The sequence below is a fragment of the Marinobacterium sp. xm-d-579 genome (assembly GCF_013282935.1).
Taxonomy (GTDB): domain Bacteria; phylum Pseudomonadota; class Gammaproteobacteria; order Pseudomonadales; family Balneatricaceae; genus Marinobacterium_E.
This window is the reverse complement of the sequence record NZ_WBYP01000001.1, coordinates 173,015-228,813: the sequence shown is the minus strand read 5'-3', so window position 1 is coordinate 228,813 and position 55,799 is coordinate 173,015. Positions and strand designations below refer to the sequence as shown.

General features: G+C 47.4%; 61 protein-coding genes, 6 tRNA genes and 1 riboswitch (2 of these 68 running past the window's edge). Of the genes, 50 read left to right on the top strand and 17 right to left on the bottom strand.

Annotation, left to right across the window (positions count from 1 at the left end; translation table 11 throughout):
* A protein-coding gene (locus tag XMD579_RS01200) for a KpsF/GutQ family sugar-phosphate isomerase (RefSeq protein WP_173505674.1) crosses the window boundary here: on the bottom strand, window positions 1–898 show its 5' portion. It extends 89 nt beyond the left edge of the window; only the first 898 of its 987 coding nucleotides appear in the window; its start codon is at window positions 896–898; its stop codon lies off the left edge, out of view.
* A 181-nt stretch (window positions 899–1,079) separates the two neighbouring features.
* On the opposite strand from XMD579_RS01200, the gene XMD579_RS01195 reads away from it, so the two are divergent.
* From XMD579_RS01195 to hisD, 9 genes are all read left to right on the top strand, one after another.
* Complete coding sequence (locus XMD579_RS01195) at window positions 1,080–1,892, top strand: ATP-binding cassette domain-containing protein (protein ID WP_173505673.1); 813 nt, start codon at window positions 1,080–1,082, stop codon at window positions 1,890–1,892.
* Complete coding sequence (gene mlaE, locus XMD579_RS01190) at window positions 1,889–2,671, top strand: lipid asymmetry maintenance ABC transporter permease subunit MlaE (protein WP_173505672.1); 783 nt, start codon at window positions 1,889–1,891, stop codon at window positions 2,669–2,671. The genes XMD579_RS01195 and mlaE overlap by 4 nt, the downstream gene beginning before the upstream one ends.
* Window positions 2,671–3,129 (top strand): outer membrane lipid asymmetry maintenance protein MlaD, encoded by a 459-nt coding sequence (gene mlaD, locus XMD579_RS01185; protein WP_173488570.1) that lies wholly within the window; start codon window positions 2,671–2,673, stop codon window positions 3,127–3,129. Before mlaE ends, mlaD begins: the two co-directional genes overlap by 1 nt.
* A gap of 1 nt (window position 3,130) precedes the next feature.
* Window positions 3,131–3,751 (top strand): phospholipid-binding protein MlaC, encoded by a 621-nt coding sequence (locus tag XMD579_RS01180; RefSeq protein ID WP_173505671.1) that lies wholly within the window; start codon window positions 3,131–3,133, stop codon window positions 3,749–3,751.
* Window positions 3,751–3,996: a lipid asymmetry maintenance protein MlaB gene (locus XMD579_RS01175; RefSeq protein WP_173480525.1), complete on the top strand. Its 246-nt coding sequence runs from the start codon at window positions 3,751–3,753 to the stop codon at window positions 3,994–3,996. Before XMD579_RS01180 ends, XMD579_RS01175 begins: the two co-directional genes overlap by 1 nt.
* A gap of 106 nt (window positions 3,997–4,102) precedes the next feature.
* On the top strand, window positions 4,103–4,342 hold the full coding sequence (locus XMD579_RS01170; RefSeq protein ID WP_173480526.1) for a BolA family protein: 240 nt from the start codon (window positions 4,103–4,105) through the stop codon (window positions 4,340–4,342).
* Window positions 4,343–4,363: 21 nt separating this feature from the next.
* Window positions 4,364–5,626 carry a UDP-N-acetylglucosamine 1-carboxyvinyltransferase gene (gene murA / locus XMD579_RS01165; protein ID WP_173483311.1) on the top strand — a complete coding sequence of 421 codons (1,263 nt, stop codon included), beginning with the start codon at window positions 4,364–4,366 and terminating at the stop codon, window positions 5,624–5,626.
* A gap of 14 nt (window positions 5,627–5,640) precedes the next feature.
* Window positions 5,641–6,285, top strand: a complete 645-nt coding sequence (gene hisG, locus XMD579_RS01160; protein ID WP_173480528.1) for an ATP phosphoribosyltransferase — start codon at window positions 5,641–5,643, stop codon at window positions 6,283–6,285.
* A 1-nt stretch (window position 6,286) separates the two neighbouring features.
* Window positions 6,287–7,597, top strand: coding sequence for a histidinol dehydrogenase (hisD, locus tag XMD579_RS01155; RefSeq protein WP_173480529.1), 1,311 nt, complete (start codon window positions 6,287–6,289; stop codon window positions 7,595–7,597).
* A gap of 20 nt (window positions 7,598–7,617) precedes the next feature.
* On the opposite strand, the gene XMD579_RS01150 is transcribed toward hisD, so the two are convergent.
* Entirely contained in the window at window positions 7,618–8,706 is a 1,089-nt protein-coding gene (locus XMD579_RS01150; protein ID WP_173483309.1) for a S1C family serine protease, read from the bottom strand.
* Between the two features lie 95 nt (window positions 8,707–8,801).
* Here XMD579_RS01150 and XMD579_RS01145 point away from each other — a divergent pair, with 95 nt between their 5' ends.
* Window positions 8,802–9,563 (top strand): Nif3-like dinuclear metal center hexameric protein, encoded by a 762-nt coding sequence (locus XMD579_RS01145; protein ID WP_173480531.1) that lies wholly within the window; start codon window positions 8,802–8,804, stop codon window positions 9,561–9,563.
* 34 nt (window positions 9,564–9,597) lie between these two features.
* On the opposite strand, the gene XMD579_RS01140 is transcribed toward XMD579_RS01145, so the two are convergent.
* A complete protein-coding gene (locus tag XMD579_RS01140; RefSeq protein WP_173480532.1) occupies window positions 9,598–10,098 on the bottom strand; it encodes a ZapG family protein in 501 nt (166 codons plus the stop codon).
* A gap of 124 nt (window positions 10,099–10,222) precedes the next feature.
* Between XMD579_RS01140 and XMD579_RS01135 the strand changes: the two genes are divergently transcribed.
* A complete protein-coding gene (locus tag XMD579_RS01135) occupies window positions 10,223–11,020 on the top strand; it encodes a helical backbone metal receptor (RefSeq protein ID WP_173480533.1) in 798 nt (265 codons plus the stop codon).
* 3 nt (window positions 11,021–11,023) lie between these two features.
* On the opposite strand, the gene XMD579_RS01130 is transcribed toward XMD579_RS01135, so the two are convergent.
* From XMD579_RS01130 to XMD579_RS01115, 4 genes are all read right to left on the bottom strand, one after another.
* On the bottom strand, window positions 11,024–11,374 hold the full coding sequence (locus XMD579_RS01130) for a hypothetical protein (protein ID WP_173483927.1): 351 nt from the start codon (window positions 11,372–11,374) through the stop codon (window positions 11,024–11,026).
* Between the two features lie 18 nt (window positions 11,375–11,392).
* Window positions 11,393–11,956: a cob(I)yrinic acid a,c-diamide adenosyltransferase gene (locus XMD579_RS01125; protein WP_173505670.1), complete on the bottom strand. Its 564-nt coding sequence runs from the start codon at window positions 11,954–11,956 to the stop codon at window positions 11,393–11,395.
* Window positions 11,957–11,964: 8 nt separating this feature from the next.
* Window positions 11,965–13,737: a TonB-dependent siderophore receptor gene (locus XMD579_RS01120; protein WP_173505669.1), complete on the bottom strand. Its 1,773-nt coding sequence runs from the start codon at window positions 13,735–13,737 to the stop codon at window positions 11,965–11,967.
* Window positions 13,738–13,768: 31 nt separating this feature from the next.
* Window positions 13,769–13,949: riboswitch (cobalamin riboswitch) on the bottom strand.
* Between the two features lie 70 nt (window positions 13,950–14,019).
* Complete coding sequence (locus XMD579_RS01115) at window positions 14,020–14,919, bottom strand: ketopantoate reductase family protein (protein ID WP_173505668.1); 900 nt, start codon at window positions 14,917–14,919, stop codon at window positions 14,020–14,022.
* A gap of 67 nt (window positions 14,920–14,986) precedes the next feature.
* On the opposite strand from XMD579_RS01115, the gene XMD579_RS01110 reads away from it, so the two are divergent.
* Window positions 14,987–15,469 (top strand): YajQ family cyclic di-GMP-binding protein, encoded by a 483-nt coding sequence (locus XMD579_RS01110; RefSeq protein WP_173495222.1) that lies wholly within the window; start codon window positions 14,987–14,989, stop codon window positions 15,467–15,469.
* A 66-nt stretch (window positions 15,470–15,535) separates the two neighbouring features.
* On the opposite strand, the gene XMD579_RS01105 is transcribed toward XMD579_RS01110, so the two are convergent.
* Together XMD579_RS01105 and XMD579_RS01100 are read right to left on the bottom strand one after the other, a co-directional pair.
* Window positions 15,536–16,942, bottom strand: coding sequence for an MFS transporter (locus tag XMD579_RS01105; protein WP_173480539.1), 1,407 nt, complete (start codon window positions 16,940–16,942; stop codon window positions 15,536–15,538).
* A gap of 111 nt (window positions 16,943–17,053) precedes the next feature.
* On the bottom strand, window positions 17,054–17,815 hold the full coding sequence (locus XMD579_RS01100; RefSeq protein WP_173483302.1) for an SDR family oxidoreductase: 762 nt from the start codon (window positions 17,813–17,815) through the stop codon (window positions 17,054–17,056).
* Window positions 17,816–18,256: 441 nt separating this feature from the next.
* Here XMD579_RS01100 and XMD579_RS01095 point away from each other — a divergent pair, with 441 nt between their 5' ends.
* The 20 genes from XMD579_RS01095 to XMD579_RS01000 all read left to right on the top strand — a co-directional run bounded on the left by XMD579_RS01095 (window position 18,257) and on the right by XMD579_RS01000 (window position 38,195).
* The gene (locus tag XMD579_RS01095; RefSeq protein WP_173480541.1) at window positions 18,257–18,760 is read left to right on the top strand and encodes an FxsA family protein; all 504 of its coding nucleotides are present in this window, start codon (window positions 18,257–18,259) and stop codon (window positions 18,758–18,760) included.
* Window positions 18,761–18,980: 220 nt separating this feature from the next.
* The gene (locus tag XMD579_RS01090) at window positions 18,981–19,274 is read left to right on the top strand and encodes a co-chaperone GroES (protein WP_173480542.1); all 294 of its coding nucleotides are present in this window, start codon (window positions 18,981–18,983) and stop codon (window positions 19,272–19,274) included.
* A 47-nt stretch (window positions 19,275–19,321) separates the two neighbouring features.
* Window positions 19,322–20,962, top strand: a complete 1,641-nt coding sequence (gene groL, locus XMD579_RS01085) for a chaperonin GroEL (RefSeq protein WP_173480543.1) — start codon at window positions 19,322–19,324, stop codon at window positions 20,960–20,962.
* A 282-nt stretch (window positions 20,963–21,244) separates the two neighbouring features.
* Window positions 21,245–22,594, top strand: a complete 1,350-nt coding sequence (locus XMD579_RS01080) for a substrate-binding protein (RefSeq protein WP_173480544.1) — start codon at window positions 21,245–21,247, stop codon at window positions 22,592–22,594.
* 89 nt (window positions 22,595–22,683) lie between these two features.
* A complete protein-coding gene (locus XMD579_RS01075; RefSeq protein WP_173480545.1) occupies window positions 22,684–23,700 on the top strand; it encodes a branched-chain amino acid ABC transporter permease in 1,017 nt (338 codons plus the stop codon).
* Between the two features lies 1 nt (window position 23,701).
* Window positions 23,702–24,817 carry a branched-chain amino acid ABC transporter permease gene (locus XMD579_RS01070; protein ID WP_173480546.1) on the top strand — a complete coding sequence of 372 codons (1,116 nt, stop codon included), beginning with the start codon at window positions 23,702–23,704 and terminating at the stop codon, window positions 24,815–24,817.
* Between the two features lie 22 nt (window positions 24,818–24,839).
* On the top strand, window positions 24,840–25,595 hold the full coding sequence (locus XMD579_RS01065; RefSeq protein ID WP_173480547.1) for an ABC transporter ATP-binding protein: 756 nt from the start codon (window positions 24,840–24,842) through the stop codon (window positions 25,593–25,595).
* A complete protein-coding gene (locus XMD579_RS01060; protein ID WP_173480548.1) occupies window positions 25,592–26,350 on the top strand; it encodes an ABC transporter ATP-binding protein in 759 nt (252 codons plus the stop codon). The genes XMD579_RS01065 and XMD579_RS01060 overlap by 4 nt, the downstream gene beginning before the upstream one ends.
* A gap of 109 nt (window positions 26,351–26,459) precedes the next feature.
* Window positions 26,460–27,389: a hypothetical protein gene (locus tag XMD579_RS01055; protein WP_173505667.1), complete on the top strand. Its 930-nt coding sequence runs from the start codon at window positions 26,460–26,462 to the stop codon at window positions 27,387–27,389.
* 87 nt (window positions 27,390–27,476) lie between these two features.
* The gene (thpR, locus tag XMD579_RS01050) at window positions 27,477–28,028 is read left to right on the top strand and encodes an RNA 2',3'-cyclic phosphodiesterase (protein WP_173505666.1); all 552 of its coding nucleotides are present in this window, start codon (window positions 27,477–27,479) and stop codon (window positions 28,026–28,028) included.
* Between the two features lie 26 nt (window positions 28,029–28,054).
* Window positions 28,055–29,407 (top strand): tRNA 5-hydroxyuridine modification protein YegQ, encoded by a 1,353-nt coding sequence (yegQ, locus tag XMD579_RS01045; RefSeq protein WP_173480758.1) that lies wholly within the window; start codon window positions 28,055–28,057, stop codon window positions 29,405–29,407.
* A 155-nt stretch (window positions 29,408–29,562) separates the two neighbouring features.
* A complete protein-coding gene (locus tag XMD579_RS01040) occupies window positions 29,563–31,071 on the top strand; it encodes a fumarate hydratase (protein WP_173480551.1) in 1,509 nt (502 codons plus the stop codon).
* Window positions 31,072–31,195: 124 nt separating this feature from the next.
* Complete coding sequence (locus XMD579_RS01035) at window positions 31,196–31,978, top strand: ABC transporter ATP-binding protein (RefSeq protein ID WP_173480552.1); 783 nt, start codon at window positions 31,196–31,198, stop codon at window positions 31,976–31,978.
* 27 nt (window positions 31,979–32,005) lie between these two features.
* Window positions 32,006–32,743 (top strand): ABC transporter substrate-binding protein, encoded by a 738-nt coding sequence (locus XMD579_RS01030; RefSeq protein WP_169450310.1) that lies wholly within the window; start codon window positions 32,006–32,008, stop codon window positions 32,741–32,743.
* A gap of 20 nt (window positions 32,744–32,763) precedes the next feature.
* Entirely contained in the window at window positions 32,764–33,483 is a 720-nt protein-coding gene (locus XMD579_RS01025; RefSeq protein WP_254443723.1) for an ABC transporter permease, read from the top strand.
* The gene (locus XMD579_RS01020; protein WP_173480553.1) at window positions 33,480–34,172 is read left to right on the top strand and encodes an ABC transporter permease; all 693 of its coding nucleotides are present in this window, start codon (window positions 33,480–33,482) and stop codon (window positions 34,170–34,172) included. The genes XMD579_RS01025 and XMD579_RS01020 overlap by 4 nt, the downstream gene beginning before the upstream one ends.
* A gap of 78 nt (window positions 34,173–34,250) precedes the next feature.
* Window positions 34,251–36,446: a YgiQ family radical SAM protein gene (locus XMD579_RS01015; protein WP_173505665.1), complete on the top strand. Its 2,196-nt coding sequence runs from the start codon at window positions 34,251–34,253 to the stop codon at window positions 36,444–36,446.
* Between the two features lie 378 nt (window positions 36,447–36,824).
* Window positions 36,825–37,037, top strand: coding sequence for a cold-shock protein (locus XMD579_RS01010; RefSeq protein WP_173480555.1), 213 nt, complete (start codon window positions 36,825–36,827; stop codon window positions 37,035–37,037).
* 109 nt (window positions 37,038–37,146) lie between these two features.
* Window positions 37,147–37,698, top strand: a complete 552-nt coding sequence (locus XMD579_RS01005) for an elongation factor P hydroxylase (RefSeq protein ID WP_173480556.1) — start codon at window positions 37,147–37,149, stop codon at window positions 37,696–37,698.
* A complete protein-coding gene (locus tag XMD579_RS01000; protein WP_173505664.1) occupies window positions 37,686–38,195 on the top strand; it encodes a hypothetical protein in 510 nt (169 codons plus the stop codon). The genes XMD579_RS01005 and XMD579_RS01000 overlap by 13 nt, the downstream gene beginning before the upstream one ends.
* A 4-nt stretch (window positions 38,196–38,199) precedes the next feature.
* Here the strand turns inward: XMD579_RS01000 and XMD579_RS00995 are convergent, their stop codons facing one another.
* The 3 genes from XMD579_RS00995 to XMD579_RS00985 are packed head-to-tail and all read right to left on the bottom strand — an operon-like array spanning window position 38,200 to window position 39,680.
* The gene (locus XMD579_RS00995; RefSeq protein WP_173480558.1) at window positions 38,200–38,652 is read right to left on the bottom strand and encodes a copper chaperone PCu(A)C; all 453 of its coding nucleotides are present in this window, start codon (window positions 38,650–38,652) and stop codon (window positions 38,200–38,202) included.
* Between the two features lie 9 nt (window positions 38,653–38,661).
* Entirely contained in the window at window positions 38,662–39,246 is a 585-nt protein-coding gene (locus XMD579_RS00990) for an SCO family protein (RefSeq protein WP_173505663.1), read from the bottom strand.
* Window positions 39,243–39,680, bottom strand: coding sequence for a hypothetical protein (locus XMD579_RS00985; protein ID WP_173480560.1), 438 nt, complete (start codon window positions 39,678–39,680; stop codon window positions 39,243–39,245). The genes XMD579_RS00990 and XMD579_RS00985 overlap by 4 nt, the downstream gene beginning before the upstream one ends.
* A 162-nt stretch (window positions 39,681–39,842) precedes the next feature.
* On the opposite strand from XMD579_RS00985, the gene XMD579_RS00980 reads away from it, so the two are divergent.
* Window positions 39,843–41,000, top strand: a complete 1,158-nt coding sequence (locus tag XMD579_RS00980) for a 4-phosphoerythronate dehydrogenase (protein WP_173505662.1) — start codon at window positions 39,843–39,845, stop codon at window positions 40,998–41,000.
* Window positions 40,997–42,109, top strand: coding sequence for an ATP-NAD kinase family protein (locus tag XMD579_RS00975; RefSeq protein ID WP_173480562.1), 1,113 nt, complete (start codon window positions 40,997–40,999; stop codon window positions 42,107–42,109). The genes XMD579_RS00980 and XMD579_RS00975 overlap by 4 nt, the downstream gene beginning before the upstream one ends.
* Here XMD579_RS00975 and htpX read toward each other — a convergent pair.
* The 3 genes from htpX to XMD579_RS00960 form a co-directional block, all read right to left on the bottom strand.
* Window positions 42,106–42,993 carry a protease HtpX gene (htpX, locus tag XMD579_RS00970; protein WP_173505661.1) on the bottom strand — a complete coding sequence of 296 codons (888 nt, stop codon included), beginning with the start codon at window positions 42,991–42,993 and terminating at the stop codon, window positions 42,106–42,108. The genes XMD579_RS00975 and htpX overlap by 4 nt on opposite strands.
* 80 nt (window positions 42,994–43,073) lie before the next feature.
* A complete protein-coding gene (locus XMD579_RS00965; RefSeq protein ID WP_173480564.1) occupies window positions 43,074–43,442 on the bottom strand; it encodes a hypothetical protein in 369 nt (122 codons plus the stop codon).
* 91 nt (window positions 43,443–43,533) lie between these two features.
* Window positions 43,534–44,748 (bottom strand): pyridoxal phosphate-dependent aminotransferase, encoded by a 1,215-nt coding sequence (locus XMD579_RS00960; RefSeq protein ID WP_173480565.1) that lies wholly within the window; start codon window positions 44,746–44,748, stop codon window positions 43,534–43,536.
* Between the two features lie 163 nt (window positions 44,749–44,911).
* On the opposite strand from XMD579_RS00960, the gene msrB reads away from it, so the two are divergent.
* Window positions 44,912–45,310 carry a peptide-methionine (R)-S-oxide reductase MsrB gene (gene msrB / locus XMD579_RS00955; protein ID WP_173480566.1) on the top strand — a complete coding sequence of 133 codons (399 nt, stop codon included), beginning with the start codon at window positions 44,912–44,914 and terminating at the stop codon, window positions 45,308–45,310.
* The gene (locus XMD579_RS00950) at window positions 45,310–45,981 is read left to right on the top strand and encodes a DNA-3-methyladenine glycosylase I (RefSeq protein WP_173480567.1); all 672 of its coding nucleotides are present in this window, start codon (window positions 45,310–45,312) and stop codon (window positions 45,979–45,981) included. Before msrB ends, XMD579_RS00950 begins: the two co-directional genes overlap by 1 nt.
* A gap of 21 nt (window positions 45,982–46,002) precedes the next feature.
* On the opposite strand, the gene XMD579_RS00945 is transcribed toward XMD579_RS00950, so the two are convergent.
* A complete protein-coding gene (locus XMD579_RS00945) occupies window positions 46,003–46,560 on the bottom strand; it encodes a SecY-interacting protein Syd (RefSeq protein WP_173480568.1) in 558 nt (185 codons plus the stop codon).
* A gap of 169 nt (window positions 46,561–46,729) precedes the next feature.
* Between XMD579_RS00945 and XMD579_RS00940 the strand changes: the two genes are divergently transcribed.
* The 14 genes from XMD579_RS00940 (at window position 46,730) to XMD579_RS00875 (ending at window position 55,645) form a co-directional block, all read left to right on the top strand.
* Window positions 46,730–46,806, top strand: a tRNA-Asp gene (locus tag XMD579_RS00940).
* Window positions 46,807–46,923: 117 nt separating this feature from the next.
* Window positions 46,924–46,999, top strand: a tRNA-Val gene (locus tag XMD579_RS00935).
* Window positions 47,000–47,003: 4 nt separating this feature from the next.
* Window positions 47,004–47,080, top strand: a tRNA-Asp gene (locus tag XMD579_RS00930).
* A gap of 196 nt (window positions 47,081–47,276) precedes the next feature.
* Window positions 47,277–47,352 (top strand) — tRNA-Val (locus tag XMD579_RS00925).
* 4 nt (window positions 47,353–47,356) lie between these two features.
* Window positions 47,357–47,433 (top strand) — tRNA-Asp (locus tag XMD579_RS00920).
* A gap of 198 nt (window positions 47,434–47,631) precedes the next feature.
* Window positions 47,632–47,707, top strand: a tRNA-Val gene (locus XMD579_RS00915).
* Window positions 47,708–47,723: 16 nt separating this feature from the next.
* Window positions 47,724–48,638, top strand: a complete 915-nt coding sequence (locus XMD579_RS00910; protein WP_173505660.1) for a 1-aminocyclopropane-1-carboxylate deaminase/D-cysteine desulfhydrase — start codon at window positions 47,724–47,726, stop codon at window positions 48,636–48,638.
* A 96-nt stretch (window positions 48,639–48,734) separates the two neighbouring features.
* Complete coding sequence (locus XMD579_RS00905) at window positions 48,735–49,619, top strand: NAD(+) kinase (protein WP_173480570.1); 885 nt, start codon at window positions 48,735–48,737, stop codon at window positions 49,617–49,619.
* A gap of 2 nt (window positions 49,620–49,621) precedes the next feature.
* Entirely contained in the window at window positions 49,622–50,584 is a 963-nt protein-coding gene (locus XMD579_RS00900) for a metallophosphoesterase (protein ID WP_173483293.1), read from the top strand.
* The gene (locus XMD579_RS00895; protein ID WP_173480572.1) at window positions 50,584–51,444 is read left to right on the top strand and encodes a rhomboid family intramembrane serine protease; all 861 of its coding nucleotides are present in this window, start codon (window positions 50,584–50,586) and stop codon (window positions 51,442–51,444) included. Before XMD579_RS00900 ends, XMD579_RS00895 begins: the two co-directional genes overlap by 1 nt.
* An 80-nt stretch (window positions 51,445–51,524) precedes the next feature.
* A complete protein-coding gene (locus tag XMD579_RS00890; RefSeq protein ID WP_173480573.1) occupies window positions 51,525–51,794 on the top strand; it encodes a YeaC family protein in 270 nt (89 codons plus the stop codon).
* Window positions 51,787–52,629, top strand: coding sequence for a DUF2797 domain-containing protein (locus tag XMD579_RS00885; protein WP_173484650.1), 843 nt, complete (start codon window positions 51,787–51,789; stop codon window positions 52,627–52,629). Before XMD579_RS00890 ends, XMD579_RS00885 begins: the two co-directional genes overlap by 8 nt.
* A gap of 11 nt (window positions 52,630–52,640) precedes the next feature.
* On the top strand, window positions 52,641–55,244 hold the full coding sequence (pepN, locus tag XMD579_RS00880) for an aminopeptidase N (RefSeq protein ID WP_173505859.1): 2,604 nt from the start codon (window positions 52,641–52,643) through the stop codon (window positions 55,242–55,244).
* Between the two features lie 14 nt (window positions 55,245–55,258).
* On the top strand, window positions 55,259–55,645 hold the full coding sequence (locus XMD579_RS00875; RefSeq protein ID WP_173498173.1) for a hypothetical protein: 387 nt from the start codon (window positions 55,259–55,261) through the stop codon (window positions 55,643–55,645).
* 43 nt (window positions 55,646–55,688) lie between these two features.
* Here XMD579_RS00875 and XMD579_RS00870 read toward each other — a convergent pair whose 3' ends face one another.
* On the bottom strand, window positions 55,689–55,799 hold the 3' end of the coding sequence (locus XMD579_RS00870; protein WP_173484652.1) for a GMC family oxidoreductase. Its footprint extends 1,503 nt past the window's final position; the window shows 111 of its 1,614 coding nt (coding positions 1,504–1,614); the start codon falls outside the window, past its right edge — the gene reads right to left on this strand; its stop codon occupies window positions 55,689–55,691.

The window sequence follows — 55,799 nt, the reverse complement described above, 5'->3', positions numbered from 1 at the left end:
TTTTATCCTGCATGATCTGTAAAGCTTCGGCGGCCAACATCTCAGGCGTCACTGTTGTGAAACTCTTTGTCATGACAGAGTCGATTGTCGCTTGGTTTAGATTCACGCCCTGGTCAATGGCACGGCGAAGGTCACCATCGGTAAAAATGCCAAGGGGTAGGAGATTGTCATCCACAACGGTTGTCATGCCTAGGCGTTTTTGGGTGATCTCCAAAAGCGCTTCTTGAATGAGAGTGCCTGGTGAAACTGAGGGAACTTCGTCTCCAGAGTGCATTAAATCACTCACTTTCAACAGCAGTCGACGACCCAGCGCACCGCCGGGGTGTGAAAAGGCAAAATCTTCTGCACTAAATCCTCTCGCCTCCAAAAGAGCCGTTGCGATCGCATCGCCAAGCACCAGTTGTGCAGTCGTACTGGAGGTGGGGGCGAGATTAAGTGGGCAGGCTTCGCGTTCGATAGGGGTCACAAGGCTGATATCAGCACTGGTTGCCAACGCTGAATGGGGTTTAGAGGTGATTGAAATGAGCGTAATCCCTTTGCGTTTAAGCAGAGGTAAAATGGTAACGACTTCGTTGGATTCACCTGAGTTGGAGAGGGCAATGACAACATCTTCTTTCGTGAACATGCCCAGATCGCCATGACTCGCCTCGCCTGGGTGCACAAAAAACGCGGGTGTTCCGGTGCTTGCTAGAGTTGCTGCTATTTTGGTGCCAATGTGCCCTGATTTGCCCATGCCGGTCACGATGACACGCCCTTTGCAGTTCAAAAGAGAGTGACAAGCTTGGTTGAACGCTTCACCAAGAGAGTCATTTAGGGCTTGTATAGCCTCTTGCTCAATCGAGATGGTCTGTTTGCCTGCGCTCACGTAATCGAATCGAGTAGTGTTGGAGTCGGACAAGGGTCGAGATCCTTAAGTTCGCGTTAATACTGTTTAATTTACAGTATATTACTGTTTTTATAAGTGACTGTCCGGTAAAGAGTCTCGATATTTTTCTCTTAATCTAAAGGTCTGCTTGATAAGCTCTGTTTTTAGACTAGAATTCCACCAACATTTTCTATTTCTTCATCGATAGGCACTGATGGCTCAATTAAATGACACACATATCGAAGTGAGTAATCTCAGCTTTTGGCGTGGTGAACGAAAGATTTTTGATGATCTCTCGTTAACCATTCCTCGCGGCAAGATCACAGCGATCATGGGGCCCTCAGGAACGGGAAAAACGACCCTTCTTAAATTGATTGGGGGACAGCTTAGGCCTGATCAGGGCTCAATTAGAGTCGACGGTGATAATGTTCACGCTCTTTCTCGTCGCCGTCTCTTCGAGTTAAGGGCAAAAATGGGGATGCTGTTTCAAAGCGGTGCTCTATTTACGGATATGACAGTAGCTGAAAATGTCGCCTTTCCTTTGAGAGTTCATACAGATTTGCCTGAAAGCGTTATTCGAGATCTGGTTTTGATGAAGTTGAACGCAGTCGGCTTGCGAGGTGCCAGTGAATTGAAGCCAGCTGAGTTATCAGGCGGTATGGCCAGACGAGCTGCATTGGCAAGGGCAATAGCCCTTGATCCGGATTTCTTGATGTATGACGAGCCCTTTGCAGGACAGGATCCTATTGCCATGGGCGTTCTAATCAATTTGATTTCTCGTTTGAACAGGGCGCTTGGTCATACATCGGTCATTGTTTCGCATGATATCCAAGAGACCTTGAGTATTGCAGACTACGTCTATCTTATCTCTGACGGGAAGGTGCTGGCACAAGGAGCACCTGATCAACTCAATGGTTCTGAAGATCCTCGCGTTGAACAGTTCATGAAAGGTCGACCAGATGGCCCTGTTCCTTTCCATTACCCGGCGCCCTCTTTTAAAGATCAGTTGTTTGGTGACTCACAATGATTCAGTTCCTACAACATTTGGGTACTAAAACTCTTAATCGCGTGGCTGCAGTAGGTCGTGCAGGGCAGTTATTGAGTCAATCTCTGATTGCCAAGCCGGCACCTATGATGATGTTCCCGCTGTTGGTTCGCCAGCTCTATTTCATTGGTGTGCTATCGCTGGTCATTATCATCGTATCGGGCCTATTTATCGGAATGGTACTCGGTTTGCAGGGCTACACTATTCTGGTTGATTATGGTTCAGAACAGGCTGTTGGTCAGATGGTGGCGCTGTCGCTGGTTCGTGAGTTGGCCCCTGTGGTTACTGCACTGCTATTTGCTGGACGAGCGGGTTCCGCGGTCACAGCTGAGATTGGTTTGATGAAGGCGACCGAGCAGTTAGCCAGTTACGAGATGATCGGTGTCGATCCCATGCGACGCATTATTGCGCCGCGTCTCTGGGCTGGCTTTATCAGTATGCCGTTACTATCGATGATCTTTGCGATCGTAGGTATCTGGGGTGGATCTTTAGTTGCTGTTGACTGGCTAGGTATTTTTTCTGGAAGTTTCTGGGCCAACATGCAGGCTTCAGTCAGCTTCTCTGAAGATGTTTTAAATGGTGTAATCAAATCGTTGGTATTTGGTTTTGTAGTGATCTGGATAGCTGTTTTTCAGGGTAATGATTGTGTGCCAACGTCAGAAGGCATTTCGCAGGCGACCACCCGAACAGTTGTCTACTCTTCGCTGGCTATATTAGGGTTGGACTTTCTTCTAACCGCAATGATGTTTGGAGATTTTTAATGCGTATTCGTGCCCTCGAAATCAGTGTTGGCGCACTTATCCTCGCCGGTATGTTGGCTCTTGTCGCTCTGGCAATAAATGTCAGCGGTTTAAACCTCTCTCAGAAGGGGACTGGCTACACCGTCTATGCTCGCTTTGACAATATTGGGGGTCTAACTGAGCGTGCAAAAGTCTCCATGAGCGGTGTTCAAATTGGTCAGGTTTCAGCTATTCGCATTGATCCTAAGCGCCTGATGGCCGAAGTGGAGATGCAGATCTTTGATGATGTTGACTACCTTAGCATTGATAGCTCAGCGCAAATTCTAACGGCAGGTCTTTTAGGGGAGAAGTACATCGGTATTACCCCTGGGTTTGAAGATGATCTGTTGGAAAATGGTATGACGATTGAGGATACGCAGTCAGCATTAGTGCTTGAAGAGATTGTAGGTAAGTTTCTGTTTAATAAGGTGAGTGAGTAACATGTTAGGTCGTTTTATTTTTCTGACCGCGCTTTGGTTGGGGGTGTTATCTCCTGCGCAGGCTAATTGGGACTCTGCCAGTCAGGTCATGGAGACAGCGACTGCGGATATGCTCGCCTTGGTTAATGATGAGCGCCTTCGACAGCCAGAGAATATTGATGAGTTGATGAGCGAGATCGATAAGCTGGTCGGTGAGTCGGTTGATTTTGAGTACATTGCGAAATCGATCATGGGTAAATATTACCGCCGCGCGAGTGACAGAGAGGTCGCTGATTTTTCGGTCGTTGTGAAAAGCACTCTGCTTAGGACTTATGCCAAAGCAGTCGTTGGATTCAACTTCAAAGAGTTTGAAATCATCCCTCCAGTTGAGCAGAGCCCAGATCCCGACAAACAGATTGTCAACGTGAATGTCTCTGCGGAAGATGGAACGGTTTACTCGCTTCTTTACTATATGGTTTACAAAGATGACCGTTGGTTATTGGTCAATGTGGTTGTCGATGGTATTAATCTGAGAATCACCTTCCGTAATCAATTTGCTGGCTTGATGGAGCAGCATGGAAAAATTGCTAAAGTGATCGAGCAGTGGTCCGAAGCGATGTCTGATAAAGTGTCAGGTGCCTAATGGATCCGGTGTTTAAGATTCAAGGTGAGTTGACTCGTAACACCTACAACCAAGTTGTTGAACAGGTTTGCTCTGCTATTGCTGCAGGAGCAAGCGCGATCGATCTATCTAATGTAACGAAAGTCGATAGTTGTGCGGTCGCCTTGTGGGTAGAGATCAAACGAAATAACGCCAATATTGAGTGGGCCAATCTTCCAACTCAGATGGAGACCATTGCGGACCTAGTGGGCGTTGATATTCAATAATCTGTAGTGTTCGTTTTGAATGCATTTATAGGGCCTTGATAGATGATATCAGGGCCCTTTTTCGTTATTATACGCGGCTAAATTTAAGGATTATCTGGAGATTACTATGCACGCTGATGAAGTGAAGCAACTGGTTGAGAGTCAGCTTGAGGGTTGTACGGTCCATACGGCGGGCGAAGGCTGTGATTTTCAGGTAACGGTTGTTGGTGAAATGTTCTCCGGAATGAGTCCGGTTAAGAAGCAGCAAGCGGTATACGCTTGTTTGACTGATCAAATTGCATCAGGTGCTATCCATGCTGTTTCCATTAAAACGTTTACTCCAGATCAGTGGGAGTCACAGCAGTAATTAATCTGCTTAGGTAATCAGATGGATAAATTAATCATTGAAGGTGGCGCTCGTTTAGACGGCGAAGTGTGGATCTCTGGTGCAAAGAACTCTGCGCTACCGATTCTTGCTGCAACCTTAGTCGCCAGTGAGCCGGTCACTATATGCAATCTGCCGCATTTGCATGACATCACCACCATGCTTGAGCTGCTGCGTCGTATGGGCGTTGAGCTTACCGTGGGTGAGAAGATGAGTGTTGAGCTTGATCCCACTACGATCACCGAATTCACAGCACCTTATGAGTTGGTGAAAACTATGCGTGCTTCAATTCTCGTATTGGGCCCTCTGTTAGCGCGACATGGTCGTGCACAGGTTTCCCTGCCTGGTGGTTGTGCCATTGGTAGTCGTCCGGTCGATCTTCACCTGCGTGGATTGGAAGCGATGGGGGCTCAGATTGAAGTCATGGATGGCTACATTGATGCTCGTGTTGATGGCCGCTTAAAAGGGGCTACGGTCTTTTTTGATACTGTGACGGTAACCGGTACTGAAAACATCCTATCAGCTGCAGTTTTAGCTGAAGGTGAAACGATCATTGAAAACGCGGCACGTGAACCCGAAGTGGTCGATCTAGCCAACTGCCTTATCGCTATGGGCGCTAAAATTTCAGGTGCTGGTACAGATACGATTCGTGTTCAGGGTGTAGAGACTCTTAAAGGGTGTACTCACTCAGTTATGCCGGATCGCATTGAGACCGGTACTTACCTAGTCGCTGGCGCTATCACTTCTGGTCGAGTGCGTACCCGTAATACTCGCGGTGATATTCTTGAAGCGGTTTTGAAAAAGCTTGAAGAGGCTGGTGCCAAGATTACACAAGGTGATGACTGGATCGAGCTGGATATGGAGGGCCGCCGTCCGAAAGCGGTCAGTGTTACTACAGCTCCATACCCGGCGTTTCCGACCGATATGCAAGCTCAATTTGCAGCGCTTAACAGCATTGCTGATGGTGTGGGTCGCATCAAAGAGACTGTCTTTGAAAACCGCTTTATGCACATTCAAGAGATGATTCGTCTTGGAATGAAAGTAGTTATTGATGGTAATACCGCCACGATTGAAGGGGTCGAAAAACTTAAAGCGGCACCGGTTATGGCGACAGATCTACGAGCATCAGCAAGTCTTGTACTTACAGGGTTAGTTGCAGAAGGCGAGACTCCAGTGGAGCGCATCTACCACATTGACCGTGGATACGAGTGTATCGAAGAGAAGATGCAGTCCTTAGGCGCTAAAATTCGCCGTGTTCCTGCTTAATAATTGGATTAGTGATGAAAGAGCAATTAACCATAGCGTTGTCTAAAGGTCGAATTCTTGAAGAGACCCTACCGCTTTTTGCTGCAGCGGGCATAGAGCCGACTGAAGATATTTTTAAAAGCCGAAAGCTCATCTTTGATACTAATCACGAGAACATCAAGCTAGTAGTGATTCGTGCGACTGATGTTCCAACCTACGTTGAGTATGGTGGTGCTGACATGGGTGTTGCCGGGAAAGATGTTTTAATGGAGCACGGCGGGGCCGGACTCTACGAACCCTTAGATTTAGAGATCTCTACCTGCCAACTTCGCGTAGCAGGAATGAAAGATGCTGAAGCGGTTGAAGGTCGCATGCGTGTCGCTACCAAGTTCGTCAACGTGACTCGTGAATACTTTGCTCGTCAAGGACGTCAGGTCGACATTATTAAGTTATACGGCGCGATGGAGTTGGCACCTATCATGGGTTTGGCCGATCGAATCGTAGATATTGTCGATACCGGTAACACATTACGTGCCAATGGCTTAGAAGCGATGGATCACATTGCTGATATCAGCTCTCGTCTCGTAGTAGGGCAGCCCTCTATGAAGATGAAGTACGATCTGATTCAACCAATTCTTGATCAACTAACACAAGCGGTTATTGATAAACGTGGAAAGTAATATGACTTCTCAAGTTAAACGTCTAAAAAGTTCACAAGCCGATTTCGATCAGCAACTTGATGCGATGTTGGCTTGGGAGAGTGTCTCAGATAAAGCCGTCAATGAGCGTGTTGATGACATCATTGCGCAGGTTCGAGCTATGGGTGATGAGGCGGTAGTTGAGTTAACCAATCGTTTTGATCGCACGTCTGTATCTGAGATCTCTCAGTTAGAGATGTCAAAAGCTCGTTTGCAGCAGGCACTTGAGGCTATTTCGCCAGAACAGCGTAATGCACTTGAAGTGGCTGCTGATCGTGTGCGTTCATACCACGAACGACAGCTCTCTCACTCTTGGCAGTACGAAGAGGCTGACGGCACGTTGTTAGGCCAGAAAGTAACCCCTATGGATCGCGTAGGTATCTACGTTCCTGGTGGTAAGGCGGCATACCCCTCTTCAGTTTTGATGAACGCAATGCCTGCGAAAGTAGCCGGTGTTGAAGAGATTATCATGGTTGTGCCGACACCGGATGGTGTTATCAATGAGATGGTTTTAGCCGCCGCAGCGATTGCTGGCGTCGATCGTGTCTTTACAATCGGTGGCGCACAAGCCGTTGCTGCTCTCGCTTATGGAACACAGACAGTGCCTCGAGTCGATAAAATAGTTGGTCCAGGTAACATCTATGTTGCTACAGCTAAGCGTGCGGTCTTTGGTGCTGTTGGTATCGATATGATTGCAGGACCTTCGGAAATTCTTGTGATTTGCGATGGCAAAACGGACCCAGATTGGGTTGCGATGGATCTCTTCTCTCAAGCGGAGCATGATGAAGACGCTCAGCCTATTTTGATCGCAACCGATGCCGCTTACATTGATCGTGTTGAACAGAGTATTGCCAAATTACTGCCTACTCTTGAGCGTGAGCAGATTATTTCAGCATCTTTAGCAGATCGTGCTCTATTGATTGAAGTTGCTGATTTGGATGAAGCGGCTGCACTCTCTAATAGAATTGCGCCAGAGCACCTTGAACTCTCTGTTGAAGACCCTGTCGCCTTGACTGAGAAGATTAAGCACGCTGGTGCCATCTTTATGGGTCGCTATACGGCAGAGGCTCTAGGTGATTATTGTGCGGGTCCGAACCACGTTCTGCCTACTTCAGGTACTGCGCGATTCAGTTCACCATTGGGAGTCTACGATTTCCAGAAACGCTCTTCACTGATCATGTTCTCTGCTGAGGGTGCATCAGAGATGGGCAAGGTTGCTTCTGTTCTAGCGCGAGGAGAGGGGCTAACAGCTCACGCTCGCTCTGCTGAGTACCGAATTAAGGACAACACTTAACTTAGTCTCCAAGCTGATGGTTATCGGCTTGGAGGTCTCTCACTGGTTGTCACCTCAAGTACCAACTCTTTGTTGTCCCTAAAGATCTTCATCTCTGTTACATCACCCGGTTTAACGCGAGCAATCTGATTCATTGATGCGACTCCGGAACCTTTAACGGGTTCACCGTTGATCGCTAATAAAACGTCACCCGGTTGTAGGCCTGCCAGCTCCGCAGGACTATTGCGATAGATGCCGGTTAACAACAAACCTTTGATGTCTCGTCTCAGACCAGAGGCCTCCGCCTCATTTGGAAGCATCGGACGAGCTTCCACGCCTACCCAGCCGCGAATGACTCGGCCATAACGGACTAGATTGGATAGAACATCTATGACTTGTTCAGTTGGAATGGCAAAGCCAATGCCCTGTGAGCCACCTGACTTTGAAAAAATGGCAGTATTGATGCCAACCAGATCGCCGGTGGCCGTGATCAGTGCACCACCGGAGTTGCCTGGATTAATAGCAGCATCGGTCTGAATAAAGTCCTCGTAGGTATTCAGCCCTAAACTGTGTCTGTCCATGCCAGAGATAATTCCTTGGGTAACGGTTTGCCCAACACCGAAAGGGTTCCCGATGGCCAGCACAACATCACCGATCGCTACACTGCTGGTTGGAAGCAGTGTTATGCCGGGTAGATTCTCCAGGTTTACTTTTAACAGTGCCAAATCTGATTCTGGATCGGTGCCGACAATGGAAGCCACTGCCTCACGTCCATCAATTAACGAAACGATGATCTGTTCAGCAGCAGCTACAACGTGGTTATTGGTCATGACGAAACCATCTTTGCTGATAATAACGCCAGAACCTAAACTTTGAGGGAGTGAAATCTGGTTGTTCTCATTTGTTTCTAAAGAGCGACCATAGATACTGACAACTGATGGCGCTGCCTTCTTCACGGCTTCAGAGTAGCTTGTAATCAATTGCGGCCCAGCTTGATCTGCGGGTGTGTTGATCAGCTTAATTTCGGTACTGTTAGAACCGCTGAGCTGTGGGAAGAATTGAACGATCAATACTGCCGCTAGAATGCCAGCCAGTGTTGGCCAAACCAAGGTGTTCAGATACTTGCCCATGTTAAATTGCTCTTACCAGCTTGTAATGATTACTGATTATAAGGCGATAGCGGGGTAAGATGTAACTTGAACACTATTTTTCTAAGAGGTATTCGGTGTCTGTCGCGTTGAAAGATCTTGTCAGTTACTGCAACGACTATTTATCCGTTGATCGGTTTAAAGACTACTGCCCCAATGGATTGCAAGTTGAGGGTAAGAGAAATGTCTCGAAAATTGTCAGTGGTGTTACAGCAAGCCAAGCGTTGATTGATGCGGCAATTGAAGCCGGTGCTGATCTTCTGTTGGTTCACCATGGTTACTTTTGGAAAGGGGAGTCCGAGCCATTAACCGGTATCAAAGGCAATCGCATTCGTACCCTGATGAAAAACGATATCAGCCTATTGGCTTATCATCTGCCTCTGGATGCGCATCCTGTAGTGGGAAACAATGCTCAGTTGGCTGAGATCATCGGCATGCAGATAGAAGATGGCATGGATCAGGGTAACCCGTTCAGCGTGGGAAATGTCGGGTCAATATCACAACCGATGAGTGCTCAAGCGTTTTCAGATTTAGTCTCCACAAAGCTGAGCCGTCAGGCTGAATTGGTGCTGGGTGACGATCGTTCTGTGCAACGCATTGCCTGGTGCACCGGATCGGCAGAACGCATGATAGAGCGTGCTGATCAGCTTGGGGCTGACCTTTTCATTAGTGGTGAGATCTCTGAGCCAGTGGTTCATTATGCCAGAGAAGCGGGTATTCACTACCTGTCAGCTGGACATCACGCGACGGAGCGTTACGGTGCAAAAGCGCTGGGAGAGCATTTGTCGAATGCTTTTGGTATCGAACATCAATTTATCGATATCGATAACCCCGCCTGATGTTGACTGGCTAATTAGCAATAAAAAAGAGCGCTTAGGCGCTCTTTTCGTCTCGGTTGTAAACCTTGGCGGGGTCCGCTGGGTTCTCAACAATTTCAGAGTGAAGTCCAAAGCTATCTGACAGTGTGCCAGGTTCATCTTCTCTCTTCGGAGCATAGTCTAGTGGCATTGATAGAGTCGGTGGCTCTGCTTGAGTGCTAGAAGCTGTAGACTTGTCTTCCAGTTGGCTGCCTGCACTGCTTTTTAGACTAGCAACCAGTTTTTCATCACGAACCAGTGTTTCAGCACTTTCGGCTAAATGCTGGTGCACTTTTTGGTATTGGTTGGTTAAGCCGTTCACAAGTTCAGCCGTCTTGCTGAAATGTTGGTTAACTTCATCACGGTAGCGCTCTAAATCAAGCTGAGCCTTCTCAAGATCGTTCGCAAGTTGTACTTCGCGTGAACCGTTACTGCCACTGCGGCCAAACAAGAAACCCAATAAAGTACCGATAATAAGCGCAGCGATTGCAATAACCCAAACAGTATTCTGATCCACGTTAACTCCTTTGTGTGACTCGAACTCTATCCGATAAGAATAAATGAAAGTCGCGCTAAAGCCCATGCTAAACTTGAGGCTTAATTCAATTATTGCTCAGTAATAAGTATTAATGAGGCTAGTTTTGCTGCTGCGCTTTCTGATTATTCTACTCATTCCTGCTTCGGCTCTAGCAGACCTTCGGTTGGTGGTGTTGTCGCCGGACCTTACTGAAAATATTTATGCACTGGGAAAAGGGGGTTGGGTTGTTGGTAGGGTATCTGCCGCGGATTACCCTAAAGAGATTTTAGATGTTCAAGTGATAGGGGACTACCAATCGCTCGATGCCGAAGCGATTGTGAAGTTAGATCCCGATTATGTATTGGCTTGGCAGGGGGGTAACCCCGAACGGCAGTTAACTTACCTTGAATCTCTGGGTCTTAATTTGATCAGGATTAAAGGCGATACTCTCACTGAGATACCTGCTCAGTTAACGGAGTTGGGTAGATTGCTCAATGCAGAGGCAGAGGCGAGTAATTTGATTGCCGAGTTTAATCGCCGCTTGGCCAGCAGCGCCGTCAAGGTAAAAGAGCCTAAGAGAGTTTTTTACCAACTATGGTCAGATCCGATGCTCACGCTTAACGCCCAATCGGTTGTTTCAGAAGCTGTGGATCATTGCGGTGGAGTCAATGTATTCAAAGATCGGCCTGAAATGGCACCGCAAGTCAGTATTGAATCGGTCATCGGTATGAATCCAGAGCTGATTTTAGCATCCGATGGTCTTCCCGATGCTTGGCAAGAGGCTTGGCAGCAGTGGCCATTTCTTGATGCGGTTAGGCACCAGAATCTCTATAAAATCAATTCTGATTATCTACATCGTTTGACGATGAGAACTTTGGATGGAGTGGATGAGGTCTGTGAAATTTTGAGTCGCTTGGATTAACCACTACTCTGTTGCTTCATCTTTAGGTTTGTCGATCATTCCATCGATAAACGATTTGGTGTTTTCCCAAGCCTTTTTACCCAGATCTTTAGCTTGATCAGCCGTAAATCCTTCAATAAAGGATTTTGACTCTTCTAGTGCTTCTTCACCAAACTCTTTCGCTTTACCCGCCCCGATTTTAGCCGAACAGAGAGTTCTTTCAGCAACACAACGTGAGATGCAGCCCGCTTTCTCTGCATCATTGGTAATGAAGCGAAGTTTACAGGATGCTTCGCACACATCTTGATCAAACGCACAGTCTGCAAAACTGGTTGTGCTGAAGGTAAGAAGCGTAAGAAAAGCCAGAAGGCGCATGGTTGGGTTCTCGATAGATTAATTTTTAGGTGAACGTTGTTGCCAGAGTATCTCTTCTTGTCCATCGCGTCGAGCTAGGACTCTGCCTAGTACAAACAGCAGATCCGACAGGCGGTTTATATAGGCTATTGCTTGCGGATTGACGCTACTCTTCTGTGCGAGCTCTACCAAGCCGCGTTCAGCTCGTCGGCAGACCGCTCTGGCAAGGTGAGTATGGGCCGCGTCGGGTGTTCCACCTGGAAGAATGAAATTCTCTAGTGATGGTAGCGTGTCGTTGTAGTGATCCAGCACCTCTTCAAGCCAATTAACCATCTCGAGTGAAATAACCACATAGCTGTCATCAGCAATAGCAATCTCACCGCCAAGGTCGAAAAGATCGTTTTGAATTCTGCGAAAGATTGGCGATAGATCATCAGCTTCTGAGAGGTGTGAATCGACCACACCAATCAGACTATTTAACTCATCAACAGTACCCATCGCTTCAACACGCGGATGTGTCTTATGCACTTCTGCACCAGTGGCGAGGCGGGTAGTCCCTTTATCGCCAGTGCGTGTATAGATTTTGGTAAGTCGATTAGCCATTTTAACCTTTAAAAGCTGTAAGTTAACGTTGCTTCAAAGTATCTGCCGCGACCATTGTAATCATAAGCAACCTGATAATCTTCATCTAAAACATTATCTACTTTCAATGCAACTTTCATTGAGTCGTTGTAGCTTTTAGTCAAACTCAAATTGATGGTTGTTGAGGCTGGCAAATGGCCGTTACTACCGTATGTCTTTAACCGATTTATCCAATTTAGTGATGAATTAATACTTAAATCACTAGCTATATCTTGGTTGTAGGATAAAACGAAATTATCCATTGGACGTTCAAGAAGCTGGTTGCCGTTCGCATCTTTTGATTGAGTGAATGAGTAAGATGCCGATAAATCAGCTGATGCCCATTTCTGTTTAAGCGAAACCTCAGCTCCTTCACTTGTCGCTCTTGCAATGTTTTGTCTCGATTGAATTAAATTTTTGAAATTGTTTTTAAAAAATACGACTTCAGAAGTTATAGATCTTTTGATTAAATTCCTTAAGCCTATTTCGATTGATTTCACTTCTTCAGGCTTCAAATTTGGGTTACCCCAACTTGGGTCAAGGTCTGAAAAAGTTGGAGCTGAGAAGGCTGTTTTCATTGAGCCGAAAATAGATGCCATTTCATTTAAATTATAATTAAATCCTGTCGACCAAGTGTTATTGGTTCCCCATTGATCGTGATTTTCATGGCGAACGGTACCTTCAATAACCAAGTCTTCAATCGTGTGCTCAGCACCCAAATAGAAACCTTTGGTTATGTAATCACCGCTACCGTAGGTGCTACTTCCATACTCTCTTCTTAAATCAACTCCCCCATGAAGGCTGGTTGTTTTAGAGAGTCCATAAATTGCGGAGGTGTTCCACTCATTTGTATCAATGAGAGTCTTGCGAGCATCAGCAGGTTTATTCAACCGCTCGTTCTCCGTTCTACTTAACTTTGAATCAACAGAAAATTGGCTCGTTGTATGTTTGAGTCCAAGACTTAAATATTTAGTTGTATATTCAGTCTCATTATTACTCCAAGAGTAGGAATCGGTGTAGTCATACTGATTTGTTCCCTTCCAAAAACCAGTATCTAAATTGACCGTTGTTGCATTGCTTAATGATTTAGAAAGATAAACATCAATATTCTGTTTTTTGTAACCATCGCCATCGTTATCACCGCGAATGATAGATGTGTGGGTGTCGAAGCCTCCGGTCTTTTCATTGGCTATAACCATTTTGCTTTCAAAACTGTCGTCGCCACGTTTGAACTCGATTTTCTCTTTTAAAGTGTTTTGAGAGCCCGCAGTTATGCTTACTTTGTTGCTGTTAGTTTCTGCACCAAAATCTTTAGTAAATATCTGGATGACACCGCCAATTGCATCCGCACCGTATTTGCTCGACAACCCACCACGCACTACCTCGATTCGTTCAATTGAATCTAGAGGTATATTTTCTAGTTCGGCACGGCCATCATTTGTCGATGTAAGTCTTCTGCCATCCATAAGAACAATGCTGTGGTTTGATGATGTTCCACGCAAATAAACTTTAGCTTGCGAACCATTCCCACCAAATCGCTGGATATACACTCCAGCCATTGATTCTAGTGCTTCACTCAAAGAGGAGAATTGTCCGCTTTCAAGTTCCTCACTGGTTAAAATAGATATCGCTTGAGGTGTGGTCGCAATAGAAGAAGTTATTCTTTTTGCGGTCACTGTAACTTTTAACGGGTCAACTGTTTCAGCAGCCGCAAAAGAGGAGACAGTCGACGCTGCCAGTAATAGGGTCGTAAATAATTTCATGATCTCTCTCGATGCGCCCACCGCGCATGGTTGGATGGAATTGAGAGTGGGCCGGTATCCGGGCTTGGAGGTCTCTATCTCAACGCCTTCCCAGCTGTCGCCAGTGGCATGATGTTGAAATAACCGTCCTTACCGTTGCGGGGGCAGCGTCAGTTTTTCACTGAACTTCCCGTTTAACCCTATTAAAGGGCACCTACTCCGATGAGTGACGCGCATTGTAGCAGTGCGACTTGGTAAGGCAACTTGAATCGATTCAAGCGATGTTGAATGGCATTCACTCTGTTAGCGTTCGGTAAGCGTTAGGCTTTGGATGGTATTAAACATCTCTTGGTTATAGGGAACATCGACGGCGTACTTTTTAGCGAGATCCACAATGGCCCCGTTAATATGCTCAACTTCAGTGCGTCGACCCTTTGCGACATCCTGCAACATGGATGATCGGTTTTTAGAGGTTAATTCGGTAACGCTTCTAACTTCATCAATGAGAGGGGTTTGACGATCAACCCCCATCTTGATCTCAAGCCGCTCAATTTCCTCTGCCAGGTTGGTTGTCACTGTTGCCCGCTTCTCAGTCGAAAATATTTCGCCGTTAGTGCATTGATGGATAGCAGTGACAGGATTTATACAGCAGTTTATCGCGACTTTTCGCCATAAGATGGTATCGATATTATCGATCCAGTCGGCTCCAAAAAGCGGTGATACTTTACTATCTACCTTTTTATTAAGGCTTCCGATTAGCGTAGTGCCATCTGCCGCATGAACCGTATGGAAAGGTGCCCGATTAAATGCACCATCGGTCGTACTCGCAAAGAGAATGTTGTGATCTGTAAAGGTCTCTTGAATCGTCTGTTGTACGCCGTAGCCATTGATCATAACGACGATGGTGGCATCACTCGCTAACTGATTTTGAACCGCGTTCATGGCATTAAGTGCATCAAACGCTTTAGTAGTGATTAGTAGATGTGTAATGGTGTCAGAAAGATTTTCTGCGCAGGTCGCTTTGCATTGAACCACTCTCAACTCTTTATTAGGGCTCTCAACACGAAGTGATTGTCCATTGTGAATGAATGCGTCGACCTGTTCAGAAGAACGGAGTACTAATGTTATCGCTTCGCCTTGTCGATGTAATCGATCAGCCCAAAGGCTGCCAATCGCACCTGCACCAATAATATGCCAAGTCACACGTACCACTCCTAATGAAAAAAGGTATTATATCGACCATTCATTCGTTTTAAGAGAGGAGAGGGCGATGCCATCGTTCGATATTGTTTCTGAAGTAGATTCTCATGAAGTGGCTAATGCGGTCGATCAAGCGAATCGTGAGATCTCAACACGTTTTGATTTTAAAGGCGTGGATGCCAGTTTTGAGCTAGACGGTGAATCGGTTAAAGCGGTTGCTGAAGCGGACTTTCAATTAAAGCAGATGATCGATGTGCTTCGAGCAAAGTTGGTTAATCGCAAGATCGATCCAAACTGCATGGACATTCAAAAAGCTGAGCAGAATGGTAAACAGGCTCGCCAGACGATTATTCTTAAGCAAGGTCTAGATCAGGCGGCGAATAAGAAGCTAGGTAAGTTGATCAAAGACTCAAAGCTGAAAGTTCAGACTCAAGTGCAAGGCGAACAGCTGCGTGTCACCGGTAAGAAACGTGATGACCTTCAAGCGGTGATGGCGCTGTTGCGTGAGTCAGATTTTGAACTGCCTTTGCAGTACAAAAACTTCCGCGACTAGAGTTCACCCTCAATAAAAAAGCGACGTCTGAAAAGAGGTCGCTTTTTTGTTTCAGAAGAGCAGTGATCAGCTTTGCTCACGTTGATTCTGTTCTAGAGTCTTAGCTTGAGCTACCTCCAGTTTGTCGCGCAGCATCCACAGCATGACCAGTGATGGAATGACCATCAAGAAGGTGATGATAAAGAACAGTGACCAGTTACCATCAAGGCCATCTACCATGGTGCCACTGAAGCTCGCCAGCGTTGTACGACCGAGGTTACCCAACGACGCGAGTAGGGCGTATTGAGTGGCACTGAACGCTCGTCCTGTCAGTGCTGTTAGGAAGGCTACAAAGGCAACTGTTGAGAAGGCGGTAGTAAAGTTATCGACGATAATAGTTGCTGCAAACAGCCACTCTACTGGCCCAACTTCTGCTATCAGTGCGAACATTAAGTTAGATGCACCCATTGCGATACCACCAATCATAAGCCCTTTAAGCACACCAAAGCGAACGTTGATGGCACTGCCGATGAGTGTGAACACTACCGTCGCGATCCAGCCTAGCATCTTGGTGTATTCACCAATCTGCTCGTTTGTAAAGCCAACCTCTTTATAGAAGACCACTGACATCCGGCCCAAGAAAGCCTCGCCAATCTTAAACATAAAGATAAAGGCGATTAGTGTGATGGCTACCGACAGACCGTTTCGGCGAATAAAATCGGCAAAGGGTTCAATGACCGTAACTGCGAACCAGCTGGCGAAGCGACCTAAACCAAAGCGGTTTTGGTAGTTCTCTTCCAGTTTGCTCTGAAGGTTGGAGCGGCGATCGACTGGCTCACCCACTAACAGAGTAAATACCATTAATAGGCCCATGATCACTGCCATAACACCGTAGACACCATTCCAGCCCATTGAGTCGGCATTAACGAAGGCTAGGTAGCCTGGAAGCGAGTAGCCAGTCCACCAGCCGACAACAGCCATAGCTGAAGCGGGCGGCATCTTCGTGGTTTCATTGATATCAAACTGGTCGATACGGAAAGCGTCAACTGCAATGTCTTGGGTGGCCGATGCAATGGCGATCATCAATGCGATCAGTGAGATGTAGAGCATACCCGGCACTTTGCCAGACTCTGTGGTTGGTTCTCCCATCGCGGAATAGGCACTGCTTGGGTCTGCCTGAGTGATCAGCAGAATCATAAACAGCATGATGCCCTGACATAAAAATATCCAAGAGCGGCGTTGTCCTAAACGGCTTAAAACCGGCAGGCGAACACGATCGACCAAAGGGGCCCATAAAAAGTTAAATGCATAGACGGCAAAGATCGAACCGAAGAAACCGATGGCGGTTCGAGATAGGCCCTCATCTTTGAGCCAACCGCTCATGTTGGAGCCGATTAGAACCCAGGGGAAGCCGGAGCTACACCCCATCAAGAAGACCCAAAGTAGGCGCTTATCTTTATAAACTCGAAGGGTATCGATCCAGTTTGTTAACATTTTTTATAGCATCCTTAAAACTTAAAGTTGATGCTATCAATTCGTGTATGAACGGTAAATGAAGCAATAAAAAAGCCGGCAGAAGCCAGCTTTTTTAGAGAGCGATTCGAATTAGATTCGAAGACCGCCATCAACCTCGAAACAACGACCTGATACATAGTCGTTTTCAAGGATGAAAGAGACTGTGTGAGCGATCTCTTCAGGTTTACCAAGACGTTTAGCCGGGATGCCCGCAGCGATTTTCTCGCGTGCTTCCTCTTTCATCGCCATAACCATCTCAGTACCGATGTAGCCTGGTGCAATCGATGCTGCACGGATACCGTAGCGAGCAAGTTCTTTCGCCCAAGTAACGGCCATCGCTTCAACACCTGCCTTAGTAGCGGTGTAGTTGGTCTGACCCATGTTGCCACTGCGCGAGATAGAAGAGATGTTGATAATGCAGCCCTCTTGCTTGTTTTTGATCATTTGTGCCGCAGCTTCACGGGCACAAAGGAAAGTACCAGTAAGGTTTACATCCATTACTAGGTTCCACTGATCCATGCTCATTTTCGAGACGATTTCGCCATCTTTTACTTTGATGAATAGACCGTCACGTGTGATGCCAGCATTGTTAACAAGACCGTTTAAGCCACCCATATCAGCAACCACCGATTCGAATAGAGCTTCAACTTCAGCCTCTTTAGAGACATTACATACGTAAGTGCGGCCATCGCTGCCAGCAGCTTTTACTTGATTGAGAGTCTCATCAAGGTCTTCTTGGTTAAGGTCTACCAGTGCAAGACGTGCACCTTTGTTTGCTAGCTCAAGTGCCATTGCACGGCCAAGACCACGACCACCACCAGTGATCACTACTACTTTATCTTTTAGATCCATTTCCGGACTCCTACCAACAATCTAATATTTTCAGCGCTTAAGGCTGATTGCTGCCTGTTTTTATTTTGCGTTGCAGCTAGTGCACTGCACAAACTAAGCCTTCTGCAGTGCAAAATCCATAGCTTTTGTGGAGTTTTTTAAAAATTGAAAAGAATTGTTTGCAGAGGTTCGGGTCAAACCCTTTTTTGTGCATTTAAGTAATTGAATTTATTGTTTATTCAAGTTGGTTATACCCGCCATCTAAGGTATTAGACATAGGTAAAAGATCACTGCACAAAAGTGATATTGCGCTGCAAAAGCCCAGTTGTAGTCCGGTTGTGGCTCGAATGTAGCCCATATGTAAATAGTTGCCTGAATGTAAATTTAAGTTAAACCACCTGTTGTTCTCTTTAGATTTCTTTTAAGCCTTGATAGCCTTTGTTAAAACAGAGCGAGAACAGCATGCCAATACTCTTTATTATCTTTGTCGTAATCCCCGTTATTGAAATCACTATCCTTATAAAGGTCGGTCAAGCGATTGGTGGCTGGTATACCGTGGGCCTGGTTCTGCTGTCAGCTTTTATCGGGGTAAATATGTTGCGTTATCAGGGTGTGACGACCCTGTTAAAAGCTCGCAGTCGTATTGAGAGTGGAGAGATTCCGCTATCAGAAATGAGAGATGGGATATTGATAGCGATAGGCGGAGCCCTTTTGGTTACTCCTGGGTTTGTGACCGATGTAATTGGTTTCTCCTGCCTGTTGCCATTCACTCGTGGCCTGTTTTTTAATCTTTTCGGACAACGCATAAGTGATGCGTTTACTAAGAGTGGTGGGCAAGCACACTTTTACTCATCGACCCAGAACTCCCAAGAACCCTTCTCTCAAAATAGAAGTGACATCATTGATGGTGATTTTGTTGAGGTGAATGACCCAACAAGTAATAACGACGACAAACGGTTGCACTAATTTACACCGGGTTGTCCATTAATAAGTCCTGCACTTTCTGCTTGTGGCCTGCTAAGACCTAAGTTGAAAATTTAAATTTTTTTCAACTTGGGTGTTGAAATCTTTTCCCCCCTCCCCAATTAAATATTTCACCTAAGAATTGTCGGTGAATTATTGGTTCACTGGCTTTAAACAAAAAAACCAACATCGTATTGGATCCTAGATTCAGGAGAAGAACCAGATGAAAATTCGTCCACTTCATGACCGTGTAGTAGTTCGTCGTAGCGAAGAAGAAGCTACTTCGGCTGGCGGTATCGTATTGCCAGGTGCAGCTGCAGAGAAACCAAACCAAGGTGAGGTTGTCGCAGTAGGCGCTGGTCGTGTCACTAATGATGGCCAGGTTGTTGAGCTGTCTGTCAAAGTCGGTGACAAAGTGATCTTTGGTCAGTACGCGGGCACTAACACTATCAAAGTAGATGGTGAAGAGCTGCTGATCATGCAAGAGAGCGAAATTTACGGCGTACTAGAAGCCTAATTCGTTTTACTGGTAAAGAATTGAATAAATTTAAAGGATTCTAAGAAATGTCTGCTAAAGAAGTACTCTTTGGAAATGATGCTCGTCAGGGCATGCTTGCTGGCGTAAACGTTCTAGCAAATGCGGTTAAAACAACTCTAGGCCCTAAAGGTCGTAACGTTGTACTAGAAAAATCATTTGGTGCACCAACAGTGACTAAAGATGGTGTCTCAGTCGCTAAAGAGATCGAACTTAAAGATAAGTTCGAAAACATGGGCGCACAGATGGTTAAAGAAGTAGCCTCTAAAGCTAACGACGTTGCTGGTGACGGTACTACGACTGCAACTGTTCTAGCTCAAGCGATTGTTAATGAAGGTCTTAAGTCTGTTGCAGCGGGAATGAACCCAATGGATCTTAAGCGTGGTATCGATAAAGCGGCTGCTGCTGTAGTTGCTCAGCTTGCTGAAATGGCTGTGCCATGTGCTGATTCTAAAGCGATTGCTCAGGTTGGTACTATCTCTGCAAACTCTGACGCTGAAGTGGGTAACATCATTGCAGAAGCGATGGAGCGTGTAAGCCAAGATGGTGTCATCACTGTTGAAGAAGGTTCTGGTTTCGAAAACGAACTAGATGTTGTTGAAGGTATGCAGTTCGATCGCGGTTACCTATCTCCTTACTTCGTAACTAACCAAGACTCTATGGTTGCTGAACTAGAAGATCCATTCATTCTTCTAGTTGATAAGAAGATCTCTAACATCCGTGAGCTGCTTCCAGCACTTGAAGGTGTTGCTAAGTCATCACGTCCACTGCTTATCGTAGCGGAAGACGTTGAAGGTGAAGCGCTAGCGACTCTTGTAGTGAATACTATGCGCGGCATCGTGAAAGTGTGTGCTGTTAAAGCGCCTGGTTTTGGTGATCGTCGTAAAGCAATGCTAGAAGATATCGCTATTCTTACTGGTGGTCAGGTGATCTCTGAAGAGGTGGGTCTGAGCCTAGATGCAGTTGAACTTGAGCAGCTTGGTCAAGCTAAGCGCGTAGAGATTAGCAAAGAGAATACTACCATTGTTGACGGTGCTGGCGCTAAAGCAAACATCGACGCTCGTGTTCAAGCGATCCGTGTACAGATGGAAGATACTACATCTGAATACGACAAAGAGAAGATGCAAGAGCGTGTTGCTAAGCTAGCAGGCGGTGTTGCAGTGATCAAAGTGGGTGCTGCGACTGAAGTTGAGATGAAAGAGAAGAAAGCTCGTGTAGACGATGCACTTCACGCAACTCGTGCAGCCGTTGAAGAGGGTATCGTTCCTGGCGGTGGTGTTGCTCTGATTCGCTCACTTCAGGCTGTCGAGAGCCTAGAGGGTGACAACCATGATCAGACGATCGGTATTCAGCTAGCACTACGTGCAATGGAAGCACCACTTCGTCAAATCGTAGCAAACGCAGGTGGTGAGCCATCAGTGGTTGTCAACGAAGTTCGTAACGGTAAAGGTAACTACGGTTACAACGCGGGTACAGAAGTCTACGGCGATATGCTTGAGATGGGTATCATCGACCCTGTTAAGGTAACTCGTTCGTCACTTCAGGCGGCAGCGTCAATTGCGGGTCTAATGATTACGACTGAAGCGATGGTTGCTGAGATCCCAGAAGATAAGCCAGCTATGGGTGCACCTGATATGGGTGGCATGGGTGGTATGGGCGGCATGATGTAATCATCCCCCCCAAATGTGAAGCCCCGAGCGGTCAGCCGCTCGGGGTTTTTTTATGTCTATAATTCAGTAGTTGAAGAGGTTCTTTATACCGCTAAGTTTTTGTATTTACTTTAATATTTTTACTTTGGTTATAGGTTGGTATGAGATTTCATATCTTGAAAGAGTTTTCCTAGTACATTGGTCTAAATCAACCTTTAGTAGGGTAGTCACTCAGTGTTGACTCTAGTAGTTTGCAGTTTCCGATTGTAATAAAAACAAACCCAACAACGGAGTTACAAAGTAATGACTGATAAGACTCAAGGCGTTTCACGCCGTACGGTACTTAAAGGCACTGCAGCTTCTGCAGCGGCTATCGCAGTACCAAGCTTCTACATCCCAACTGCTTCTGCTGCAGGTTCGTTCCGTAACGACCCTAAGGCTTCTGGTAAGTGTGTCCTAGGTTTTAACGTACCTCAATCAGGCGCTTACGCAGATGAGGGTGCAGACGAACTACGCGCATTCAAACTTGCTGTTAAACACCTTAACGGCGAAGGCGATGGCGGCATGATGCAAACCATGAAACCAATGAACCTTAAAGGTAACGGTATTCTTGGTATGAAAGTTGAGTACGTAACTGGTGATACTCAGACTAAGTCTGACGCAGCACGTGCATCGGCTAAACGTATGATCGAGAAAGATGGCGTTATCATGTTCTCTGGTGGTTCATCTTCAGGTGTAGCTATCGCAGTTCAGGCTCTAGCTGAAGAGATGGGTACCATCTTCATGGCAGGTCTAACACACTCAAACGATACAACTGGTAAAGACCGTCGTCGTCACGGTTTCCGCCACATGTTCAACTGTCACCAATCAGCACTAGCGCTACGTCCAGTACTTAAAAACGAGTACGGTACAGATCGTCAGGTTTACCACCTAACAGCTGACTATACTTGGGGCTGGTCTCAGCAGGACTCTATCGAGAAGGGTATGGCTGCTGAAGCAAACTGGAACACAGTTGCTAACGTTAAAACACCAGTAGGTGCAGGTGACTTCTCTCAGTACATCACACCAATCCTAAACTCTGGTGCAGATACTCTTATCCTTAACCACTACGGCGGTGACATGGTTAACTCTTTGACTCAGGCGATTCAGTTCGGCCTGAAAGATAAGCAAGTTAACGGTAAGGACTTCCAGATCATCGTTCCTCTATTCTCTCGTCTAATGGCGAAAGGTGCGGGCGACAACATGAAGGGCATCCTAGGTTCTACAAACTGGAACTGGAAGCTAACTGACGAAGGTTCTAAAGCATTTGTTAAGTCTTTCGGTCAGGAATACGGTTTCCCACCATCACAGGCTGCTCACACTTGTTACGTACAGACTATGCTTTACGCAGATGCTGTTGAGCGTGCTGGTACTTTCGATCCACAAGCAGTTATCGCTGCTCTTGAAGATCACGAGTTCGATGGCATGGGTAACGGTGCTTCTCTATACCGTAAAGCGGACCACCAGGTAATGAAGAATGGCCTAGTGGTACGCGGTAACATGAACCCAACATCTGACTTCGACCGTCTTGAAGTATTGGATGTGGTTTCACGTGAGAAGCTTACTTACGATCCAAACGAAGGCCCATTCGCCGGCGGCGCTCAGTGGTCTTAATCCAAGTGTAATTTTAATTACACCTTGGCACGCGAAGGGGTCCAAGGGACCCCTTCGTTTTTTATTAGCTTTTTTGGAGATTCATAGCTGTGGATGCAATAATCCTCCAGATCTTGAACGGTCTAGATAAGGGTGGTGCTTATGCACTGATTGCCCTAGGTCTAACGTTGATTTTCGGTACCTTAGGTGTCGTGAACTTTGCTCACGGTGCTCTTTTCATGTTGGGTGCTTTCGTCGCAGTTTCAGTTCGCGAAGTACTTACTATTTCAACAAAAGTTAAAGATGAGTCGGTTACTTTCTTTGAAGCATTCAAAGAGATCCCATACCTAGAGCTCTGGCTCGGTGATACGGGTAGAGCCATTATCGACTGGTCTGTTCCAATATCGATTTTAATCGCTATACCTATCATGCTTGTGATTGGCTTGGTGATGGAGCGTGGTCTAATTCGCCACTTCTACCGTCGCGCACATGCTGATCAGATCCTTGTAACTTTCGGTCTTGCGATCGTTATTCAAGAGATCATCAAAGCTATCTACGGTGCAAACCCGATTCCACAGCCAGCACCAGAAATGTTTGAGGGTACAGCGAACATCGGCGCACTCTTGGGCTTAGGTGACAATATCGTCTACCCGAAATGGCGTCTTGTTTATTTAGGCTTTGCTGCGATTGTCATCGCTGCAGTGTTTGCCTTCTTGCAGTTTACAACCTTTGGTATGGTGGTTCGTGCCGGTATGGCGGATCGTCAAACGGTTCAGTTGTTGGGTATCAACATCACCAAACGTTTCAGTATCGTCTTCGGTCTAGCTGCGGTCGTCGCAGGTTTGGCAGGTTTGATGTACACACCAATACTCTCTCCTAACTACCACATGGGTATGGACTTCCTAGTTCTGTCATTCGTGGTTGTAGTAGTGGGTGGTATGGGTTCACTACCGGGTGCGGTAGCGGCAGGTTTCCTACTCGGTATCCTCCAATCGTTCGCATCGATGAACGAAATCAAACAAATCATCCCAGGTATCGACCAGGTAATTATCTACCTAGTTGCAATGATCGTACTGCTCGTTCGTCCACGTGGTCTAATGGGTCGCAAGGGTGTAATGGAGGACTAAGATGCATATTGATAAATTTACACCTAAATCAGACATGATGATGCTGCTGGGCTTTGCAGCAGCCGTCCTGCTAATGCCACTTTGGCTTCAGCCATTCGGTGCAGCCTACCCAGACTTAATGCAGCGTTTCGCTATCTTCGGTCTGTTCGCAATTGGCTTTAACATTCTATTCGGTCAGACAGGTTACCTGTCGTTTGGTCACGCAGCGTTTATCGGTGTGGGGTCTTACACAACGGTTTGGATCTTCAAGCTGTTTACACTGAACATCCTTCCAGCGATGGTTGCCGGTGTTGTGGTGTCAGGTATCTTCGCCCTAGTTATTGGTTTCATCTGTCTTCGTCGTACAGGTATCTACTTCTCGATCCTGACACTGGCTTTAGCTCAGATGAGTTACAACCTTGCTTACTCTGTACTCACACCTATCACCATGGGTGAGACAGGTCTGCAGGTTGAAGCGGCTGACCCACGTGCTTGGGATGCGCCTCTAGCTGAAGGTGCGGTACCTCGTACCAACCTATTCGGCATTGAGATGACAGACTTTGGTGGCCTAGCAGGCTTCTACATCTGTGCAGCATTCTTGATTGTTGGTTTTTATGTCGCTCTACGTATCACTCGTTCACCTTTCGGTTCGATGCTACGTGGCCTTAAAACTAACCAAAACCGTATGTCATACACAGGTTTGAACACTCGCCCATATGCACTGGCAGCGTTTGTAATATCAGGTATGTATGCGGGTCTTGCTGGTAGCTTAATGGCAGCGATGGACCCTCTAGCGGGTGCGGAGCGTATGCAGTGGACTGCATCAGGTGAGGTTGTTCTTATGACAATCCTTGGTGGTGTCGGCACATTGGTTGGCCCGTTCCTTGGTGCGGTAGCTATCAAGTACTTCGAGAACATCTTCTCTGCTATCGATGGTGCAGTTCTGACTAGTGCTCTAGATTTCCTACCAGACTTCTTGGTTTCTGGCCTTGTTCCAGTACTGTCTCTGTTCGTAGGTAAAGGTTGGCACCTAACGCTAGGTCTAATCTTCATGCTGGTCGTTATCTTCCTGCCTGGTGGCATCATGGAAGGTTACCGTCGAATCAAAGCTCGCTTCTCGAAGCAGGGCGAAGAGTAACTCAAGCTAACAGGATATTTATATGTCAGTACTAGAAATCTCTGGCGTAAACAAAACATTCGGTGGCTTGAGAGCACTGGATGACGTCAACTTAAAAATTGAAGAGAAAACCGTTCATGCGGTCATCGGTCCGAACGGTGCCGGTAAATCAACACTGCTTAACGCAGTTATCGGTAAGTTGATCCCAGATAACGGCACGATTTCGTTCTCTGGTAACAGCATGATCGGCCTTAAGCCACATAAGATTAACCAGTTGGGTATTTCACGCGTGTTCCAAACTCCTGAGATCTTTGCCGATCTTACGATTATGGAAAACATGATGATCCCTCTGTTGGCTCACCGTGATGGCGAATTCAAGCTTAATGCTTGGAAACGTTCTGATCAGGATGCTGATCTGCAAGAGAAAGCAGCAAAATACCTTGAGTATGTGAACATGCTGGGTAAATCTGATGCTCACGCAGGCAGCATGAGCCGTGGTGATAAGCGCCGTCTTGAGTTGGCAATGTGTCTCTCTCAAGAGCCAAAGCTACTACTTCTTGATGAACCTACTGCGGGTATGGCGCGTGCCGATACCAACAACACTATCGATCTACTGAAGAAGATCAAAGCGGACGGTATGACCATGGTTATCATCGAGCACGACATGCACGTTGTATTCTCTCTTGCTGATAAAGTGAGTGTCATGGCAGCCGGTCACGTGATCGTTGAAGGTTCTCCAGACGAAATTAAAGTGAACCCTAAAGTTCGTGAAGCATACTTGGGAGGAGCGGAAGTATGACCAATACAGTGGCAACTGAAGCCGTCAGAACTCAAAACTTGGGTACACCGGTTACCTACTGTTCTATCCACGATATTCATGGCTACTACGGTGAGTCTTACATTGTTCAGGGTGTTAGTTTCAACATCCATGAGGGTGAGATTCTTGCTCTACTTGGCCGTAACGGTGCCGGTAAAACATCAACGTTGCGTACCATCGCACGTTGTGATGACCCAGTATTAAAAAGCGGTGAGATCTGGTTGGATCACCAAAATATTCACGACATGACAGCGTATGAAGCGTCACAAGCGGGTATTGCACTGGTTCCTGAAGATCGCTGTATCATTCCTGGTTTGACGGTAGAAGAGAACCTGCAGCTGGCTCAAATTGCGCCTCCTAAAGGTTGGAATATCGAACGCATCTACGAGCTATTCCCTCGTCTGGGCGAGCGTCGTAACCAAGAGGGCGTCACTCTGTCAGGTGGTGAGCAGCAGATGCTTGCGATCGGTCGCGCGCTCTGTCGAGACATCAAAGTTCTTCTTCTTGATGAACCTTATGAAGGTCTGGCTCCTGTTATCGTTCAAGAGATTGAGCGTACTCTACGTGAGATCAAAGAGCTGGGTATTACTACCGTGATTGTCGAGCAGAATGCAATTGCTGCACTGAAGCTTGCTGATCGCGCAGTAATCCTTGATACCGGTAACGTTGTATTCGACGGAACCGCTCAAGAAGTTCTTGATAACGAAGCGCTTCGTAACGAGTACCTAGCGATTTAATCGCGCTCTTATCAGTACTCCACCTGTGCCCAGCTTTGCTGGGCACTCTTTTTTGGGGGGGATAAAACTGGTAATGTATCACTTTCTAATTGAGTAAGAACCCTCTTCAATGTCTGAACGTCGCGAACCAGGATTCAATTTAGATCAACTGGCCGAGCCAGTGCCCACACTTGAACCTGAAAAGCAAAAACCTCAAGCGCCTAACAAACCCACTAATGCCGCTGTTAAGTCCTCTCCTAAAAGTAGTGGTTTAGCAACGGGTGTCGCTGTTATAGCGCTGTTAGTGGCTGTGGCTATGGCTGTATGGAACTACCAACTGACTCAAAAGATGGAACAACAATCCGTTCTTTTGGAACAGATGAACTTATGGCTTGAGAGTACCGATGCAACTTTGACCAAGACAACGACTTCAGCGTCACAATCAGGTGAAACCCTCTCTTCTCGATTAGAGCAGCTTAATGGTCGTGTTGAAGATCGTATTAAGCATTTTGACTCTGAGATCGCTAAGCTTTGGACCGTTTCGTATCAGCGCAATAAGCCTCAGTTGGAGAAGCAGGGCAAGACGATTGAAGCACAGGCTAAATTGATTAAATCTCAGGCTGAATCGATTAAAAGTATTCAGTCGGGTGTGGATCAAGTTCAAGCACAAGCTAAAAAGAGCGAAGGGTCTGTTAATAAACTGTCCAAAACAGTTTCAGAATTTGATAGCAGTTTGCAAAAACGTGACCAACAGCTATCCAAATTGAATGACCTAGTTGCCAGTAAAGATAAGCAGATCGCTCAATTAAGTGAACGGGTAGCTCAACTCAACAGTGACCTTGAGTTTCAGCTCTCTATTGAACGGGACGAGAGAGCAAGGCTTTCAGAGCAGCTTGAACAAGTTAAGGCAGGTTCCAATTCCAGTGATCTTGATGGCCGTTTAGCGACCATTGAAGATCGTCTCCGCTCCATTGATTCTAGTCGCCAGTCGGTCAATGCCGAACTATTGAACATCAAACAACAGCTCAATACGCTGCTGCTTGAAGGAGCTATTCGTTAGTTGAATTATTCGCAACTGATCAATACTTGTCCAAATCCTTGCCAATGGGCACAATACGCGCCACATGAAATGGAGCTGAGTTAAGACGTGAAGCTAAGAACCTTTTTTGCTTTACGCATTCCTGATAGAACGGCTCGAGAGCTCGCTAATCTTTCTGATGAGTTGTGTCAGTTTGATTTAGGGCTGGACGCAACCTGGTTTGATTCATCTGGCTATCACCTGACGCTCTGCTTTTTAGGAGATGTCAGCCTAGAACAGATAGAACAGCTCGAGAAACGTGCCACTCAAATAGATTTTGGTAGTCGTTTTACCGTTCAGCTAGATCAGGTCAGTTATTACGCCGTTAATCCGAGACTCTCCCTGATCGCGGCGATGACCGCGCAGACTAGTCAGCTAACGATGCTCCATGAGCAGTTAGTGGCGTTAGCCGAAGAGGTTGGCATTGTTTGTAAAGATCAGAACTTTATGCCCCACGTCACCTTGGCACGCTTGCCAGCGGACAATCGATTTGCTGTCGACAGAGAGTTGCCGCCTATCGATCATAGCCTGCCGGCTGACTCGATTGTGCTTCTTCAGAGCACTGAGGGTGATCATGGCAGTGTCTATAAGCCGCTTTTCGAAGTGCCACTTACACGCTAAACCGTTTAACAAATTTTGAGAACATGATGCGAAAACCCGAGCTATTGTCCCCTGCAGGGACCTTGCGAAATATGAAGTATGCCTTTGCCTATGGTGCTGATGCGGTCTATGCCGGTCAACCGCGCTATAGCCTTCGTGTACGTAACAACGACTTTACTCTTCAGAACCTTGAAGAGGGGATCAATATTGCGCATCAACTGGGTAAAAAGTTTTTTGTCGCCAGTAACATTCTGCCGCACAATTCAAAGTTGGGTACCTACATGAAGGATATTGATCCTGTTGTAGCGATGAATCCTGATGCCATGATCATGTCCGACCCTGGCCTGATTATGATGGTCAAAGATAAGTATCCAGATCTTCCGATTCACCTCTCTGTTCAGTCGAATACTATGAACTGGGCTGCAGTGAAGTTCTGGGAGCGAGCAGGTATTGAGCGAATCATCCTGTCACGTGAACTCTCGCTAGATGAAGTGGCTGAAATACGTCAACAGTGTCCGGATATTGAGCTTGAGGTCTTTGTTCATGGCTCACTCTGTATCGCCTACTCAGGTCGCTGTCTGCTATCGGGTTACATCAACCACCGAGATCCAAACCAGGGTACTTGCACAAATGCTTGTCGTTGGAAATACGATGCTCATGAAGCTCAGGAAGATGAGTCCGGTGATGTGGTTCCCGTTCAGAGCTTTGATCCAGGCGAAGAGAAGCAGCCTGCCCTAGGTGAAGGTAAGCCATCAGATCAGATCTACCTGCTCCAGGAGGAGACTCGCCCTGGAGAGTATATGCCGGCCTTTGAAGATGAGCACGGTACCTACATCATGAACTCAAAAGATCTGCGCGCCATTCAGCACGTGCATCGCTTGACGGAGATGGGCGTCGACTCTCTGAAAATTGAGGGACGCACTAAGTCGCACTACTACGTTGCCAGAACCGCGCAAGCTTACCGTCAAACCATTGACGATGCAGCGGCTGGTCGCCCATTCGACAAGGGGCTAATGGATGTCCTTGAGAATCTTGCAAACCGAGGATACACCGAAGGTTTCTACCGTCGTCATGTTCACGACGAATACCAGAACTATGAAACGGGTAACTCTGTGGGTGTGCATCAGCAATTTGTCGGTGAAGTGGTTGAGCGTGACGCGGACTCTGGCAAGCTTGTTATCGATGTGAAGAACAAATTTGAGGTGGGTGACACACTTGAGTTGATGACCCCTCAGGGTAATCGTCGCTTCAAGCTTGATGAGCTGTATGACAAGAAAGGTGCTCGAGTCCATGTTGCCCCAGGTTCAGGACACCGTGTGACACTACCACTCGATTTTGATACTGATATGGAATACGCGCTACTGATGCGTGATCTTCCAAACGCTCCAGAGAGGGCGTAAATGATAGCCGGCGACTGAGCCGGCTTTTTTGTCTCTACAGGTTCTGCTTAGCCGTTAGACAAAGTGTGGTCATCCCATCTCGATTGGATGATGTATAATCTTGCAGCACTGCAGGGGTGGAGCCCCCTGATCATCACTATAAATGGAGTTTTCCAATGAGCGTTATTCGTCAAGACGACCTTATTGATAGCGTTGCTGATGCGCTACAGTTCATCTCTTACTACCACCCAATCGACTTTATTGAAGGTGTGCACGAAGCCTACCTGAAAGAGGAGAACCCAGCCGCTAAAGATGCGATGGCGCAGATCCTAATCAACTCACGTATGTGTGCCGAAGGTAAGCGTCCTATCTGTCAGGACACCGGTATCGTTACCGTATTCCTTAAAGTGGGTATGAACGTTCAGTGGGATGCTTCAATGAGCGTCACCGATATGGTCAATGAAGGTGTTCGTCGTGCCTACATGCACCCTGATAACGTTCTACGCGCCTCGATTCTTGCCGACCCTGCTGGAAAACGTCAGAACACCAAAGACAATACTCCTGCTGTTATCCACTACGAAATTGTAGAGGGCGATGAAGTAGAAGTTCATGTGGCTGCTAAAGGTGGTGGTTCAGAGAATAAATCGAAGATGGTGATGTTGAACCCATCTGACAGCATCGTGGATTGGGTGGTTAAAACGGTACCGACTATGGGTGCTGGTTGGTGTCCACCAGGTATGTTGGGTATTGGTATTGGTGGTACTGCCGAGAAGGCAGCAGTCATGGCCAAAGAGTCTTTGATGGACCCAATTGATATTCATGAGCTACGTGAGCGTGGCCCGCAGAACCGTGTCGAAGAGCTTCGTTTAGAGATCATGGATGCGGTCAATGAGCTAGGTATTGGTGCACAGGGTCTTGGTGGTCTGACAACGATTCTAGACGTTAAGATCATGGACTACCCAACGCACGCGGCATCTTTGCCAATCTGTATGATCCCTAACTGTGCTGCGACTCGCCATACTCATTTTACTTTGAAAGGTGATGGGCCGGCCGTTCTCACACCGCCAAGCTTGGATCAGTGGCCAGAAGTGACCTTTGAAGTCGGTGCTAATACACGCCGCGTCAATCTAGATGAGATCACACCTGAGTCGGTTAAAGAGTGGAAGGTTGGTGAGACTATTTTGCTTAATGGTAAAATGTTGACCGGTCGTGATGCCGCCCATAAGCGCATGGTAGAGATGCTTAACAACGGTGAAGAGTTGCCAGTTGATCTGAAAGGGCGATTCATCTACTACGTGGGTCCTGTCGACCCTGTCCGTGATGAGGTTGTAGGCCCTGCTGGCCCAACAACGTCAACACGTATGGATAAGTTCACACGTCAGATTCTAGAGTCAACGGGCCTACTGGGCATGATTGGTAAATCAGAGCGTGGTCCAATCGCTATTGATGCGATCAAAGATAACCAAGCGGTCTACCTAATGGCTGTTGGCGGTGCTGCTTACCTTGTCTCTAAAGCGATCACTGACTCAAAAGTGCTAGCCTTCCCAGAGATGGGCATGGAAGCGATCTATGAGTTTGAAGTCAAAGATATGCCGGTGACTGTGGCTGTAGATGTGAATGGTGAGTCTGTTCATACATCTGGTCCAGCTAAATGGCACGACATAATCGTTAAAGCGAAAGGCTAAACGAAAACTCACATTAAGGGCCGCGTATATCGCGGCTTTTTTGTTTGTGGAATATAGAAGGCTTGCCGTGTGTCACTATTCTCGCTAAAGTCCCTTGATTACATGACTGTTTGGTTAAGTTTTAATGTCTCAAGATTCACAACCCGCTACTGCGCTTCGCATGATCGATATTCATAAATCCTACGGATCCCTGAACGTTATCAAAGGGGTCTCACTGGAGGCGAAAGATGGCGATGTGATCTCTATTCTCGGTTCGAGTGGCTCGGGTAAGAGTACGCTACTGCGTTGTATTAACCTGCTTGAAAATCCAAGCAAGGGTGAGATCTATCTTGGGGATGAGAAACTTGAGTTGGTGCCATCTAAGAGTGGCGAGTTGCAGGCTAAAAGTCGAAAGCAGCTTGAAAATATGCGTTCGCGTATCGGTTTTGTATTCCAGAACTTTAATCTCTGGCCGCACCGTACTGTGTTAGAGAATATTACAGAAGCTCCCATTCAAGTTTTAAAACAGTCTAAAGATGAGGCGGTGGGGCAGGCAAAACTGATCCTAGAGCAGGTCGGTCTCGTAGATAAGATTGATGCCTATCCTAGTCATCTTTCAGGTGGCCAGCAGCAGCGTATTGCGATAGCACGTGCTTTAGCGATGGATCCACAGCTGTTATTGTTCGATGAGCCAACTTCAGCGCTTGATCCTGAGTTGGTCAATGAAGTGCTGGCGGTCATGCGGGATCTGGCCTCACAGGGACGCACTATGCTGATAGTAACCCATGAAATGCGCTTCGCACGTGATGTTTCGAGCCAGGTTGTCTTTCTTCATGAAGGACATATCGAAGAGCAGGGAACACCAGAGAAACTATTCGAAAATCCTTCATCTGCAAGGGTGAAGGCCTTTATGTCGAGTCATCAATAGGACAGTAGATCCTAATAGGAGAAAATAATGAAATTAAAAAACCTCGTCGTTGGTCTTACTTTGAGTGCTGTTGCAGCCTCTTCAGCTTTCGCAGGCGATAAAATCCGTATCGCTACTGAAGGTGCATACGCGCCTTTCAATATGGTCGATGACAAAGGTCAGCTTCAGGGCTTTGACGTAGATATCGCTAATGCACTTTGTGCTGAAATGAAAGCAGACTGTACGCTAGTGGCACAGGATTGGGACGGTATTATTCCTGGTCTTATGAGCCGTAAGTACGATGCAATCATCGCATCAATGTCGATCACAGAAGAGCGTCTAAAAGTTGTCGACTTCACTAACCCATACTACTCAAACGTTCTCGCTTACGTGGGTCCTAAAGGTCAGTCTATGGGTGACATGAAGGGTAAAACGCTTGGTGCGCAGCGTGCGACTATCGCTGGCCAGTACCTTGAAGACAACATGTCAGGAAGCGCGAGCGTAAAACTGTACGATACTCAAGATAACGCATACTTAGACCTTGCTGCCGGCCGTCTTGATGGCATGCTGTCAGATAAGTTCCCAGCATACGACTGGCTACGAACTGATGACGGCAAAGGCTTTGAGTTCAAAGGCCAGGATATCGACATCGACGATAAGATCGGTATCGCAATTCGTAAAAACGATGCTCTAAAAGAGAAGTTCAACAAAGCACTTCAAGCGATTGTTGATAACGGTACTTACGCGAAAATCAACGCTAAGTACTTCCCTTTCTCGATCTACTAATCGGGACAGGCTGTGCCTAAATGGCGCAGCCAATATCTTACTCTATGTTTGATCTTCACGGCTTCGGTCACCTTCTTTGGGAGGGTGCCTGGATAACTATTCAGCTTGCGCTCGCTAGCCTATTTTTTGGCCTTATTATTGGGCTTGCTGGTGCCTCTGCGAAACTATCCTCGATTGCGCCACTTCGCTGGTTAGCAACCGGATACACAACGCTGATTCGTGGAATACCGGAACTGCTTTTAGTGCTCACTATCTACTTTGGTGGCTCGATTCTGTTGATGGCTATCGCAGAGCGTTTTGGTTATACAGATTACATAGAGGTGGGTGCTTTTGCAGCGGGTGTCACGGCGCTCTCTATTGCATTTGGTGCCTACGCTACTGAAGTTTTTCGAGCGGCTATTCAAGCGCTCCCGAAGGGCCAGTGGGAGTCAGCCTATGCTTTGGGCTTGCCTCGCCTGACGACCTTCTATCGAATTATTCTGCCCCAGGTTTGGCGTCTTGCGCTGCCAGGTCTTGGCAACCTTTTCCAAGTACTTCTAAAAGATACCGCACTCGTCTCTGTTGTTGGTTTGAACGACATTATGCGACAGGCCTACGTTGCGACGGGGTCTACAAAAGAGCCGTTCACTTTCTACATGGCAGCCGCACTGATCTATCTTGGTCTCACGGCAATATCTACTTTGATAACTACTTATCTTGAGCGCGCATCAAATCCTGCTGAGAAGAGGGTTGCAGCATGAACTGGTCATGGGATGTGATCTGGGAATATTTTCCACGCCTCTTTGATGGCGTTTGGTTAACACTAGAATTGGTTCTCTATTCAGCCTTAACGGGGCTAGCGATTGCAGTGCCTCTTGCGCTGATGCGTGCCTCTAAAAATCGCTTAGTTTCTGCGCTTCCTTGGGCATACATCTATTTCTTCCGTGGCACGCCGTTATTGGTCCAAATATTTTTGATCTACTATGGCTCAGCTCAGTTTGATCTCATTCGAAATACATCCCTTTGGGAAATTTTCAGTGAACCCTTCTGGTGTGCACTGATAGCGTTAACGCTGAACACTGCAGCGTACAGTGCTGAGCTTGTTCGTGGTGCAATCCAGTCTATTCCAAAGGGGGAGATTGAAGCTGCAGAGGCTTTTGGTATGTCGAAACTGGTTCAGATACGACGTATCGTCCTGCCTCGTGCTTTCGGTATTGTGCTTCCTGCTTACGGGAATGAGTTAATTCTGATGTTGAAGGGTAGTGCGCTCGCCTCAACCATTACTCTGTTGGATCTTACGGGTATGGCGAGAACCATTATTGCTCGTACTTATACCCCGCTGGAGATCTTTTTTGCGGCAGGTATGTTGTATCTTGCTATCGCTGCGCTATTTATTTTGGCGTTCCGGTTTATTGAGCGCTGGCTAAATCGCTATCAATACCCGCGATAACTTTTATCGATTCTGAGCAGATCTTCTAACTGCTCTCACGTATAATTTCACCATACTCATTAGATCTCTGGATTGATCATGCAAGCCACTCCAACAATCACCTCGATTGCTCAGCGTAACGATGCTCCGTACGCACCGTTTTTGCCGCTGTCTAAAGCTGAGATGAAGAAGTTGGGTTGGGACCAGTGTGACATCATTATCGTGACCGGTGATGCCTATGTTGATCATCCATCGTTTGGTATGGCCATCATTGGCCGTCTGCTGGAGTCGCAGGGTTTCAAGGTAGGTATTATTGCTCAGCCAGATTGGCAGAGTGCTGAGGCCTTTAAAGTATTGGGTAAGCCTCGCTTATTCTTTGGTGTTGCGGCGGGTAACATGGATTCTATGATCAACCGTTATACGGCCGATCGTAAAATTCGTTCTGATGATGCCTATACGCCGGGTGGTAAAGCCGGTAGCCGACCTGATCGTGCCAGCATTGTCTACAGCCAGCGCTGTCGAGAAGCTTATAAAGAGGTTCCCATTGTATTGGGAGGTATCGAAGCGTCACTGCGTCGTATTGCTCATTATGACTACTGGCAAGACAAAGTTCGTCGCTCAATACTGCTCGACTCCAGGGCGGATATATTGCTCTACGGTAATGCTGAACGTGCCATTGTTGAAGTGGCTCAGCGAATGTCAGCCGGCGAATCGGTTGGCGACTTGACCGATGTCCGAGGCACCGCTTTTATTCGCACGGATACGCCCGAGGGCTGGATGGAGATAGACTCCACTCGTATCGATAGACCGGGCAAAATTGATCGAATGATCAACCCCTATGTTAACACCCGAGACCTTGAACAGTGTGCGTTGGAAAAGGGTTCCAAAGAGGAGCCTGAGGCTGATGAAGTTCAGGTTCTGCATATTGAACCTAAGGTGCACCTTGATCGCAGTAAAACAGTCATTCGCATTCCCCCATTTGAAAAAGTCTCTAAAGATCCTGTTCTCTACGCTCATGCGAGCAGAGTACTCCACTTAGAGACAAATCCCGGTAATGCTCGCGCGTTAGTCCAACAGCATGGTGATCAAGAGGTGTGGTTGAATCCACCTCCGATTCCATTGACCACTGAAGAGATGGATTTCGTTTTCGGGCTTAACTACGCACGTGTTCCACACCCGATCTATAAAGGGCAAGAGATCCCTGCCTACAAGATGATTCGGTTTTCGGTGAACATCATGCGCGGCTGTTTTGGCGGTTGTACTTTCTGCTCCATTACAGAACACGAAGGGCGCATTATTCAGAATCGCTCTCACGAATCGATTTTAAATGAGATTGAAGAGATCAGAGATAAAGTCCCAGGCTTTACAGGGGTTATCTCAGATTTAGGCGGGCCAACGGCCAATATGTATCGAATTGCCTGTAAGTCACCGGAGATCGAAAAGTCCTGTCGTAAGCTCTCTTGTGTCTACCCGGAGATATGCCACAACTTAAATACTGATCACTCCTCATTGACGGAGCTTTATCGCAAAGCACGCAAAACAAAAGGGGTGAAGAAGGTGATGATTGCGTCAGGTCTTCGCTACGATTTGGCTGTGGAAGACCCTGAATACGTGAAAGAGCTGGTGACCCATCATGTTGGTGGTTATCTAAAGATCGCGCCTGAGCATACTGAACGAGGTCCGCTCGATCATATGATGAAGCCGGGCATTGGTACTTACGATGCGTTTAAGAAGATGTTTGAACGCTTCTCTAAAGAGGCAGGGAAGGATCAGTATCTGATTCCTTACTTCATCGCTGCGCACCCCGGTACCACTGACGAAGATATGATGAATCTCGCTGTCTGGTTAAAGCGCAATGACTTTAAAGCGGATCAGGTGCAGGCGTTTTACCCTTCACCGATGGCGACCGCTACCGCCATGTACCATACCGGTCGTAACCCTCTGAAACGTCAAAGCTACAAAAAGTCTTCAGAGCGGGTTGAGACGGTCAAAGGTGAAAAACAGCGTCGTTTACACAAAGCATTCCTACGCTACCACGACCCTGAAAATTGGCCGCTGTTACGTGAGGCTCTGAAGTCGATGGGACGTGCTGACTTGATAGGCGATGGCCCTAATCATTTGATTCCTTCAAACAATTCAGAGGGTGATCAATATAAGAGTCCGCGCCGTAAGAACGTTAATAAGCAAAGTAAGAGTGTTAAAAAAGGTAGATTATTGACTCAGCATACAGGCTTGCCACCTCGTGGTAAGGCTAAAAAAGGGTCATCTAGCGTTAAAAAGCGGCAAAAAGCGTAACATTGATAAAAAATAGTTGTATTCGGCACTAACTGGATTAAACTTAACTCAGTTGTTTACGTTGTGGCGTTTGAAACGTCCAGAGAAACAAGTTGCACTAGAGCTTAACCCTAGGGTTGGCTGGAACACCGAAAGTAAAACTTCGCATCTGATCTTCTGCTCCTTTTCCACTCTGAACTAAGCACTAATTTTGTTAGTTTTGAGTGTTGTGTCATCGTTTTGTCACTTCATCCTGCTAATAAATAACTGGGTTACAAGATAGGCTTGTAATTTAGTTCGCGGCACAGGTCGCACTCAGGCCAAGTCATTGACTTGGTAGATAACTCCCCTCGGGGATGCACTAAAGTTCCTAAATGGGACAGGATTAAGAGGCAAGAAATGTCAGAGCAGCTAACTGGTACAGTTAAATGGTTTAACGACGAGAAAGGTTTTGGTTTCATTCAGCAGGAGAACGGTCCAGACGTATTCGTTCACTTCCGTGCTATCAACGGTACTGGTCGTCGTACACTAGCTGAAAACCAGCAGGTAACTTTCGAGGTTACTCAGGGCCAGAAAGGTCCTCAAGCTGACAACGTAACTGTTGTAGCATAAGAGTAAGATTCTTAGAAAAAAGCGCCATATGGCGCTTTTTTTGTGCCTGTCAGATTAATTACAGACTTTAACCCGACTATAATCTAACGGTCTTTTTCTGGAGCCTGATATGGATCTCGATCCTCAAGTCGATCAACTGATTGAGTGTTTTAATACTCTCTTTTTGGAATCCCTTAATACCGAACTGGTTCGCGGTGATGGGGAGCCTATCTACTTGCCTGCCGATTCCGATTATCCTCATCATCGAATTATCTTTGCACATGGCTTCTTTGCAAGCGCATTGCACGAGATTGCTCACTGGTGTGTGGCGGGTCCAAAAAGACGACTGCTTGAAGATTTCGGTTACTGGTACAAGCCAGATGGCCGTACAGAAGAAGAGCAAGCCGAGTTTGAGCGAGTGGAGGTATCCCCTCAAGCTTATGAGTGGATTCTAACGGTATCGGCGGGTCGAAAATTTCATTTCAGTGCCGATAACCTCTCTCAAGGGTTAGGAGCTTCAGATAGCTTTAAAGAGGCTGTTCTTAACAGGGTGCATCAACTGCTCGACAATGGAATGAACCCACGCTTGAAAGCGCTCAGCGAAGCTCTGAGAACACTCTATGCTGTGGAGCCTCTGAGTGTCGATCAGTTCCAATTAGAGAGTTATTCGTGCGCCAGTTAAGCATCACTGCAACCGATTGGCTTTTACAGGCCAAAGGCGATGACTGGTCTCTCTTTGCTAGCGTTACTAATCGCTTTAACTATCTAAGATTGACGCTGCCGACAAAAGAGTATCTTTACGCTGAAGGTGAGCAGGAACTGGGTCAATCAGATCGAGGTGTGTGGGTGCTCGGTGTATTTGATCATGTCGAGCAGTTACAGTACTTTCTTGCGTTGCATAACGACAACCCATTAAAAGTGCCGGCGCTGAAAATTGAGCAGAGTTGGCCAGTGGTGGCATACCAAGAGCAATCTCTAATGGATTATCCACACTACTCAGGGGTCTATCGTGTCGGTTTCAAATCCTATCGGGTGACTCAAGAGATAGACGGATATCGGGTGGAGTATATTGACGGTTATAAAGCGGCACTGCTGGGAGTGTTGGAGTCAGAGGTTGATGCCTTTCTAGCACTCTACAGCCACTTCGACAGTCGTACCCGTGGCTGTAAGATGTGCTGATCGATCAATGCTGCATATCGTGCTTCATCTCTTTTTTCATACCAGGCTTTTGAATCATTTTGACGGGCACTTCTAATGCTTGGCTAGTTCCATCACTGAAATTTAATTTCAGATCGATTGTCTGATCGATGGAGAGTGGCTCCTTTAGTCCGATAAACATCACATGTAGGCCGCCTGGTTTCAAATGAGTGGTGCTGTTTGCTGGCAGATCAATGGCAGGAATTTTTCGCATACGCATCACTTCACCATCTTTGATATGAGTATGCAGCTCGACCACTTTAGAGATAGAGGACTCAGCTGAAACCACTTGAAGATCGGCACCACTGTTTTTGATATCCATGAATGCGCCGGTCATTTTCTGGCCCGGTGGAACAGCACGCACACGCGCATCTGAAATCTCGACCTCGGCCTGGGCAAGGGTGCTGGTTAAAAGTGACGCGATTAACAGTTTTTTCATCTTAGTTTCCTACTGCAAGATGGAACGGATTTTCTCAACAAGTTGGTTGGGATTGTTGTGTGAGACGCTTCCTAGAAACTCACCTTGTTGATCGATTAGATAGATTTTAGAAGAGTGGTCGACGGTGTAGCCCATCGCTGAATCAGGCTGCTCGACCATTCGATAGTAAGCCCCGTACAGTTTAATCGCGCTGTCGATCTGCTGACGGCTGCCGGTCATACCAAGAATGAGAGGCGAGAAAAACTGAGAGTAGACCTGTAGCTGTTCCAGTGAATCCCGATCAGGGTCGACGCTGTAAAAAATGGGTTGAATTTGGTTTAGTTGCTCATCATCGAGTTCATTGAAAGCAAACTTCATACTGGTTAAAGAGGTGGGGCATATATCGGGGCAAGAGGTGTAGCCAAAATAGAGCAGCACCAGTTTGCCTCTGAAGTCACTCAGTGACACATCGCCATCAATACTTTTACCCTGAAACTCACCACCCAGCTGAACCGGTTGGTAACTGTTGTTGGGTTTTAGGTAAACCAGGCTAACAATGACGGCTGCCAAAATCAGCATCACAATAATCAGTAGATTTATGTTGCGTGTCATCATCGTGCATCAAACCTCAATTCAACAATCTCTTGTTTCGAATCCGTTTCAAAAATCACCTTTGCTAGCCAGGTCATCGTCCCTGTGGTGCAGACGGCTAACTGAGTCCGTCCCTGCCAAAGGTGTTCACTCTTTTCCATTTCAAACTGGTTAACGCCCATGTACATATCGGCGCCTTGCAGATCGACCCAAACTCGATTGATCCCAGGTAGATCAGTTTCAGCCGTCAGAGTCATATTGTTCAGAGATCGAGCTGGCATCGGTCCCAGTGTAAAGCGGTACCGAATATCATCGTTAACGACTTCGCATCTGCCGCTGTTGATATCACAATGTGACACCGGTTTCGGTCCCAAAAAGAGTTGAGAAGCCCAAGTTAAAAGTACTATGGAACTGATCAGGAACAGACTGATAACGATTCGCTTAGGTGGATTAGTCACTTAAATTCCTAACTCTATTGTGCGTATGTTTTCATGCTCGAGCCTAACAGTGAACCAACTTTACGTTTATTTACACGGCTTTTTACACCGGATCAGTGGTATCAGTTCAGATCGCACTTTTATCGATAGGCCGTATAATACAGCTCTTCAAAAGGGGTGTTCATGATAAAGCTCAAAAAAGTCATTGTTGCAGATGAGAATATGCCGGCCGTTGAGACATTGTTCTCCTCCTTCGGTGAAGTTCGCCGTGTGGCGGGTCGCTCAATAGAACCCATTCAGTTGGCTGAAGCTGATACGCTTCTCGTACGTTCTATTACCCAAGTTAATGCACAGTTATTGAGTGAGACTAAACCGTTAGAATTTGTCGGTTCGGCGACCATAGGTATGGATCATCTGGATTCTCACTACTTGACTGAGCGCGCAATTCCCTTTTCTAACGCAGCAGGCTGTAACGCCGATTCAGTTGTGGATTATGCGCTAGCAGCTATTTATGAATATGCCGAACAGAGAGCCTTAGATCCACGGAATCTCTCATACGGGGTGGTCGGTGCTGGTAATGTTGGCTCTCGGTTAGTTAGCCGTTTAACTGCGCTGGGGGTTAATGTCCTTGTATCAGATCCCCCTCGTGCTCTTCGGGACCCAACCTTTATAGATACCCCTCTCGCGCAGTTAATGGCCCAGTCGGATGTTGTCTGTTGTCATCTGCCGTTAACCAACAGCGGTGAGCATGCAACCCATCACTTGATTGGCGAGTCGCTTTTGCAGCAGCTGATTCCAGGAGCACTGCTTTTAAATGCAGGACGGGGGCCCACCATCGATGGTGAAGCGCTCTTAAGCTTTGCCAAGCAGAGAACCGACGTCACCTTGGTGATGGATGTGTGGGAAGAGGAGCCGACAGTCGACCGTGAATTGGCCTGTCGTGTGTTGATCGGTACGCCCCATATAGCGGGTTACAGTTTAGAAGGTAAGTTACGCGGAACTTACATGCTTTATGAGCGTTACTGTGAGATTTTAGGTCTTGAGGTTTCTGCGGCTTTCGACAGCCTATTTGTTGATTATCCAACCCCAATGCTTGAATTAACTCGACAAACAACCGTTCAGCAAGTGATTCAATCTGTCTACTCCATAAAAGAGGATCATCAGCGTTTTATGGACTCTTTGACCCCTGCGGAAAATCAACCTAAAGCCTTTGATCAATTGAGAAAGAGTTACCCGGTGCGTCGAGAGTTTTCATCGCTGAAGCTGACCGGTCAGACGACAGGCGCGATGAAAGTTCAGCTTGCAGCTTTAGGGTTTAAGGTGGATGAGGTGCAGGTATGAAGTTTCGCTTAGGCGTATTGGTCAACCCTTATGCCGGTATTGGTGGCAGTGTTGCATTGAAAGGGAGTGATGGTGAAGCGATCAGAGATGAGGCTTTAAGCCGAGGTGCTCAGCAGCTTGCTCCGGTCAAAATGCGTCACGCCCTTGAGGCCATAAAGAGTGATCAAATTGAGCTGTTTACCTGGGGCGGTGCCATGGGTGAAGAGTCAATTAAAGAGTTAAAGTTAGAGTGCCTTGTCTTAGGTTCACCGCAGCACTGGCCGACCAGTGCAGAGGATACGTTGATCGCTGCTAGAGCAATGGTTGACGAGGGTGTCGATCTCATTCTGTTTGCGGGTGGTGACGGTACGGCACGCAATATTTATGAAGCCATTGGGCAACAGGTGCCTGTCCTTGGCGTTCCGGCGGGTGTGAAGATTCATTCAGGCGTCTATACCCTGACCCCTTCGCTAGCAGGGTCATTAATTACTGATCTTATCGAAGGGCGTCTGGTTCGCATGGAGCAGGCTGAGGTTCGCGATATTGATGAGTCTGAGTTTAGGCAGGGCCGAGTTCGTGCAAAATATTATGGCGAACTGCTTGTGCCTGCAGAGCATCAGTATGTGCAGTCTGTGAAAGAGGGCGGCAAAGAGGTTGAAGAGCTTGTAGTCGCTGATATCGCGGCCGATTTTGTTGAGCAGATGGATCCCGAACTTCTCTATGTGATGGGATCCGGCACAACCGTCGCGGCGATCATGGATGAGTTGGGACTCGAAAATACGCTGTTGGGTACCGATCTTATTAAAGATGGAGAGGTTGTCGCTAGTGATTGTTCAGCACAGCAGTTACTTGAGCTAGTGGGGGATGCGCCTTTCAAGATTGTCATCACACCGATTGGCGGGCAGGGGCATCTTCTTGGTCGCGGTAATCAACAGTTGAGCCCGCAGCTGATTCAAAAGGTAGGTCTACCGGGTCTCTATGTCGTTGCGACACGCTCTAAAATCGTCGGACTTAATGGGCGCCCGCTTATTATTGACAGTGGTGACCCAGAGCTGGATCGAAAACTAACCGGTGTGGTGGCGGTGCACACCGGTTATCGAGACGCAGTTATCTACCGAGTCGGAATTTAACGGCGGTTTTGCAGAGCCTCAATACGAGCTGCTAGAGGAGGGTGGCTCGCAAACATCTCCATAAAGCCCTGCTTCTTGATGCTGCTGATGCCAAAGGCCGTGAGCTGTCCGGATAGCTCTTGCGCTTGACCCGATTCAGCCTGCAGTCTTTGCAAAGCATTAATCATGCCCTGCTTGCTCGCTAGGTCTGCACCCGCTTCATCTGCCCGGAACTCACGGCGACGCGAGAACCAAGCCACAATCATATGAGCAAATACGGCAAAGACCATCTCAGCGATAAAGGTCGCGATGTAAAAGCCTATACCAACACCGCCTGAGTTATCGCCACGGCGCAAGAAGCTATCAACGGCGTAACCGACGATACGAGCTAAGAACATCACAAAGGTATTGATAATCCCTTGAATCAACGACAGAGTAACCATGTCGCCATTCGCAACGTGACCTACCTCGTGTGCTAGCACCGCTTTCACTTCATCGGCTTTGAATCGCGATAAAAGACCGCTACTGACCGCAACCAGTGCGTTGTTCTTATTCCATCCAGTCGCAAAGGCATTAGCTGAATTGGATGGGAATACCCCCACTTCTGGCATGCCAATGCCGGCTTTTTGAGCCAGTTCAGCCACCGTTTCAACCAGCCATTTCTCCTCGGCATTGCGAGGTTGCTCAATGATTTGGGTGCCCGTTGTTCTCTTCGCCATCCATTTCGAGATAAACAGAGAGATGAATGAACCGGCAAAACCAAACACTGCACAAAAGGCTAGTAGAGCGCCAAGGTCTAGGCCGTTCGATGTTAGGTATGGACCAACGCCAAGGATGTTGAGCGTCAAGCTGGCCACCAGAATGATGGCAAGGTTGGTCGCTAAGAAAAGGATTATTCTGAGCATTTAGGTTGCTTCCTCAAACAATTTATCTATTAACACAAATTGTGGCGAAGCAACCTAAATTCAACCTTAAAGGTGAACTCTTAAAGGTTAACGACGCGAGCTTCGATGGCGTTACGCAACTCTTGGTAAGAGTCGATGTTCTCTGGTGCGAAATAGAGTTTGTAGTAGACCTTTTCACGCACGCGGTTGATCCCTTCACGACTATCACCGGTCATCGATGCGTAGGTGTGAGCCATTTGCAAGTGAATGACCAGAGTGCCTGCCGGTTGAGTAAATGAGTGTCCCGCTAGGTCAACGCGCTGGCGCGGTTCATGTTGTGAGTAGAAAGAGATCTCACCAATGTGCGCCATGTTGATTAGAAAGTTTGATGTGATGTCCACAACCAGCTTCTTATCCATGCCGTTGTGGTTCATCTTAATACCGCGATCTTTTTTGATCTTTAAAAACATAACTACTCCTGTTAGTTAGTCGCACTGTAGCCGAACTATAGTCACGAATTGTGACAGTGATACGACATGGCTCCATTCCGTAGAGCTCGGGTTACTGTTTGTAGGTTTTCAGGAAGGTGCCAATTCTAGAGATGGCATCTTCCAAGAGTCTTGGTTCCGGTAAAAATACAATCCTAAAGTGCTGAGTATCCGGAAGGTTGAAACCGCTACCATGCACAATGAGCACCTTTTGCTGCTGAAGTAGATCCAGTGCGAATTTCTCATCGTTGCTGATGGGATGGATCTCGGGATCTAACTTCACAAAACAGTACATTGCACCTTTGGGTTTAACGCAGCTGACACCGGGGATCTCATTTAGCATCTTGTAGGCGATATCTCGCTGATCGCATAGGCGACCACCAGGAACAATCAGTTCATTGATCGATTGGTAACCGCCTAGCGCGGTTTGAATGGCATTCTGCGCCGGTACGTTTGCACACAGACGCATGTTCGCCAGCATCTCTAAGCCTTCGATGTAGTCGGTTGCCGTGTGCTTAGGACCACTTATAAACATCCAACCTGAACGGAAGCCCGCCGCACGGTAAGTCTTGGATAATCCGTTAAACGTACAGACCAACACATCATCTGTCAGTGATGCGATCGAGGTGTGTTTCGCTTCGTCGTAAAGAATTTTATCGTAGATCTCGTCAGCAAAGATGATCAGATTGTGTTCACGCGCTAATTCGATAATCTCTTTAAGGACCGATTCTGGGTACAGCGCACCAGTTGGGTTGTTGGGGTTGATCACTACTATCCCACGGGTGTGCTCAGAAATTTTGCTGCGAATATCCTCTATATTTGGGAACCACTCGCGCTCCTCGTCACACTGATAGTGAACCGGTGTACCCCCTGCTAGGCTGACGGCTGCGGTCCATAGCGGATAGTCTGGTGCAGGGATTAACATCTCGTCGTTATCGTTGAGAAGCCCCTGCATTGCCATCACGATCAGCTCTGAGACACCGTTCCCAATGTAGATATCTTCAATGGTGACATCTTTGATGCCTTTGCGTTGTGACTCCTGCATGACCGCTTTACGAGCTGCAAACAGCCCTTTTGAATCACAATAGCCCTGCGCGCTTGGCAAGTTGTAGATTACGTCTTGAACAATCTCGTCAGGGGCATCGAAGCCCCATGGGGCCGGGTTACCGATATTCAGTTTTAAAATTTTGTGGCCATCCTCTTCCAAGCGTTTTGCTTCTTGAAGGACAGGTCCACGAATGTCGTAACATACATTGTTGAGTTTGTTGGACTTTCTAATCTGAGACATCGGTAGAGCTCTTCTCACGGGGAGATTAATTTAAAGGGGATCGATTTGAGTAGAATACGTCGTACTACCAACGTGTTGATAAGCAAACCGTGTTAGTTGTAACTATACGACTTTGCTCGGTTTGGGTATAGAGTTTACCGAGCTCTTAGAGAGGTTTTTCACAATGCAATATGATGATTTAAAAGACGATGAGTACTGGCGAGATAAATTGTCACCTGAAGAGTTCTACATATGTCGCCAGAAAGGGACAGAGCGCGCTTTCACTGGGGCCTATTTTGATGAGAAGCGATCAGGTCTTTATCGCTGTAAATGCTGTGATGCTGAACTCTTTGATAGCTCTCTGAAATATGATTCTGGATGTGGTTGGCCTAGCTTCTTTGATGAGTTGGGTGAGGGTAGGGTGGATCAGCATCCCGACCATTCACATGGTATGGTGCGTACAGAAATCACCTGCAGTCAGTGTGGATCTCATTTGGGGCATATATTCCCCGATGGTCCACAGCCAACCGGTGTTCGCTACTGTGTTAACTCTGCATCTCTTAACTTTGAACCGGATCACTGATGAAACCTTTTTCACACCTTCTGCAACAGGCTAAGCATTTTTACCCCGATTGGAGCGATGCCGAGCTGCTGGGTCCACGGGCGGCTAATCGGACAGAACTTATGGCAACACCGGACGATCGTATATTGTCGGCGATGACCTGGCGTATCTTCTGTGCAGGGCTCAAGCGCTCGTTAGTGGACGGTAAGTGGCCCGCTTTTGAGAAAGCATTCTTTGGTTTCGATCCTGAAAAGGTCTCGTTGATGAGTGATGATCACCTTGATGCCTTAATGCAGAACAGGGATCTCATTCGCCACTTTGGAAAAATTAAAGCAACTCGTATCAACGCTTTGATGATTCATGAGGTCAGTCAAAAACAGGGTAGCTTTGGTCAGTTTTTGGCTGATTGGCCGGTCGAGGACACCGTCGTTGGCTTATGGGCCTATCTGAAAAAAGAGGGATCACAGTTGGGTGGTAACTCAGGAGCCTATGCACTTCGAATTGTCGGTCGCGACAGTCCAGTCCTGACAGATGATGTAGTGGTCGCGTTAAAGGCGCAGGGCGTTGTTGATAAGCGTCCCTCGGCTAAACGTGATCTACTTCTGGTTCAAGAAGCATTTAACCAGTGGCGTAGCGAATCTGGCGTTGATCTGTGCCAAATCAGTCGTCTTTTGGCTAGGTCGATTGGTTAATCGATCTCCTAATCAGTTGGGTCACTGGTGATGGATACAATTCACCTGGCTGAGAAAGCTCTCTAGATCTTCAGCAATGACACTGAACTTTTTCTGTCCTGGCTTCTCTAGAAGCACACGACCTGTGTCGCTCTCCACCGAAAGAATCTGATCGCCATCCGGTTCAGTAGTAGCAAAGAAGAAGCTGATGTTTTGTCGCAAGCGTCTTTTGTTCAGAGCATGGCCAATGAGGTTCTCTCTTAAGCGCTCCAGATCCTCAGGGTTCCAGACAAAGATGAGACTTAATTCGCCCTCGGTATGGGTTGCTAAGATGGGTTGTGACCAATAACTGGTGTAGTAATCAATGATCGATTGGGGAATCTCTATCTCTAGAGCTTCTGAAAGTCGCTCAAACATGTCCAGAGTCGAGTTATTGATAGGGCTGGGTAACCACTCAGACTCTTGGTCAACCTCATAGCCTGGCAGCAGTGCAGGGCTCAACCAATCCTCTTCAACCAGAAGTGTTGGATTACCCTGTTGTTTGCATTCGGTTTTGAATTCGTCGAAGAGGCGAGTCAATTGAGCGGTAACGGCGGACATGTCATTTCTCTCTAATTTATCCAGCGCGTAGGTTAACAAATAATCAACCTTCAGTTTGGTTTAAAAAAATCGCTATTTTTTAGAAAAATATCGGATAAAGGTTTGACTCTGATCGAAAAGCCATTAAAATTCGCACCCTGTTCTTGAGCAGCAATGCTCAGTTACTGCTGGAGCGGTAGTTCAGTTGGTTAGAATACCTGCCTGTCACGCAGGGGGTCGCGGGTTCGAGTCCCGTCCGTTCCGCCATTTATGAGATTGCAGTCCTCTAATTCTGCACTTCTTGTAGGAGCGATCTTGCAAAGGTCGCGATTTTCGCATCGTCTTCGACAATGCTCCTACAGATACGGCGTAAGCCACCGTTATGGGCGAATAGCTCAGTTGGGAGAGCATCTGCCTTACAAGCAGAGGGTCGGGGGTTCGAACCCCTCTTCGCCCACCATAACGGAGCGGTAGTTCAGTTGGTTAGAATACCTGCCTGTCACGCAGGGGGTCGCGGGTTCGAGTCCCGTCCGTTCCGCCATTTAAGAACTTACAGGTTAGAATACCTGCCTGTCAGCTCTTAAGAATTCAAGGGCCGCTAAGTCCCGTGAGTTCCGCCATTTATGAGATTGCAGTCCTCTAATTCTGCACATCTTGTAGGAGCGATCTTGTAAAGGTCGCGATTTTCGCATCGTCTTCGACAATGCTCCTACAGATACGGCGTAAGCCACCGTTATGGGCGAATAGCTCAGTTGGGAGAGCATCTGCCTTACAAGCAGAGGGTCGGGGGTTCGAACCCCTCTTCGCCCACCATAACGGAGCGGTAGTTCAGTTGGTTAGAATACCTGCCTGTCACGCAGGGGGTCGCGGGTTCGAGTCCCGTCCGTTCCGCCATTTTGAGATTGACAAGTTAGAATACCTGCCTGTCAGCTCATGTGGGATGTTCAGGGTCGCTAAGTCCCGTCCGTTCCGCCATTTACGAGTTCGCAGTTCTCTGATTCTGCAGCTTTTGTTGGAGCGATCTTGAAAAGGTCGCGATTCATCGCATCGTCGATGACAATGCTCCAACGAATTAGCACACGCCTACGATATGGGCGAATAGCTCAGTTGGGAGAGCATCTGCCTTACAAGCAGAGGGTCGGGGGTTCGAACCCCTCTTCGCCCACCATATCGAGTTCTGATTCATGCAGATACCTTCAATCTCTATCGAAACTATAAATCTACCTAACGGCTTTAGTTTTGATTTATTGCGTCTAGATCAAACTGATCGTCTGATTTCGGGCAATAAGTGGTTCAAACTGCTCCCTAATCTCTCTAAACTCAACCTTGGTGATCTAGTGGCCAGCTTTGGAGGTCCTCACTCCAACCATATTCACGCACTGGCCTACGCGGCACAGAATCTAGGGCTTAAGTCGGTTGGTTTTATTCGCGGTGAACCTCAATCCACACCAACACTTGAGGATGCTAAAGCCTGCGGCATGCAGTTGATATTCATCGATCGTGACACCTATCGTGAAAAGCCTACTCAGTCGCTGGCGGATCAATATCAGTTAATCAATCCCTACTGGATACCGGAAGGGGGAAGTAATCATAGCGCCGTCGAAGGCTGTGCCTCTATCTGGCATCAAGCCTGTTTGCAGAATCGCGTCTACGATCAGGTCTATGTGGCGGTGGGATCTGGGGGAACTTTGGCGGGTTTAGTCGCTGGAGCGCCTGATGGAGTCGAGCTGATTGGGTTGTCTGCTCTAGGAAGCCTCGCCGACCTAAATGAACGTGTCAGTGAGCTGCTGACACAAGCAGGTCATCTTCAAACGGAGCAATCCGTGCAGTGGTCTATTGAGGTGGCTCTGCAGCAACGCTATGGCAAGGTGACTGCTGAACTAGCGGCCACTCAGGTTCGAGCTCAGATTCTAGGTCTACTGCTAGACCCAATCTATACCTTGCGAGTATTCCACTATCTGAATCGTCAGTATCTCAAGCATCGTTTAACAGGGAAGCGTCTACTGATGGTTCATACCGGAGGTTTGCAAGGTCTTAGGGCTCAGCAAGAACGTATCAACCGTCTGGCAAATGAGTTTGTCGGCCCTCTCCCTTTTTAACGGCTTTTAACACCTAGGTCGGCTAACGTTCTCCCTCTACAAGCTTTATACTGCTGTCTAATCATTCATTGATATCCGCAGGGAAACGCACAGGGTATGTATCAATTTCGCAATATTGGTCTTATAGGCCGCTTAGGAAGTAAAAAAGTCATCGATACCATGAAGCAGCTCATTCGCTTTCTTGAGCAGCGTCATTTGAACATTGTCATTGACGATAAGATTTCAGAGCTAATGCCTGGCCATGGTCTGCAGGTCTCGCCGCAAAAGCTGATGGGCGAAGTGGCTGATCTTGTGATCGTAGTGGGTGGTGACGGAAGTCTGCTTGGGGCTGCACGCTCATTGGCGTCGTCAAATGTGCCTGTGTTGGGTGTTAACCGCGGTAATCTTGGCTTCCTAACGGATATTAAACCTGAAGAGATCGAAGAGATGGTCGATCAGGTTCTAGAAGGCCACTACGTAGTTGATAAGCGTTTCTTGCTGGATGTCACCGTGAAGCGCAATGGCGAACCCATCGCCGAGACAACGGCCCTTAACGACTGTGTGTTGCACCCAGGTAAAGCGACTCGAATGATTGAGTTTGAACTCTGGATTGAAGGTCAGTATGTCTACACCCAGCGTTCAGATGGTTTGATCGTCGCAACACCAACAGGATCTACCGCCTACTCACTGTCAGCCGGTGGTCCTCTGATGCACCCTAAACTGGACGCGTTGGTCTTAGTTCCAATGTTCCCGCATACACTATCAAGCCGCCCAATTGTGGTAGACGGTAACTCTGAGCTGAAACTGGTGATCAGTGAAAATAATGAAACATACCCGTCCGTAGCCTGTGATGGCCAAAGTAACATCGCTTTGGCGCCTGGTGATACCGTGACGATCAGTAAGAAGCCACAAAAGCTGCGCCTGCTCCACCCAGAAAACTACGATTTTTACAGCACCTGCCGGACCAAGCTCGGTTGGAGCTCAAAGCTCTGGGATAAGTAGTTTTGCAGAGACAGGGTATAGATTTAATTGGCGATATCCACGGCTGCGGCGAGAGTTTAAAGCTTCTGCTCAACCGCATGGGATACAGGGAAATTGATGGTGCATACCGTCACCCTAACCGCCGCGTTATTTTCCTCGGTGATGTAATCGATCGTGGTCCACGCATTGTTGAGACCTATGAGATCGTTCGGGCCATGGTGGAAAAGTCGGGCGCCGAAATTGTCATGGGTAACCACGAATACAACTACTATTGTTATAAAACGCCTAAGGGTGATGGTAGTGGTGACTTTCTTCGTGAGCACACGCCCAGACACCAACGCATTGTTCAAGAGACTTTAGATCAATTTGCTCATCGTCAATCGGATGAACAAGAGCTGTTGGATTGGATTGAGTCGATTCCACTGTTCATCGAGCATGATGATCTGCGAGTGGTGCATGCCTGTTGGCACTCAACCTTGATCAACCGTTTAAAAGAGCGAGTAGGTTCTGCTCCAGTCGTGGATAAGCAATTTCTTTTGAACTCTGTCAAACCGCACAGTTTTGAGTTCTTGGTCATGGATCGATTGACCCGTGGCACCCATTTGCGACTGCCCAACAATGAAGTGATGATCAGCAAAGATGGATTTAGACGCCACTTCTTCAGAACTCGTTTCTGGGCGCAAGAGCCTAAACGAATGGGGGATGTGGTGTTTCAACCTGATCCTTTGCCGGAGCATATAGCTCGTACCGAGCTAACACCCGCTGATTACGTGGATCTGCAGTTCTATTCGCGCGATGAGCGGCCACTGTTTATCGGCCACTACTGGTGTGAAGGTGAACCTAAACCGGTTGCCGATAACATCGCCTGCCTAGATTACAGTGCGGTTAAATACGGTAAGTTGGTGGCCTACCGATTCGATGGTGAAAAGACGCTCGATAGCAGCAAGTTCATCTGGGTCGATGTCGATGCGGAGTTCCCGCGCTAGTGGTTCCTGTGGTTAAAACCGATCTAACGGTCGATCTAACAGAGTTCACCCAATTTTTATGGGCTAACGCCATTCCTCATCGGGTGGTGGAAGAGGGTGACAGCCAAACACTCTTTGTTGCGGCCCACATTAACCGCGAAAAAGTCCTCGAACTCTTTCAATATTGGCGAGAGGGTGGGGATCTCGCTAGCATCAATGTGCAAGTTCACAACCCTAAAAGCCGATCCCCCTTTAAAATTTCAGAGCTAAAACAACTGCCTGCGACGGCTTTACTGATTTTCCTATCGGCCATCATCACGCTGCTCATCGATTTCGGTGGCAATGCCAGCTGGATGGTGAGATTCAGTTTTGCCGACTTTACACTCAGCTCCAGCCAGATTGAGTATCACACACTGAGTACTATGCTCTCATCGGGAGAGTTGTGGCGGATTTGGACTCCGATGTTTATGCACTTCTCTCTGCTACATATCTTGTTTAACCTGCTTTGGGTCTGGATGATCGGTGGTTCGATAGAGCGCCTTCAGGGGACGACCCACTTCTTGCTGCTGGTGCTTTTCTCGGCAGCTCTCTCTAATCTGGCTCAGTTTTGGGTGACGGGCCCGCTCTTTGGTGGCCTCTCTGGTGTCGTCTTTGCTGTGTTGGGTTACACCTGGTTATGGGATCAATTGAGCAGTAGGCCATTGTTTAGGCTCCCTAAAGCGCTGTTTGGGTTCATGATTTTTTGGTTGGCTCTGGGATATACCGGAGCGCTGGAATTCATAGGTTTAGGGGCTATTGCTAATACCGCTCATTTGGCCGGTCTGCTGTCGGGTTTGGCCTTCGCACTGATTAGCCGAGTTTGGCTGCCCAAATCCTCTTAAAAGCCAGTATCAAAAGCCCTCTCAAACGATCCTCTCTATGGTATTCTGAACGCTTGAAATTTGAATGAATGGGTAGCGGTTTGAATTACGAAAAAATGATCGAAACCATGACGCCTGATGTCTATCAGGCGCTCAAAGTGGCCGTTGAAATTGGTAAATGGCCCAATGGTGAAAAACTATCTCCTGAACAGCGTGAGACCAGTATGCGTGCGGTCATTGCCTATGAGGTGGCGCGTGATATTCCAGAGGATCAGCGTGTAGGTTTCATCGATCGTACTCGTCCTGATGGAAAACAGCATGGTTCGGATCCAATGCAGCCTGACGTGTTGAGAATCCTAACCGATGACTAATGACGCTTTATCGCTGCGAGCAGAGGGTATATTGGAGAAGATGCGAGTGCATCTCGACTCTCCTGTCCGTTATGAGCTATCCCTGAACGGCGAGGCTGGTCCGTTAGTGAATGATTTTATTGGCCAACCCATTCGCCTTGAATACATCGGACAAATCAACTGCCTCTCCTGTGGTCGTAAATCCAATAAAAGTTTCAATCAAGGTTTCTGTTACCCCTGTTTCAAAAAACTTCCGGGCTGTGACACCTGTATCGTTAAGCCTGAAACCTGTCACTTTGCCGAAGGAACCTGTCGTGATGAAAGCTGGGGTTTGAAGAACTGTTTTGCCCCGCATATCGTCTATCTTGCCAACTCTTCAGGGCTCAAGGTGGGCATTACTCGCCAAACCCAGATCCCGACTCGCTGGATTGATCAGGGTGCTGTGCAAGCACTTCCGATTATGGAGGTCGATAACCGCCTGCAGTCAGGTCTTGTTGAAACGATATTTGCTAAACAGGTGGCCGATAAAACCAATTGGCGTGCCATGTTGAAAGGCGATGTTCTGCCTCTTGATCTGAAACAGGAGCGCGATCGTCTGTTTGAACTCTGTGATGAGCCCTTGCAACAGCTCATCAGTGCTCAATCTGGCGATGCGATCCGTAAGCTGGATGCAGAGGTCGTTGAAATTAACTTCCCAGTGCGTAACCACCCCACCAAGGTAACCAGTTTTAACTTTGATAAAACGCCCATTGTAGAGGGCATCCTAGAAGGGGTTAAAGGCCAGTACCTCATGTTAGATACGGGCGTGATCAACCTGCGCAAGTTTGGCGCGTACAACATTAAATTTTTCGCGTGATTGGAGAGACAATCTTGAGTGAACAACCCAACACAATTTATCTAAAAGATTACCGTGTTCCTGAATTTTTGATCGACTCAGTAGCGCTTCGTTTTGAATTGGATGAAGAGGAGACGTTAGTCTTTGCAACATTGCAGATGCGCCGTAACCCCGAATCTCATCTTCGCAACGCCCCTCTGATTTTAAATGGCGATAAAGACCTTCAGCTCAAACGAATCTGCATTAATGACCAACAGGTGCCTGAAGGCGAGTATAAGGTCACGGATGAGTCACTGACGATTGAGGTTGTTCCTGATAAATTTACTCTGCAAACGCTCTGTCGCATTCAGCCACAGCTGAACACTGCATTGGAGGGTCTCTACCGTTCGGATGGTGTCTTCTGTACCCAATGTGAGGCAGAGGGCTTTAGACGCATCACCTATTACCTTGATCGCCCTGATGTGATGTCCCTGTTTGAGACAACCATCATTGCTGATCCCGAACAGTATCCCGTGTTGCTATCAAACGGTAATGCCGTTGATAAAGGGGTCACTGATGACGGACGTCATTGGGCTACTTGGCAGGATCCACACCCCAAACCCGCCTACCTGTTTGCTTTAGTGGCGGGTGATTTAAGCTGCATTGAAGATCAGTTCACAACAGCCTCTGGACGTGAAGTTCAGCTGCAAATTTTTGCTGAACCTAAAGATCACGACAAGCTTGCCTATGCGATGGACTCCCTAAAGAGATCGATGCGCTGGGATGAAGAGGTCTATGGCCGTGAGTACGATCTTGATATCTACATGATCGTGGCCGTCGACTTCTTCAACATGGGTGCGATGGAGAATAAAGGCCTCAATATCTTCAACACCAGTTGTGTATTAGCCAGTCAAAAGACCACTACAGACCTTGGGTTTCAGCGAGTAGAGGCGGTGGTTGCTCATGAGTACTTCCATAACTGGTCAGGCAACCGTGTCACCTGTCGTGACTGGTTCCAGTTAAGTCTTAAAGAGGGCTTTACCGTCTTTCGTGATGCGGAGTTCTCGGCCGATATGAACTCGCGAACCGTGAAGCGAATCGAAGATGTGACACTGCTGAGAACGGCACAATTTGCTGAAGACGCTGGCCCCATGGCGCATGCGGTGAGACCGGAATCGTTTATCGAGATCTCAAACTTTTACACGCTGACCGTCTATGAGAAAGGCGCAGAAGTGGTGCGCATGATCCATCAGCTTTTGGGTGAAGAGACCTTCAGAAAAGGGACGGATCTCTACTTTGATCGTCATGATGGCCAGGCCGTTACGACGGATGACTTTGTGGCCGCGATGGAAGAGGCTTCAGGACGCGACTTAACACAGTTTAAACGCTGGTATTCCCAAGCAGGTACTCCTGTGGTTGAGGTCTCTGATCAGTGGGATGCTGCATCAGGAACCTACCAGCTGACCTTTAAACAGAGCTGCCCAAGCACTCCAGGTCAAGATCATAAAGCACCCTTCCATATGCCCATCCGTTTTGGACTGCTCACACAGGAGGGGACGGAACTCTCTTCAGGTGTTTTGGAACTTACGGAAGAGGTACAGAGCATTAGTTTCGAAGGCCTTTCTGAACAGCCAACTCCGTCTCTGCTTCGCGGCTTCTCAGCACCGATTAAGTTGCGTTTTAACTACACGGATGAGCAACTGCTGCATCTGATGCGTTTTGATACTGACGGCTTTAACCGTTGGGAGTCGGGACAGCGCTACTTAGTGAACAAACTGCAAGCAGGCATTGCGGGTGCGGCGGTCGAATCCAACGCAGCGCTTTTAGATGCTTGGCGAGCGTTACTGGAAGATGAGTCCTTAGATGAGGCGATGCTCGCTAAGTTATGCACCTTGCCGAGCGAAGCCTATCTGAGTGAATTAGCTGAGGTCATTGACGTTGAAGCGATTCACGCGACTCGTAAAGCTTTTGTCAAAGCCCTAGGCAAAGCCCTAGCACCAGAGTGGTTGGCAGTCTATCAGCGTTGCACCTCTAAAGAGGCTTACCAACCAACTGCAGATCAAGTGGCTAAGCGCAGTCTGAAAAATTTAGCCTTGAGTTACCTGATCGCGGCTAACTATGAAGGCGCCATTGAGTTAGCAATGGAGCAGTTCAACAGCGCTGATAATATGACCGATCAACAGTCTGCACTGGCGGCACTGGTTCACTCTGAAGATGCCCAAGCAGCTAAACAGGCGCTTGCGGCATTCAAGCAGCAGTGGTCAGGTGAAGCGCTGGTGATGAACAGTTGGTTCTCACTGCAGGCCTGTGACTCCAAAGAGGGCGCTCTGGATCGAGTTAAAGCACTTGAAAACGATGAGCTATTTGATGCAAAAAACCCCAATAAACTGCGCAGTCTGATTGGTGCTTTTGCCAGTGCAAACCCAGTTCAATTCCATGCGCCGGATGGCTCGGGTTACCAATACTTGGCTGATTGGATCATTCGCTTGAATGAGCAGAACCCTCAAATTGCATCGCGAATGTTAACGCCTTTAACTCGCTGGAAGCGCTATACTAGTGATAAGCAAAAGTTAATGAGAGCTCAACTGGAACGCATCATGAAGCAGAAGGCGCTGTCGCCCGATGTTTATGAAGTCGTCAGTAAGAGCTTGGTGTAATAGGAGTCATTGGTATGGCTATCTCTATCGATTCTGCGATTAAGTTTGATCTGCAACAGAACTACCGTCGTTACCTGAACTTTCTAGATCAGTACGGGGCTGAAAACGATGCACTGAAAAATGCGCGAAGCTCTAAGGTCTGGATTGTTGCATTGGTGCTACTGATCTTCGCTCTAGCCTCTGATTTCTTCTTAGGCGCGAGTGCTGCTCTGTTTGGTATCTTCTTCTATCGAGTCGTGATGGCTTGGTTGGAGGTGAGAAAAGCGGAAGAGGGGCGTGAACAGGCAGAACGCTGGTTCTCGACTAAGGGGTTTAAGTTCGAAGGACGCATACTCTTCTTCAAAGAGGACGAAATGCTGGAAGAGCCTGTAGATCCTTTTGATGAGCGAATCTACAAATAGTCTCAATCCCAAAGGGGCAGATCATTGATCTGCCCCTTTTAGTTTAAGCGTTATCCTCAAGGATCATGTCAGACGCTTTCTCTGCAATCATAGTGATCGGTGCATGAGTATTACCCGAGGTAAGGGTTGGCATCACTGAACCATCCACTACGCG

Excerpts from the sequence above, each read along its gene's own strand:
- XMD579_RS01195 (WP_173505673.1), top strand. The coding sequence starts at position 1,080 with ATGGCTCAATTAAATGACACACATATCGAAGTGAGTAATCTCAGCTTT.
- mlaE (WP_173505672.1), top strand. The coding sequence starts at position 1,889 with ATGATTCAGTTCCTACAACATTTGGGTACTAAAACTCTTAATCGCGTG.
- mlaD (WP_173488570.1), top strand. The coding sequence starts at position 2,671 with ATGCGTATTCGTGCCCTCGAAATCAGTGTTGGCGCACTTATCCTCGCC.
- XMD579_RS01180 (WP_173505671.1), top strand. The coding sequence starts at position 3,131 with ATGTTAGGTCGTTTTATTTTTCTGACCGCGCTTTGGTTGGGGGTGTTA.
- XMD579_RS01175 (WP_173480525.1), top strand. The coding sequence starts at position 3,751 with ATGGATCCGGTGTTTAAGATTCAAGGTGAGTTGACTCGTAACACCTAC.
- XMD579_RS01170 (WP_173480526.1), top strand. The coding sequence starts at position 4,103 with ATGCACGCTGATGAAGTGAAGCAACTGGTTGAGAGTCAGCTTGAGGGT.
- murA (WP_173483311.1), top strand. The coding sequence starts at position 4,364 with ATGGATAAATTAATCATTGAAGGTGGCGCTCGTTTAGACGGCGAAGTG.
- hisG (WP_173480528.1), top strand. The coding sequence starts at position 5,641 with ATGAAAGAGCAATTAACCATAGCGTTGTCTAAAGGTCGAATTCTTGAA.
- hisD (WP_173480529.1), top strand. The coding sequence starts at position 6,287 with ATGACTTCTCAAGTTAAACGTCTAAAAAGTTCACAAGCCGATTTCGAT.
- XMD579_RS01150 (WP_173483309.1), bottom strand. The coding sequence starts at position 8,706 with ATGGGCAAGTATCTGAACACCTTGGTTTGGCCAACACTGGCTGGCATT.
- XMD579_RS01130 (WP_173483927.1), bottom strand. The coding sequence starts at position 11,374 with ATGCGCCTTCTGGCTTTTCTTACGCTTCTTACCTTCAGCACAACCAGT.
- XMD579_RS01125 (WP_173505670.1), bottom strand. The coding sequence starts at position 11,956 with ATGGCTAATCGACTTACCAAAATCTATACACGCACTGGCGATAAAGGG.
- XMD579_RS01120 (WP_173505669.1), bottom strand. The coding sequence starts at position 13,737 with ATGAAATTATTTACGACCCTATTACTGGCAGCGTCGACTGTCTCCTCT.
- XMD579_RS01110 (WP_173495222.1), top strand. The coding sequence starts at position 14,987 with ATGCCATCGTTCGATATTGTTTCTGAAGTAGATTCTCATGAAGTGGCT.
- XMD579_RS01105 (WP_173480539.1), bottom strand. The coding sequence starts at position 16,942 with ATGTTAACAAACTGGATCGATACCCTTCGAGTTTATAAAGATAAGCGC.
- XMD579_RS01100 (WP_173483302.1), bottom strand. The coding sequence starts at position 17,815 with ATGGATCTAAAAGATAAAGTAGTAGTGATCACTGGTGGTGGTCGTGGT.
- XMD579_RS01095 (WP_173480541.1), top strand. The coding sequence starts at position 18,257 with ATGCCAATACTCTTTATTATCTTTGTCGTAATCCCCGTTATTGAAATC.
- XMD579_RS01090 (WP_173480542.1), top strand. The coding sequence starts at position 18,981 with ATGAAAATTCGTCCACTTCATGACCGTGTAGTAGTTCGTCGTAGCGAA.
- groL (WP_173480543.1), top strand. The coding sequence starts at position 19,322 with ATGTCTGCTAAAGAAGTACTCTTTGGAAATGATGCTCGTCAGGGCATG.
- XMD579_RS01080 (WP_173480544.1), top strand. The coding sequence starts at position 21,245 with ATGACTGATAAGACTCAAGGCGTTTCACGCCGTACGGTACTTAAAGGC.
- XMD579_RS01070 (WP_173480546.1), top strand. The coding sequence starts at position 23,702 with ATGCATATTGATAAATTTACACCTAAATCAGACATGATGATGCTGCTG.
- XMD579_RS01065 (WP_173480547.1), top strand. The coding sequence starts at position 24,840 with ATGTCAGTACTAGAAATCTCTGGCGTAAACAAAACATTCGGTGGCTTG.
- XMD579_RS01060 (WP_173480548.1), top strand. The coding sequence starts at position 25,592 with ATGACCAATACAGTGGCAACTGAAGCCGTCAGAACTCAAAACTTGGGT.
- XMD579_RS01055 (WP_173505667.1), top strand. The coding sequence starts at position 26,460 with ATGTCTGAACGTCGCGAACCAGGATTCAATTTAGATCAACTGGCCGAG.
- yegQ (WP_173480758.1), top strand. The coding sequence starts at position 28,055 with ATGCGAAAACCCGAGCTATTGTCCCCTGCAGGGACCTTGCGAAATATG.
- XMD579_RS01040 (WP_173480551.1), top strand. The coding sequence starts at position 29,563 with ATGAGCGTTATTCGTCAAGACGACCTTATTGATAGCGTTGCTGATGCG.
- XMD579_RS01035 (WP_173480552.1), top strand. The coding sequence starts at position 31,196 with ATGTCTCAAGATTCACAACCCGCTACTGCGCTTCGCATGATCGATATT.
- XMD579_RS01030 (WP_169450310.1), top strand. The coding sequence starts at position 32,006 with ATGAAATTAAAAAACCTCGTCGTTGGTCTTACTTTGAGTGCTGTTGCA.
- XMD579_RS01025 (WP_254443723.1), top strand. The coding sequence starts at position 32,764 with ATGGCGCAGCCAATATCTTACTCTATGTTTGATCTTCACGGCTTCGGT.
- XMD579_RS01020 (WP_173480553.1), top strand. The coding sequence starts at position 33,480 with ATGAACTGGTCATGGGATGTGATCTGGGAATATTTTCCACGCCTCTTT.
- XMD579_RS01015 (WP_173505665.1), top strand. The coding sequence starts at position 34,251 with ATGCAAGCCACTCCAACAATCACCTCGATTGCTCAGCGTAACGATGCT.
- XMD579_RS01010 (WP_173480555.1), top strand. The coding sequence starts at position 36,825 with ATGTCAGAGCAGCTAACTGGTACAGTTAAATGGTTTAACGACGAGAAA.
- XMD579_RS01005 (WP_173480556.1), top strand. The coding sequence starts at position 37,147 with ATGGATCTCGATCCTCAAGTCGATCAACTGATTGAGTGTTTTAATACT.
- XMD579_RS00995 (WP_173480558.1), bottom strand. The coding sequence starts at position 38,652 with ATGAAAAAACTGTTAATCGCGTCACTTTTAACCAGCACCCTTGCCCAG.
- XMD579_RS00990 (WP_173505663.1), bottom strand. The coding sequence starts at position 39,246 with ATGATGACACGCAACATAAATCTACTGATTATTGTGATGCTGATTTTG.
- XMD579_RS00980 (WP_173505662.1), top strand. The coding sequence starts at position 39,843 with ATGATAAAGCTCAAAAAAGTCATTGTTGCAGATGAGAATATGCCGGCC.
- XMD579_RS00975 (WP_173480562.1), top strand. The coding sequence starts at position 40,997 with ATGAAGTTTCGCTTAGGCGTATTGGTCAACCCTTATGCCGGTATTGGT.
- htpX (WP_173505661.1), bottom strand. The coding sequence starts at position 42,993 with ATGCTCAGAATAATCCTTTTCTTAGCGACCAACCTTGCCATCATTCTG.
- XMD579_RS00965 (WP_173480564.1), bottom strand. The coding sequence starts at position 43,442 with ATGTTTTTAAAGATCAAAAAAGATCGCGGTATTAAGATGAACCACAAC.
- XMD579_RS00960 (WP_173480565.1), bottom strand. The coding sequence starts at position 44,748 with ATGTCTCAGATTAGAAAGTCCAACAAACTCAACAATGTATGTTACGAC.
- msrB (WP_173480566.1), top strand. The coding sequence starts at position 44,912 with ATGCAATATGATGATTTAAAAGACGATGAGTACTGGCGAGATAAATTG.
- XMD579_RS00950 (WP_173480567.1), top strand. The coding sequence starts at position 45,310 with ATGAAACCTTTTTCACACCTTCTGCAACAGGCTAAGCATTTTTACCCC.
- XMD579_RS00945 (WP_173480568.1), bottom strand. The coding sequence starts at position 46,560 with ATGTCCGCCGTTACCGCTCAATTGACTCGCCTCTTCGACGAATTCAAA.
- XMD579_RS00910 (WP_173505660.1), top strand. The coding sequence starts at position 47,724 with ATGCAGATACCTTCAATCTCTATCGAAACTATAAATCTACCTAACGGC.
- XMD579_RS00905 (WP_173480570.1), top strand. The coding sequence starts at position 48,735 with ATGTATCAATTTCGCAATATTGGTCTTATAGGCCGCTTAGGAAGTAAA.
- XMD579_RS00885 (WP_173484650.1), top strand. The coding sequence starts at position 51,787 with ATGACTAATGACGCTTTATCGCTGCGAGCAGAGGGTATATTGGAGAAG.
- XMD579_RS00875 (WP_173498173.1), top strand. The coding sequence starts at position 55,259 with ATGGCTATCTCTATCGATTCTGCGATTAAGTTTGATCTGCAACAGAAC.